Annotated in this window: 54 protein-coding genes, 2 tRNA genes and 1 riboswitch; of the genes, 15 read left to right on the plus strand and 41 right to left on the minus strand. The window is 41.5% G+C overall.

What is annotated here, in order from left to right:
- Positions 1-197: 197 nt before the first annotated feature.
- The 18 genes from AU377_RS03260 to AU377_RS03345 form a co-directional block, all read right to left on the minus strand.
- A complete protein-coding gene (locus AU377_RS03260) occupies positions 198-1,376 on the minus strand; it encodes a glycosyltransferase (protein WP_067404132.1) in 1,179 nt (392 codons plus the stop codon).
- 16 nt (positions 1,377-1,392) lie between these two features.
- Positions 1,393-2,598 carry a hypothetical protein gene (locus tag AU377_RS03265; RefSeq protein ID WP_067404135.1) on the minus strand — a complete coding sequence of 402 codons (1,206 nt, stop codon included), beginning with the start codon at positions 2,596-2,598 and terminating at the stop codon, positions 1,393-1,395.
- Positions 2,599-2,618: 20 nt separating this feature from the next.
- Positions 2,619-3,824, minus strand: a complete 1,206-nt coding sequence (locus tag AU377_RS03270; protein WP_067404137.1) for a glycosyltransferase — start codon at positions 3,822-3,824, stop codon at positions 2,619-2,621.
- 27 nt (positions 3,825-3,851) lie between these two features.
- A complete protein-coding gene (locus tag AU377_RS03275; protein ID WP_253724371.1) occupies positions 3,852-4,922 on the minus strand; it encodes a glycosyltransferase in 1,071 nt (356 codons plus the stop codon).
- Between the two features lie 15 nt (positions 4,923-4,937).
- Positions 4,938-6,059 carry a non-hydrolyzing UDP-N-acetylglucosamine 2-epimerase gene (gene wecB / locus AU377_RS03280; protein ID WP_067404143.1) on the minus strand — a complete coding sequence of 374 codons (1,122 nt, stop codon included), beginning with the start codon at positions 6,057-6,059 and terminating at the stop codon, positions 4,938-4,940.
- A 3-nt stretch (positions 6,060-6,062) separates the two neighbouring features.
- On the minus strand, positions 6,063-7,172 hold the full coding sequence (locus AU377_RS03285; RefSeq protein WP_067404146.1) for a capsular polysaccharide biosynthesis protein CapF: 1,110 nt from the start codon (positions 7,170-7,172) through the stop codon (positions 6,063-6,065).
- 16 nt (positions 7,173-7,188) lie between these two features.
- Positions 7,189-8,226, minus strand: coding sequence for a nucleoside-diphosphate sugar epimerase/dehydratase (locus AU377_RS03290; protein WP_067404149.1), 1,038 nt, complete (start codon positions 8,224-8,226; stop codon positions 7,189-7,191).
- A 3-nt stretch (positions 8,227-8,229) separates the two neighbouring features.
- Positions 8,230-9,417, minus strand: coding sequence for a glycosyltransferase family 4 protein (locus tag AU377_RS03295; protein WP_067404152.1), 1,188 nt, complete (start codon positions 9,415-9,417; stop codon positions 8,230-8,232).
- 20 nt (positions 9,418-9,437) lie between these two features.
- On the minus strand, positions 9,438-10,331 hold the full coding sequence (locus AU377_RS15215) for an NAD(P)-dependent oxidoreductase (protein WP_082731909.1): 894 nt from the start codon (positions 10,329-10,331) through the stop codon (positions 9,438-9,440).
- Between the two features lie 21 nt (positions 10,332-10,352).
- Positions 10,353-10,988 carry a sugar transferase gene (locus AU377_RS03305; RefSeq protein ID WP_067404154.1) on the minus strand — a complete coding sequence of 212 codons (636 nt, stop codon included), beginning with the start codon at positions 10,986-10,988 and terminating at the stop codon, positions 10,353-10,355.
- A gap of 324 nt (positions 10,989-11,312) precedes the next feature.
- Complete coding sequence (locus tag AU377_RS03310; RefSeq protein WP_067404156.1) at positions 11,313-11,672, minus strand: prepilin-type N-terminal cleavage/methylation domain-containing protein; 360 nt, start codon at positions 11,670-11,672, stop codon at positions 11,313-11,315.
- A 301-nt stretch (positions 11,673-11,973) separates the two neighbouring features.
- Entirely contained in the window at positions 11,974-12,855 is an 882-nt protein-coding gene (gene galU / locus AU377_RS03315) for a UTP--glucose-1-phosphate uridylyltransferase GalU (RefSeq protein ID WP_067404158.1), read from the minus strand.
- Positions 12,856-12,880: 25 nt separating this feature from the next.
- A complete protein-coding gene (locus tag AU377_RS03320) occupies positions 12,881-14,605 on the minus strand; it encodes a phospho-sugar mutase (protein WP_067404298.1) in 1,725 nt (574 codons plus the stop codon).
- Between the two features lie 95 nt (positions 14,606-14,700).
- Positions 14,701-16,053 carry a glucose-6-phosphate isomerase gene (locus AU377_RS03325; RefSeq protein WP_067404167.1) on the minus strand — a complete coding sequence of 451 codons (1,353 nt, stop codon included), beginning with the start codon at positions 16,051-16,053 and terminating at the stop codon, positions 14,701-14,703.
- 21 nt (positions 16,054-16,074) lie between these two features.
- Complete coding sequence (locus AU377_RS03330) at positions 16,075-17,913, minus strand: nucleoside-diphosphate sugar epimerase/dehydratase (protein WP_067404176.1); 1,839 nt, start codon at positions 17,911-17,913, stop codon at positions 16,075-16,077.
- Positions 17,914-18,108: 195 nt separating this feature from the next.
- Positions 18,109-18,870: a tyrosine-protein phosphatase gene (locus tag AU377_RS03335; RefSeq protein WP_067404178.1), complete on the minus strand. Its 762-nt coding sequence runs from the start codon at positions 18,868-18,870 to the stop codon at positions 18,109-18,111.
- A gap of 186 nt (positions 18,871-19,056) precedes the next feature.
- The gene (locus AU377_RS03340; protein WP_067404180.1) at positions 19,057-19,767 is read right to left on the minus strand and encodes a CpsD/CapB family tyrosine-protein kinase; all 711 of its coding nucleotides are present in this window, start codon (positions 19,765-19,767) and stop codon (positions 19,057-19,059) included.
- Entirely contained in the window at positions 19,754-20,497 is a 744-nt protein-coding gene (locus AU377_RS03345; protein WP_067404182.1) for a YveK family protein, read from the minus strand. Before AU377_RS03345 ends, AU377_RS03340 begins: the two co-directional genes overlap by 14 nt.
- 117 nt (positions 20,498-20,614) lie before the next feature.
- On the opposite strand from AU377_RS03345, the gene AU377_RS03350 reads away from it, so the two are divergent.
- Positions 20,615-21,085: a VanZ family protein gene (locus AU377_RS03350; RefSeq protein ID WP_067404186.1), complete on the plus strand. Its 471-nt coding sequence runs from the start codon at positions 20,615-20,617 to the stop codon at positions 21,083-21,085.
- Between the two features lie 80 nt (positions 21,086-21,165).
- Here the strand turns inward: AU377_RS03350 and AU377_RS03355 are convergent, their stop codons facing one another.
- Together AU377_RS03355 and AU377_RS03360 are read right to left on the minus strand one after the other, a co-directional pair.
- Positions 21,166-21,897 (minus strand): hypothetical protein, encoded by a 732-nt coding sequence (locus AU377_RS03355; protein WP_067404190.1) that lies wholly within the window; start codon positions 21,895-21,897, stop codon positions 21,166-21,168.
- Positions 21,898-22,042: 145 nt separating this feature from the next.
- Entirely contained in the window at positions 22,043-23,947 is a 1,905-nt protein-coding gene (locus tag AU377_RS03360; protein WP_067404193.1) for an S-layer homology domain-containing protein, read from the minus strand.
- Between the two features lie 263 nt (positions 23,948-24,210).
- On the opposite strand from AU377_RS03360, the gene AU377_RS03365 reads away from it, so the two are divergent.
- From AU377_RS03365 to AU377_RS03375, 4 genes are all read left to right on the plus strand, one after another.
- Positions 24,211-24,534: a PadR family transcriptional regulator gene (locus AU377_RS03365; protein WP_067404196.1), complete on the plus strand. Its 324-nt coding sequence runs from the start codon at positions 24,211-24,213 to the stop codon at positions 24,532-24,534.
- Positions 24,527-25,546 carry a DUF4097 family beta strand repeat-containing protein gene (locus AU377_RS03370; protein WP_067404199.1) on the plus strand — a complete coding sequence of 340 codons (1,020 nt, stop codon included), beginning with the start codon at positions 24,527-24,529 and terminating at the stop codon, positions 25,544-25,546. The genes AU377_RS03365 and AU377_RS03370 overlap by 8 nt, the downstream gene beginning before the upstream one ends.
- On the plus strand, positions 25,524-25,754 hold the full coding sequence (locus tag AU377_RS15440) for a hypothetical protein (RefSeq protein ID WP_156450368.1): 231 nt from the start codon (positions 25,524-25,526) through the stop codon (positions 25,752-25,754). The genes AU377_RS03370 and AU377_RS15440 overlap by 23 nt, the downstream gene beginning before the upstream one ends.
- A gap of 108 nt (positions 25,755-25,862) precedes the next feature.
- Positions 25,863-26,456 carry a hypothetical protein gene (locus tag AU377_RS03375; protein ID WP_067404202.1) on the plus strand — a complete coding sequence of 198 codons (594 nt, stop codon included), beginning with the start codon at positions 25,863-25,865 and terminating at the stop codon, positions 26,454-26,456.
- A 51-nt stretch (positions 26,457-26,507) separates the two neighbouring features.
- Here AU377_RS03375 and AU377_RS03380 read toward each other — a convergent pair whose 3' ends face one another.
- Positions 26,508-26,741 (minus strand): hypothetical protein, encoded by a 234-nt coding sequence (locus tag AU377_RS03380; protein WP_067404210.1) that lies wholly within the window; start codon positions 26,739-26,741, stop codon positions 26,508-26,510.
- Between the two features lie 198 nt (positions 26,742-26,939).
- Between AU377_RS03380 and AU377_RS03385 the strand changes: the two genes are divergently transcribed.
- From AU377_RS03385 to AU377_RS03400, 4 genes are all read left to right on the plus strand, one after another.
- Positions 26,940-27,392, plus strand: a complete 453-nt coding sequence (locus AU377_RS03385; protein WP_067404211.1) for a YaiI/YqxD family protein — start codon at positions 26,940-26,942, stop codon at positions 27,390-27,392.
- A gap of 226 nt (positions 27,393-27,618) precedes the next feature.
- Complete coding sequence (locus tag AU377_RS03390) at positions 27,619-28,698, plus strand: type III polyketide synthase (RefSeq protein ID WP_067404214.1); 1,080 nt, start codon at positions 27,619-27,621, stop codon at positions 28,696-28,698.
- A 10-nt stretch (positions 28,699-28,708) separates the two neighbouring features.
- Positions 28,709-29,251 (plus strand): isoprenylcysteine carboxyl methyltransferase family protein, encoded by a 543-nt coding sequence (locus AU377_RS03395; protein ID WP_067404224.1) that lies wholly within the window; start codon positions 28,709-28,711, stop codon positions 29,249-29,251.
- 230 nt (positions 29,252-29,481) lie between these two features.
- Complete coding sequence (locus tag AU377_RS03400) at positions 29,482-29,901, plus strand: plasmid-related protein (protein ID WP_156450369.1); 420 nt, start codon at positions 29,482-29,484, stop codon at positions 29,899-29,901.
- 377 nt (positions 29,902-30,278) lie between these two features.
- Here the strand turns inward: AU377_RS03400 and nhaC are convergent, their stop codons facing one another.
- The 7 genes from nhaC to AU377_RS03435 form a co-directional block, all read right to left on the minus strand.
- Complete coding sequence (nhaC, locus tag AU377_RS03405; protein WP_082731910.1) at positions 30,279-31,658, minus strand: Na+/H+ antiporter NhaC; 1,380 nt, start codon at positions 31,656-31,658, stop codon at positions 30,279-30,281.
- A 316-nt stretch (positions 31,659-31,974) separates the two neighbouring features.
- On the minus strand, positions 31,975-32,700 hold the full coding sequence (locus AU377_RS03410; protein WP_067404227.1) for a thermonuclease family protein: 726 nt from the start codon (positions 32,698-32,700) through the stop codon (positions 31,975-31,977).
- 15 nt (positions 32,701-32,715) lie between these two features.
- Positions 32,716-33,063 (minus strand): CrcB family protein, encoded by a 348-nt coding sequence (locus AU377_RS03415; RefSeq protein WP_067404230.1) that lies wholly within the window; start codon positions 33,061-33,063, stop codon positions 32,716-32,718.
- Positions 33,060-33,437: a CrcB family protein gene (locus AU377_RS03420; RefSeq protein WP_067404233.1), complete on the minus strand. Its 378-nt coding sequence runs from the start codon at positions 33,435-33,437 to the stop codon at positions 33,060-33,062. Before AU377_RS03420 ends, AU377_RS03415 begins: the two co-directional genes overlap by 4 nt.
- Positions 33,438-33,450: 13 nt before the next feature.
- Entirely contained in the window at positions 33,451-35,613 is a 2,163-nt protein-coding gene (locus AU377_RS03425; RefSeq protein WP_067404236.1) for an ATP-dependent helicase, read from the minus strand.
- Positions 35,614-36,005: 392 nt separating this feature from the next.
- Positions 36,006-36,533, minus strand: coding sequence for a signal peptidase I (lepB, locus tag AU377_RS03430; RefSeq protein WP_067404239.1), 528 nt, complete (start codon positions 36,531-36,533; stop codon positions 36,006-36,008).
- A gap of 105 nt (positions 36,534-36,638) precedes the next feature.
- Positions 36,639-37,427: an alpha/beta hydrolase gene (locus AU377_RS03435; RefSeq protein WP_067404241.1), complete on the minus strand. Its 789-nt coding sequence runs from the start codon at positions 37,425-37,427 to the stop codon at positions 36,639-36,641.
- Between the two features lie 64 nt (positions 37,428-37,491).
- Here AU377_RS03435 and AU377_RS03440 point away from each other — a divergent pair, with 64 nt between their 5' ends.
- Positions 37,492-38,004: a gamma carbonic anhydrase family protein gene (locus tag AU377_RS03440; RefSeq protein WP_067404244.1), complete on the plus strand. Its 513-nt coding sequence runs from the start codon at positions 37,492-37,494 to the stop codon at positions 38,002-38,004.
- A 163-nt stretch (positions 38,005-38,167) separates the two neighbouring features.
- Here the strand turns inward: AU377_RS03440 and AU377_RS03445 are convergent, their stop codons facing one another.
- On the minus strand, positions 38,168-38,644 hold the full coding sequence (locus AU377_RS03445) for a hypothetical protein (RefSeq protein WP_067404247.1): 477 nt from the start codon (positions 38,642-38,644) through the stop codon (positions 38,168-38,170).
- A 349-nt stretch (positions 38,645-38,993) separates the two neighbouring features.
- Positions 38,994-40,205, minus strand: a complete 1,212-nt coding sequence (gene metK / locus AU377_RS03450; protein ID WP_067404250.1) for a methionine adenosyltransferase — start codon at positions 40,203-40,205, stop codon at positions 38,994-38,996.
- A gap of 190 nt (positions 40,206-40,395) precedes the next feature.
- A riboswitch (SAM riboswitch) is annotated at positions 40,396-40,514 on the minus strand.
- A gap of 234 nt (positions 40,515-40,748) precedes the next feature.
- Between metK and pckA the strand changes: the two genes are divergently transcribed.
- On the plus strand, positions 40,749-42,335 hold the full coding sequence (gene pckA / locus AU377_RS03455; protein WP_067404253.1) for a phosphoenolpyruvate carboxykinase (ATP): 1,587 nt from the start codon (positions 40,749-40,751) through the stop codon (positions 42,333-42,335).
- 92 nt (positions 42,336-42,427) lie between these two features.
- Here pckA and AU377_RS03460 read toward each other — a convergent pair whose 3' ends face one another.
- The 4 genes from AU377_RS03460 to AU377_RS03475 form a co-directional block, all read right to left on the minus strand.
- A complete protein-coding gene (locus tag AU377_RS03460) occupies positions 42,428-43,216 on the minus strand; it encodes a S9 family peptidase (protein WP_067404256.1) in 789 nt (262 codons plus the stop codon).
- Complete coding sequence (locus AU377_RS03465; protein ID WP_067404259.1) at positions 43,206-43,667, minus strand: NUDIX domain-containing protein; 462 nt, start codon at positions 43,665-43,667, stop codon at positions 43,206-43,208. Before AU377_RS03465 ends, AU377_RS03460 begins: the two co-directional genes overlap by 11 nt.
- Before the next feature lie 45 nt (positions 43,668-43,712).
- Positions 43,713-44,021, minus strand: coding sequence for a transposase (locus tag AU377_RS03470; RefSeq protein WP_067404262.1), 309 nt, complete (start codon positions 44,019-44,021; stop codon positions 43,713-43,715).
- Between the two features lie 79 nt (positions 44,022-44,100).
- Positions 44,101-44,550, minus strand: coding sequence for a Dps family protein (locus tag AU377_RS03475; protein ID WP_172794014.1), 450 nt, complete (start codon positions 44,548-44,550; stop codon positions 44,101-44,103).
- A 167-nt stretch (positions 44,551-44,717) separates the two neighbouring features.
- Between AU377_RS03475 and yidD the strand changes: the two genes are divergently transcribed.
- Both yidD and AU377_RS03480 read left to right on the plus strand, forming a co-directional pair.
- Positions 44,718-44,945: a membrane protein insertion efficiency factor YidD gene (gene yidD, locus AU377_RS15220; protein ID WP_082731912.1), complete on the plus strand. Its 228-nt coding sequence runs from the start codon at positions 44,718-44,720 to the stop codon at positions 44,943-44,945.
- Between the two features lie 135 nt (positions 44,946-45,080).
- Positions 45,081-46,058: a metal ABC transporter solute-binding protein, Zn/Mn family gene (locus AU377_RS03480; protein ID WP_067404268.1), complete on the plus strand. Its 978-nt coding sequence runs from the start codon at positions 45,081-45,083 to the stop codon at positions 46,056-46,058.
- A 36-nt stretch (positions 46,059-46,094) separates the two neighbouring features.
- Here AU377_RS03480 and AU377_RS03485 read toward each other — a convergent pair whose 3' ends face one another.
- From AU377_RS03485 to AU377_RS03505, 5 genes are all read right to left on the minus strand, one after another.
- The gene (locus tag AU377_RS03485) at positions 46,095-47,534 is read right to left on the minus strand and encodes an o-succinylbenzoate--CoA ligase (RefSeq protein WP_067404271.1); all 1,440 of its coding nucleotides are present in this window, start codon (positions 47,532-47,534) and stop codon (positions 46,095-46,097) included.
- A 181-nt stretch (positions 47,535-47,715) separates the two neighbouring features.
- The gene (menB, locus tag AU377_RS03490; RefSeq protein WP_067404274.1) at positions 47,716-48,534 is read right to left on the minus strand and encodes a 1,4-dihydroxy-2-naphthoyl-CoA synthase; all 819 of its coding nucleotides are present in this window, start codon (positions 48,532-48,534) and stop codon (positions 47,716-47,718) included.
- Complete coding sequence (menH, locus tag AU377_RS03495) at positions 48,531-49,379, minus strand: 2-succinyl-6-hydroxy-2,4-cyclohexadiene-1-carboxylate synthase (protein ID WP_368664418.1); 849 nt, start codon at positions 49,377-49,379, stop codon at positions 48,531-48,533. The genes menB and menH overlap by 4 nt, the downstream gene beginning before the upstream one ends.
- Positions 49,366-51,078 (minus strand): 2-succinyl-5-enolpyruvyl-6-hydroxy-3-cyclohexene-1-carboxylic-acid synthase, encoded by a 1,713-nt coding sequence (gene menD, locus AU377_RS03500; protein WP_067404280.1) that lies wholly within the window; start codon positions 51,076-51,078, stop codon positions 49,366-49,368. Before menD ends, menH begins: the two co-directional genes overlap by 14 nt.
- Positions 51,071-52,456, minus strand: coding sequence for an isochorismate synthase MenF (locus tag AU377_RS03505; RefSeq protein WP_067404285.1), 1,386 nt, complete (start codon positions 52,454-52,456; stop codon positions 51,071-51,073). Before AU377_RS03505 ends, menD begins: the two co-directional genes overlap by 8 nt.
- A 156-nt stretch (positions 52,457-52,612) precedes the next feature.
- On the opposite strand from AU377_RS03505, the gene AU377_RS03510 reads away from it, so the two are divergent.
- Both AU377_RS03510 and AU377_RS03515 read left to right on the plus strand, forming a co-directional pair.
- Positions 52,613-53,524, plus strand: coding sequence for a 1,4-dihydroxy-2-naphthoate polyprenyltransferase (locus AU377_RS03510; protein ID WP_067404288.1), 912 nt, complete (start codon positions 52,613-52,615; stop codon positions 53,522-53,524).
- A gap of 162 nt (positions 53,525-53,686) precedes the next feature.
- The gene (locus AU377_RS03515) at positions 53,687-54,439 is read left to right on the plus strand and encodes a TraR/DksA C4-type zinc finger protein (RefSeq protein ID WP_067404291.1); all 753 of its coding nucleotides are present in this window, start codon (positions 53,687-53,689) and stop codon (positions 54,437-54,439) included.
- A 62-nt stretch (positions 54,440-54,501) separates the two neighbouring features.
- Here AU377_RS03515 and AU377_RS03520 read toward each other — a convergent pair.
- A tRNA-Glu gene (locus AU377_RS03520) sits at positions 54,502-54,573 on the minus strand.
- Between the two features lie 9 nt (positions 54,574-54,582).
- A tRNA-Ser gene (locus tag AU377_RS03525) sits at positions 54,583-54,673 on the minus strand.
- Positions 54,674-54,708: the final 35 nt, after the last annotated feature.

Consider the following 54,708-nt stretch of genomic DNA (forward strand, 5'->3'; position numbering starts at 1 on the left):
TCTAGCGAAAGCTGTCAAGTGCGGTCTTTCACTTGACTGGTTTCGCTGGATACAGGACACTCCATGAATGGATGTTGTTCTGAAACAGACTTAACTTTTTTGTGTCCAATATATTGACGTAGATCCACATGTGTACCATTCGTATTCCCATATTTTATTAATTTTAAAGTGTTGTATAAAATTAACCTCAAATAATTTTACTTACCTATATACAACATTCTTTTTATTTTTCTAGCTATAGCCTCTAAATAATCTTTGAGAAAAATAATTGCAGCCCTTTCCTTTGTTAAACTTGGGAGCTCATATTTTATCAAGCTTCTTCTATCTAAACTACTGCTAGTATTACTTTCTTTTTGTGAAAGGTTATATAAGTATATCCCTTCCCCTTTAAGGTCATATAACACATTCAGTTCATATGGCACTAATGCAAGTGACCAACTCTTATGAACCTTAAAATTTAACTTCTTAGTTGTAAGTAAATATCCTCTATTACTGTATTGTTGCTTTAATCCATAATAATCAATTATTAGATTGTCCTCACCTTTATTTATAATACAGTTTAATAAATTATGACTTTCGAAAAAGGCATCATATTTAGCAGATGAATCTTGGATTCTTTTAAAATTATAATCCCTATCAAAATCGCCCATTAATATGGCTTGATGTGAATTAGAATTAATTTCATTATGTGTCCCAACATTCCCCATATTTGTACTTAATGCAACTCTAGGATACACAAAAAATTTATTGTTCAATGCCAAATACATATGAAAGTATTTTTTCCAAGATGATTCCTTCCAGTTAAGAACAACATCAGGTACAATGCCCTTAAAATCAATATTAATAAACTCTTTTTCTTCGTACCATAGTTTAAAGTTTTTCCATTGATTTCTTGTCCATATTTGCCCCCAAGATGATGGTACTTGAGCAAAATAGGTATCACTTTCATCGTGTATAGGAATAAATGGACGTAGTTCAGCGAACTCAGTAACTCTGTAATTATACAAGGATATCCCTGCAATGTTTTCTTCATAGTTATAGAAGGAAACCGCTTGTTGGGCATATCGATAAAAAGACCTTGATACGTATAAGTCATCTTCGAGAATGATAACTGCATCATAGTCAAGAGCAATGTCACCACATTTTAAAACATGCTTCCTTAAACCTAAATTCTCAGGATGACAAATTACCTTTTTTTCCCCATGATTCCATTTGAATTTTTCGGCAATTCTATAAACTTCATTATTATCACTTTTATCAATACTTATTATTAAGTCAACATTGTTGTTATCATAGTGGGCTTGAGATAAATTATTTAATAGCCTATTTAAAGAATTATGCCTATCGAACGCTACTACAACTATTGGTATATTCAAGATGTCTCTCCTTTGCTCAATTATTTCTTACACTTTTACAAACTTTATGATTTGTATAGGCAATTAAAGAAAGTAAAATAATTAATATTTTTTGTTCATCTATTAAAGAGTTTATTGAGTACGCTAAAAAACCTGGTATTACAAATAAAAAACTAGAATTAAAAATTGCTCTTCTAAAAAAGAACCATAATGAAATAAAATAAGCTACTATACCATATGAATAAAGAAATCTTAAGTGATCACTATGGGGTCGAAAAAATTTTCCATCCCTTATTTGAATATAGCCTTCTCCTATAAGGTTTGGGAGTTTATCCGAAAACATAAAGCTATATTTACTCAATCGACCACCATCTGTATTATCTAACATTCTATCTAAGCTATACTCTCTTACATAAGAATAGCTATCTCTAAAATAATAAGCTATAAAGGCTATTAAGGTAAAACCAAAGCAAAATAAAAAACTTGCCTTTAACATTTTTTCATATGAAGTTTTAATTTTAACGGTGTTTTTAAGTTTGTATAGAATGTATAGCATGAAAAATACCAGTGCTGATATAAGAGCTCCTGTACTCATGCTCAAAATTATTGCTATAGGAATAGAACTATAAATGAATATTTTTTGGATAGGTTTAAGGTTTTCATTTAATAACAGATAAAATGCCACCATCTGAAATCCATAAGCAGCATTATTAGGATCTATCCAAATATATGAATATCTAAATAAATATTCATTCTGTCTAATATACCATTCATTAACAAATGGATTCCGTACTCCTAATATTTCAAGTAATCTAAAATACGTGGCAACATCAATAAACGATGCGATACCTAAAACAATATAAAATACTACAAAACTAAACAAAATTCTTTTTATATTTACACTGTAAATACAATTTTTTAAAACGATATAATATGCAAAGGACGTTAAAAGTTGAAATCCTCTTTTTATATTTTCTATCCATACATTCATCCCCTCCAAGTATAGGGGCGATTGCAAAAATGATAAAACTACACTTATTAAAACTAACAAACTGAGCGTTAAAAAAACAATAAACTCTTTATCTTTTTTAATTTTAACTTTCTTTAATAGAATTACTCCTAAAACAACTGGTAATGATAGAGGCATTACAAAAAAATTAAAGTATGGCAATAGTAGTATATCAACAAATATAAAAGCTACTAGAAGATTGTTAAAATTATGGCCTTTCTCCAATATAGTCATTTTTTTATATCCCCACTTATTTAATATAGCAAGTCAATGAATTCCTTAATCTTCTTACTATGAATGTCCCAATTTTTATTATTTATAATAAAATTACGAGCCTCTTTTGCTTTCGCAATTAGATAATCTACATCCTGTATTAATAGATTATCTATTGTCTTTGCAATTTCTTCAGGGCCTTCATTATCAAATATAAATACATATTGTAAGTAATCATCGGTAAGACCATTTAATTTCGTCGTGGCCACTGGGGTTCCACTAATTAGGTACTCAATCATTTTAGATGGAAATGTATACAAACTTATTGGGTCATTTGCAGGTCTTGGATTTAATAAAATCCCTGCTTCCTGTTGGATCCTTATCATTTGTGAATTAGGTACATTCCCCATAAACTTTATTCGACTGTTATCTTGCGCAACCTCCTTCACATACTGCTCAAGAGGCCCCGATCCATAAATTTCAATAACAAACTTATTACTCTTAACAAGTTTTGAAGCTTCGACTAAGTTTTTTATGCCATTGTATTCTAACAACGCACCACTAAAAACTAATCTAATTACATCATCTTCGTGTATATTCGTCCACTGTCCTCCAGGTGGGCTTTTGGGTGCATCATCTAAATCAAACCCACCATCTACAAGAATAAATTTAGATTTTGGGGCATACTTTTCTATTACCTTTTCATTGAGTACTATTAACCCATCAAATTCTTTGATATTTTTTTCAGTTGTACTATCTTCAAGTTTTTTGGCTATCTTTCCAATAAAACCTCTGTTAATTACATCTATTGGTGGATCTGCTAATATGCAAACTATTTTAACATTAAATAATTTCTTGGCTAAAATAGCTGGCAAGGAAATATAAGGGAAAGAATTGAAACATATAATAACCTTTTTTTCATTTTTATTTTGCCTTACCCAACTATATATCATAAAAAAAGCGTTAACTATTAATATTATTTGTTTAACAATAAAAATATTGATAAAAGGCACTCTGTTTGCAACAATATTTTTCTGCAATTGAATTTTCCCTTTACCTATATAAATTCTTTTTTCTTTAGGAAAGGAAGCTATTGGGGGTTCGGTTAAAATTGACAAATCATTTTTAAATATTTTATATAGACCTTTTATTAAGCCTAATTGCATTTTATTGCCAGCAACAGAAGGGCCACGGTATTTAGTACAATCCTCTGTTTTAATTACACTTCCCAAGAATAAAACTTTCAAAATAAACCTCCCTTTAAATAAAATCCTTTAATTTATAATGTGATCTAGCAAAGAATTTTTTTTGTATATATTTAAATCTTTTAATTCACCAATTTCAATATAATTAATTTTCCCACTCATAGTATTAAACATTAGTTCAGCCAGTCTTGTACTATCAAAGCTCTCAAAAAAATATGCATTTTTATAATCATCCAATATTTCGTGCGAGAAAGGACTATCAGATGCTAGTACAATTCCACCATGTAGTTTTGCTTCTAGCATAGGAAGTCCAAATGTTTCTATATACGAGGGAAAAATTAAAACTGATTGTGTATAATACGAAAAAACCTTTTCTCTACTGATACTCCCTATAAACTCTATTGGTAGGGATGCACTTTTCACTTCGTTATATAAAGTTTCTATGTGTTTATTTTCATCACCTTTCACAGTAAAAATCACTTTATAATCTTTAATATCATTTTGTTTAAGATTTTTACAAGCTTCTATTATTACTCTATGGTTTTTATATTGTAGTGCACTTGCTGGGTAGAAAAAAGTTGAGAAAGCTTTATTATTCGGTGAAAAACTACCCTTTACATCAAGTCTAATTTCTGGTGAAACTATGTTTATTTTTCTCCCATCTACTCCTACCTTTTCAATACAAGCCTTTTTTAACCATTTCGTTTGGACAATAACCTTATTTGCCTTTTTTATTGAATTAAAAATCTTATGACCTATTAAATTTTGGTACATCCAAAATAATTTGTTTTCACTAAAGGTAAATTTATGCTCTATAAATGGTAATGGTTGGTGAATGTAAATAGTTTGTTCTATATCAGCTCTAGGTATAGTTAAATTTTGTAATGAAAATACTTTGTTAATGTTATATTTACTTATTAAGCTCGGTGCAATAAAATTGTCAAAAAAAAGTCTATGTCCCCAGCTTTTTTTTATCCAAGGAAATCTAAGTATTTTTATATTCTCAGTTTCTTGAAATTCAGGCTTACTAAGTACAAATATCCAATTTATCTTTTCATCTCTGTGTGTTTTAACTTCATCATAAAAATCTTTTAAAATGGAGTACGCCCCTCCATACTCTGCAGGCACATCAAAAACCATTATATTCACCAACACTTACCTCCAAACAACCCTATTCACATAATCTGTATAAGATAATATAATTCTCAATACCTTATCTGAAACATTTGGCATACTATAATCATCAACAATTTTCAATGTATCCTCACCTTGTGTTTCTAAAATTACCAATCCCTGTAATATTCTTTCCTTCTTCAAACCAACCATCATAACTGCAGCTTCTTCCATTGCCTCAGGTCTCTCATGAGCTTGTCTTATATTAAGAGCTTTAAAGCCAAGGATAGAAGATTCCTCACTGATAGTTCCACTATCACTAAGAACTGCTTTCGCCTTAATTTGAAGCTTTACATAATCATTAAAACCTAAAGGTTTCATCGTTTTTACTAAAGGATTAAATTCAATTCCTTTTGATTCAATCATTTTTCTAGTTCTAGGGTGTGTACTAACAATCACAGGCATATTATACTTTTCTGCTACTGCATTTAAGCTATCAACTAAATCCATAAAATTAGTTTCTGAATTAATATTTTCTTCTCTATGAGCAGATACAACAAAGTAGTTTTCTTCTTCTAGATTTAAACTTTCCAATACATTAGAAACCTCAATATCATCTTTTCTAGTGTGAAGGACCTCAAACATTGGACTTCCTGTCTTAATAATTCTGTCTGCTGGCAATCCTTCTTTTAATAAATATTCTCGTGCAATATCACTATAAGTTAAATTAATATCAGCTATATGATCAACGATTTTTCTGTTTGTCTCCTCTGGTACTCTTTGATCGAAACAACGATTACCAGCTTCCATGTGGAATATAGGAATATGTTTTCTCTTTGCTGCAATTGCACATAAGCAACTATTTGTGTCACCAAGTACTAAAAAAGCGTCTGGTTTTACCTCTTCCATAATAGGATCTATTTTCACCAAAATATTCCCAATAGTTTCTACTGCTGTTCCGGTAGCTGCATTAAGAAAATAATCTGGTTTTTTCAAGTTAAAATCCTTAAAAAACACCTCATTTAATTCGTAATCATAATTTTGACCTGTATGAACAAGGATATGTTCAACAGCATTTGATTCTTCTAATTTATTAATAACAGCTGACAATCTTATTATCTCTGGTCTAGTTCCAACAACTGTCATAACTTTTAATTTTTTCATTAATTATACCTCCAAGAAATAAGTATCCGGCTTTTCTGGATCAAAACATTCATTTGCCCACATTACTGTTACAAGGTCACTCTTCCCAACATTTACAATTGAATGTGTATATCCGGTAGGAATATCTACAACCTGTAGCTTTTCACCACTTACTCTATATTCAATAATTTCATCAGATTCAATCTTTCTAAAGCGAATTAACCCTTCACCACTTACAACTAAAAACTTCTCATTTTTAGTATGATGCCAGTGATTCCCTTTTGTAATTCCAGGTTTTGATACATTTACTGAAACCTGTCCTCTTTCAGGTGTTCTCATAAACTCTGTAAAAGAACCTCTATGATCAGAATTCATTTTTAGATTATAAGAAAACTGATTTTCTGGTAAAAAGCTTAAATAAGTACTATAAAGCTTTTTAGTTAGTGCATCTTCCATATTTGGAATACTTAAATTTTCTCTACTTTCTTTGAAACTCTTTATAAGGTCAGCCAATTCTCCAAGTCTGATATTATGTGTTACAGGTACAACACAGTAATCATTATGCATCGTTGGCTCTCCCTCAAGAGCTCGGAAAAACTCTTCTAATACATCATCTATATAACAAAGATTAAGCTCTGCATCCGGATTGTTTATCTGAATATCTAAGCCATTAGCTATGTTATGGCAGAATGTAGCTACCACAGTATTATAGTTAGGTTTGCTCCACTTACCAAATAAGTTCGGTAATCTATATACATAAACCTTCGCATCAGTTTCATAGTAGTAATTAAATAGTAAATCCTCTCCGGCCTTCTTACTTCTTCCATAAGGATTGTCCTTTTCTGCCTGTATTGATGAGGTAAGAAGAATAGGGGCCTTATTGTTATTTTCTTTTAATAGCTCTAGTAATTGAGAAGTTAAACCAAAATTACCTTCCATAAATTCCTTTTCATCTTTTGGCCTATTAACTCCAGCTAGATGAAAAACAAAGTCACATTCTCTTGTATATTTTTCGAGTAACAAAGGATCACATTCCCTAGTAAACTCAAAAATATTACTATATCCTTTATTTTTAAGCTCAGCTATGAGGTTTTTTCCTACAAACCCTTTTGCTCCTGTAACAAGAATATTCATCACTCAAAACCACCCTTTAATTCATTACGTGAACTTTTTTATTCCACTCTTTTAATTCGTTTTGCACATAGTCTAATTCAAGCAACTTTTCTTTAATTTGTTCAACGGTAAGAATTTGTGTATTATCGGAATTATACTCTTCTACTGTAGTAAGCTTTTGATCTCCCTCTGCAAAATACTTATCATAGTTAAGATCTCTTTGATCAGCAGGAACTCTATAGAAACCAGGTAAATCTTCTGCCTTCACATATTCCTCTTTCGTAAGAAGGGTTTCATAACGTTTTTCTCCATGACGGGTTCCAATGATTTTTATTTCATTATCCGCGTCAAATAATTCTTTTACAGCTTGAGCAAGATCTCCAATAGTACTAGCTGGGGATTTTTGTACCATAATATCTCCTGCCTCAGCATTTTCAAACGCAAATACTACTAACTCTACTGCTTCTTCTAAACTCATAAGAAATCTTGTCATATTTGGATCCGTTACTGTTAAGGGCTGACCGCTTTTGATTTGTTCGATAAACAATGGTATAACAGAACCACGTGAGGCCATCACATTACCGTATCTAGTTCCACAAATTAATGTCCTTTCTGGATTAACAGTTTTCGACTTAGCAACAAATACTTTTTCCATCATTGCTTTTGAGATACCCATTGCATTAATTGGATATGCAGCTTTATCGGTTGAAAGACAGATTGCCTTCTTTACTCCATATTCAATAGCAGCCGTTAGTACATTATCCGTACCCAATATATTTGTTTTTACCGCCTCTAAAGGAAAAAACTCACAAGATGGTACTTGTTTTAGTGCCGCTGCATGAAAAATGTAATCCACCCCATGCATAGCGTTTTTAACGCTCGCTAAATCTCTTACATCGCCGAGGTAAAATTTGAGCTTATCATTTTTGTAAAGTTTACGCATATCATCTTGTTTCTTTTCATCACGGGAAAAAATCCTAACTTCTTTTATATCTGTATTTAAAAATCTCTTCATAACCGCATTTCCGAATGAACCTGTGCCACCAGTAATTAATAAAGTTTTATTTTTAAACATCCTTTATCCCTCCAAATTATTTAAAGTATCTTCTAACATCGATATAAATCTTTCTTTGCTATAGTTTTTAATGTAGTAATCATATGAGTTTTGAGCCATTTTTTCTTTCTCATTGCTATTACAGAACTGTATTATTACATTCGCTAATTCACTATAATTTTCAGCAGTGCAACATAACCCGCACTCAGCATTTTTAATTACTCGACTTGTCTCACCATTGATTGATCCAATAATAGGTTTACCTGCTGCCATATATGATTGCACTTTACCTGGTAGCGTGTATGAAATAGCCTTATTATTCTTTAAGGTAATTAACATCGCATCAGCTAACCCATAATAATGTGGCATTTCACTTACTGGTCTTCTTCCATAATATATGACGTTTTCTAACCCCAATTTTTTACTTAGCATCTTACATTCTTCTAATTTAGATCCATCTCCGACTATGTGAAATATAATATTAGAATGCTCACGCAATATATTAGCTGCCTTAACTATCGTTTCCACGCTCTGCATATCACCAATATTTCCAGCAAAAACGAAATTATATTTATCATCTTTAACAACTTCTTTGTTTTCTGTAAACAAATCTTCAGCATATTGCGGTAGATGATGGATCTTTTTATTGTACATCCCAAGAGTACCTCTGAAATATTCTTCAAACATACTAGAAGTAACCGCTATGCAATCTGCTGAGTTATAAATCCATTGAGATATCTTCTTAAAAAACTTATAAATTATTGAACTTTCATTGATTCCACCAGCTGCTAAACTATCAGGCCAAAGGTCAAGACAGTAAAGTAATAGCTTTTTCTTATGCTTTCTCTTATAAACGATAGCTGGTATACCCATCATTACTGGCGAAAGTTGATTAACAAATATTACATCAAACTTTTCCTTCATAAAAAATGCCTTCAACGATCCTGATAAGGCAAAGCTAAGATAGTTTAAGAAAAGTTTTAACTTATTATTTCCACGACCTATTTCAAAACTTCGTACAACTTTTACGCCATTTAACACTTCATTCCTTTTCTTACCATTCCGGTAACCATTGAGTACTTGTCCCTCTGGATAATTTGGGAGGCCTGTAAGTACTGTTACATCATGTCCCTTTTCTACTAATGATTCACATATATCTGAAATGCGAAAAGGTTCCGGATAGTAATATTGGCAGACAACTAGAATTTTCATTAACCAAAAGCCTCCAAATTCTATTGAACCTTTTTTAAATACTCTTTAATTTCAATTTTTAATCCCTCTGATAGCGACATAGGTCGATAACCAAAATCTTTCGCAGCACTTTCATGTGGAAAACTTCTATCTTCCCCCATCCGCTGAACTCTCTCAATATAGTCAACCTTTCCAAGCGTGATGACTTTTAGGAATCTAGCCATAAAAACACCTAACGCTAAAGGGATACTAATAAAGGTCGTATTCTTACCTAGAATTTGACTTATCAACCTAAACAATTCTTTCATTGAAATAGGACTTTCACCAGATAAAATATAATCGCCGCTCACTATATTAGATTTCTTTAATACCTGATAATATGCTTTTCCTAAATCTCTCCCATTAACAGGCTGTAGCAAATTCTTACCTTGGTCAATGATAGGAAATAGCCTTAATCTATCTACCATTTTTATAAAAACAATCATATTACTGTCATTTATATATCCATAAATCATAGTAGGTCTTAAATATATTAGCCCTATCGTTGAATTGTTTTCCTTAATTATCTTATCTATGCTTTTCTCAATACCCTTATATTCTTCTGATGCACTCTTATATTTTGAATAAATGCCGGTTGTATGAACAAGTATAGCTCTCTTAACATCATTCTTAACTGCTGCCTTCATTAATGTAACCGAATAAAAGATAGACGCTATATGCACAACTGTGTTAACTCCACTCATAGCTTCATTCATAAACTCTTGATTTTCTAAATCTCCAACTATCATTTCTATATTTAGGCCCGAATTATCTATCAACGATGTATCAGAATTTGCTCTAACAATACATCGAATTGGACCATCATATTTATTTCTTATAAGCTCTTGCAAGAAATACTTGCCACTATGTCCTGTAATTCCTGTAACTAATAACATTACTTCTCCACCTCTACTTGTTTACTTTCCCGAAGAGCTTGTCATCTTAGTACTTGCAACTTCCTTTTTTGCTCCAGTTCCACCTTCTACTACACCATCACTCTTAACAACACTTACGATGGTACCAAAGAAGCACTTAATATCCATCAAAAGGCTAATCCTCTCAACATACTCCCCATCCAACTTAGCCTTAATTTCGATAGGAAGTTCATCCCTACCATTAATCTGTGCCCAACCTGTCAATCCAGGTGGTACATCATTAGCGCCATATTTGCCCCGTTCAGCAATTAGATCATATTGATTCCATAGTGCTGGCCTTGGCCCAATAATACTCATCTGTCCCACAAAAATATTCCAAATCTGCGGAAGCTCATCAAGTGAGGTTTTTCTCAGGAATTTACCCATCTTTGTGATATACTGTTCTGGATTACTTAATAAGTGAGTTGGAGTGTCCTTCGGTGTATCGATTCTCATGGTACGAAATTTCAATATATTGAAATGTGTCTTGTTAATTCCTACACGCTTTTGCTTAAACAAAACCGGCCCTCTTGAATCAATCTTAATAGCAATAATTAGAATTAAAAAAATGGGAGATAAAACAATAAGTCCAATTAAAGAAAGAATGATATCAATCAATCTTTTAACCTTCATATACATCTAGCTACACTCCTTAAAATTTGTTCTTTAGTAGATTAGGACTTAATTGGAAGTCACTTATTCCAACCAACTACTAAACCACTAAATCTTATCTACTTTTCATAGCCACCTCGTAATATCTATTCAATCTACCAACTAAATACGAAATAGATATTCACTTCATAACCATCCTAAACCGAGTTTCTTCCTATTATATATACCATTCAATCAATCTATAAATCTCACTAAAAACGGCTCAAACCCTTATCCTGCAAGGTTTTCAGCATCTTATCTGATTACGATAGTCAGTTCCCCTTCACCATTCAATCCCACCCCAAACAAACCTTACAAATAAGGAACCTCATTCCCATCATCATCTTCAACATCCCCATGCTCAGAACATTCCACTTCTCCATCTACATACCCATACATACCACCAACCGGACAATCCATCTCCCCATTCTCAAAGATAAATTGCTGGAACAACAAATCTGAATGGCCTGATCCTCCCAAAGTCAAATTCATTTCATAATGTTTTTTCACTTCAAGGCGATTTGCTTCACAAACCTTTGTTTCAGCCCTTTTTGTTACACCCAAATACGCTGGTATCGCAATACCCATCAAAATACCAAGAATCACAATGACTGCAAGTATTTCCACTAATGTCAAACCTTTGTCATTCTTGCATAACCTCTTTAACATCATTGGTAATACAACCCTTCCCTGATAAAAGTTAATGTGTCAAAAGCTTAACTTGCTATAAGAGCACCAAAAATATTTCCTGCATGTCAAAGTATCCTGATTCAGTCATATAGTGATTATAGTTGTTCATTGTAACTACCTAGACTTCTACATTCTCAAAAAACAAAAAAAGGGCATCCAACCCCACCTCACACCATACTCCCGATAACCAAACGCATCTAAGGCAACGCGAAAACGCGCCACCCACAGCATAGCCGAGTGCCTCCGTTGATAAAGGTTAGGAGGCATCACCTATGAAATGAAATTACACTTCTACTTTACTTTCCTTCAATTTTTCTGCCATGTATCCAATCAATTGATCTCGAATCTCATCATTCTGCAGCGCAAACTCAATCGTCGTCGTAATAAACCCTAACTTCTCTCCAACGTCATAGCGCGTGCCTTCAAAATCATACGCAAATACACGCTGAATCTGATTGAGTTTTTGAATGGCATCCGTTAACTGGATTTCTCCACCTGCTCCGGTCTCTTGTTCTTCCAAGTACCTAAAGATTTCAGGCGTTAGAATGTATCTTCCCATAATGGCAAGATTTGATGGGGCGGTTCCGAATGCTGGTTTTTCGACGAAGTTTTCTACCGCATATCTTCTTCCTACGCGTATGGAAGGTTCTACAATGCCGTAGCGTTGTGTTTCTTCATCTGGCACAGATTGCACACCAATGACAGATGCATGTGTTTCTTCATATTGATCCATAAGTTGTTTTAACCCAGGTACGTCACTTTGAACGATATCATCACCTAGTAAAACCGCAAACGGCTCATTACCGATAAACTTCCGTGCACACCAAACGGCATGTCCAAGTCCTTTTGGTTCTTTTTGACGAATATAATGAATGTCTACATTTGCCGATTGTCTCACCTGATCTAATAGATCGAACTTCTCTTTTTGAAGAAGGTTTTCTTCTAGTTCAAAGTTGTTATCGAAATGGTCTTCGATTGCGCGTTTTCCTTTTCCGGTGACGATAATAATATCTTCAATGCCGGATGCGATGGCCTCTTCAACGATGTATTGAATCGTTGGCTTATCGACAATCGGCAGCATTTCTTTCGGCATTGCTTTTGTTGCTGGCAAAAAACGTGTGCCTAAGCCGGCTGCTGGAATAATGGCTTTGCGTATTTTATTCACTGTACTGTCTCCTCACCTTATATTTTCACCCTTGGTTGACTCTTTCCATAATGGCATGCTCTAAAGTAGTGAGCTTTTCTGTACTGCTTTCCATTGACTCACCCTTCACGCCGAAATAGAATTTACACTTCGGTTCTGTACCGGAAGGACGTATACAAATCCATGATCCATCGGCCAGTTTATACTTGAGTACATTTGACTTTGGCAAATGTATCGTTGTCTTGATGCCTGTAGACACGTCTACCGCTTCACTTGTTGCATAGTCTTCAATGACCGTGATCGGCACATCTTGCACTGTTGCAGGTGGATTGTTTCGGAACGCTAGTAGAATTCTTTCGATTTGTTCTGCCCCGTCTTTTCCTTTTAACGTTACCGAATGCGTTGACTCTTGGTAATAACCGAATTGATTGAATAGGTCATTTAATACTTCGAATACTGTCTTTCCTTGCGCTTTATAATAGGCAGTTGCTTCTGCGATCAAGACAGCGGATTGAACCGCATCTTTGTCCCGAACGAAATCCCCAATGAGATAGCCGTAACTTTCTTCATATCCAAACAAGAAGGTGAACTCGTTCGTACGTTCAAATTCTTGGATTTTCTCAGCGATAAATTTAAAGCCCGTCAGCGTATCAATTGTTTCCAATCCGTAGTCGGATGCGATGGCACGTCCCAACTCGGACGTAACGATTGTTTTCATCACGACACCGTCACGGGGTAAGAGACCATTCTTTTGTTTCTGTTCTAGCAAATAATGAAGCATCAATGCGCCAATTTGATTGCCGGTAAGTAACGTATACTTTCCCTCATTATTCTTCACTGCGACACCAAGACGATCGGCGTCTGGATCCGTTGCGAGTAATAGATCCGCATTAACTTTCTTGCCATACTGAATAGCCAGTTGGAATGCCTCAGGTTCTTCGGGATTCGGAGACTGGACAGTCGAAAAGTTTGGATCTGGCTGTTCTTGTTCTTTCACGATCGTTACATTGTTGAAGCCGAATGCAGTCAGTCCATCTTGAACTGGTTGACTGCCCGTGCCGTGTAATGGGCTATAGACAATCGACAGTTCTTTTGCTAACGTGTCTTTGTTGAGCTGAATTGTACGTAATGCTTCTATGTAGGCTTGATCTACTTTTTCACCGATATATGTGAGAGTCCCTTGGTCGACCAACTCTTTTTCGTTTCCAACTTCAATCGTTAATTCAGAAGCGATTTCGTTCATATAGTGAAGGATGACATCTGCTGCGTTGGGCGGTAACTGTGCCCCGTCTTCGCCGTATACTTTCAGACCGTTATATTCCGAGGGATTATGACTAGCAGTGATGACAACACCCGCGAATGCTTGTAAATGGCGAACAGCAAATGATAAGACCGGAGTTGGGCGTAAATCTTTAAATAAATAGACCCGCACTCCCCGACTTCCGACTGTTTTTGCGACCTCTAGGGCGAAATCTGGTGACAGATGTCTAGAGTCATAGGCAATTGCCACACCACGATCCATTGCAGCCTGTCCTTGTTCAACGATATATTGCGCTAGTCCTAACGCGGCTTTTCGAACCGTGTAAACATTCATACGGTTCGTTCCAGGACCGATGATGCCGCGCATGCCGCCTGTGCCGAATTCTAGATTTTTATAGAAGCTGTCTTCCATTTGTTTTTCATTCGGAAGTTGTTGAACGAGCTCTTTTCTTACAGGGTCTTCTGCTGGCAGTTGTTTGAGCCACTGGTCTCTATTTTGTTTCCATTGCATACCTTTGCATCCTTTCTCCCCACGGATGCCTGTCACCGTCACAATTCGCGGAAGGACGCGAATGGTGTCGGTGACAGGCACCCTATGTCCACACCTTAACCTACTGGCACCTTTGTTGAATCCTCTATTTCCTTCTCGTAACCTGGTTTATCCAGTAAAGTAAACATATTGGTTTTATATAGCTCTACTCCAGGCTGATCAAACGGATTCACACCGAATAAATAAGCACTCATCGCACAAGCTTTTTCAAAGAAGTATACGATGTAACCAAATGTATAAGCATCCATTGCTGGAATTTCAAAAACGAGCCCCGGCACTTCACCGTCATAATGAGCTTGCAATGCGCCTTGGAATGCTTTGCTGTTGACATCATCTACTGTTTTACCGGCTAAATAATTCAACTCATCGATATTCTCTTCATCATATTCAATGACTAAATCATGATTAGGTTTTTTCACCTTTATAATTGTTTCGAACAGGTTTCGTTGACCTTCTTGAATATATTGACCAAATGAATGAAGGTCTGTTGAAAAGTTTGCGGAAGCTGGGAAGATCCCTCGTCGATCCTTCCCTTCACTTTCTCCGAACAGTTGCTTCCACCATTCAGCTAAGTAATGTAAGCCAGGTTCGTATGTGACAAACATTTCAATGGCCATGCCTTTTTGAAAAAGAATGTTCCGAATGACGGCATATTGATACGCCGCATTTTCTTCAAGCACCGGATTTTGTAACTCTTTCTGTGCTTTCTGAGCTCCTGCCATCATTTCTGTAATATCGATTCCACTTGCGGCAATTGGTAATAGCCCAACCGCAGTCAAGACGGAATAACGACCGCCGATATTGTTAGGTATGACGAATGTTTCATATCCTTCTTGATCAGCAAGTTCTTTTAACGCGCCTTTTTGAGGATCGGTCGTCACGTAAATTCGTTTACGCGCCTCTGTTTTACCATATTTGTCTTCCAGCAACTTACGGAAAATCCGGAAGGCGATAGCAGGTTCCGTTGTCGTTCCAGACTTGGAAATGACATTAATGGAAAAATCCTTTCCTTCCAATAGATCCATTACGTGGGAAATATAGGTAGAACTTAAGTTATGACCTACAAAAATGACTTGCGGATACTCTCTTTTTTCTTTCGGCAACAGATTGTAAAAGCTATGATTCAGCATTTCAATCGCTGCGCGGGCGCCTAAGTAAGAGCCACCGATTCCAATGACGAGCAGCACATCACTTGTTTCCTTGATCTGTTTTGCTGTTTGCTGGATCCGCTCAAATTCTTCTCGATCATACGTTTCAGGGAGGTCGAGCCACCCTAAATAATCGTTATGTACGCTTTTCCCGCTGTGCATTTCCCGGTGAATTGCTTGTACGGTCTGTTCTAAAAAAGAAACTTTATAATTCCCGAAATGTACGTGCGCTTTTGAATAATCGAATGTAATATGTGTCAAGACCTCACCTCCTCAAAACGATCACACATTCACAACTTCCTTTATAACGTCTTGCTGGGTAGACTTCTTCCAGTTCGCTACACCAACCAACGTCTCCTTCACTTCTTTTCCAGACATTCCAGGAAGTTTATCTAAAATGTCCTGTAGCTCAAATAGACTGATCGGCTCCGCCTTCCCAATAAAAATCTTTGGAAAAACTTGCTCACTCTGAATCTCATTTTCATTCAACAACTCTTCAAACAACTTCTCCCCAGGACGAATGCCTGAAAATTTAATCCCAATGTCATCTTCAGCGTAACCGGATAACTTGATCAAGTTCTTCGCCAAGTCCACAATTTTAACGGGTTCGCCCATATCTAGGACGAATACTTCCCCACCAGCAGCTAACGTTCCTGCTTGAATGACTAACCGCGATGCTTCCGGAATGGTCATGAAGTAACGAGTCATCTCAGGATCTGTTACCGTAATCGGTCCGCCTTTTGCGATTTGCTGTTTAAATAGCGGGACAACGCTTCCTCGTGATCCTAAAACGTTGCCAAATCTGACCGCTGCGAATTTTGTTTGACTACTCTTCGCAAGATTTTGAACGATCATTTCAGCAAAACGCTTCGATGCGCCCATCACATTCGGCGGGTTCACCGCTTTGTCTGTGGAGACGAGTACGAAATACGATACGCCAAATACGTCCGCCGCTTCCGCCACATTTTTCGTACCAAAAATATTATTTTTCACTGCTTCTGCTGGATTGGCTTCCATTAACGGAACATGCTTATGCGCTGCCGCATGGTACATGACGTCGGGTCTATATGTATCAACGATATCAAAGATGCGATTGCGATCCTTCACATCTGCGATGATTGGAATGATTTCAACGTCCGATGAAACCTTTTGACGCAGTTCCATGTCTATATTGTAAATCGAGCTTTCTCCATGTCCGACAAGTAATAATCGTCTTGGCCTGAAGTCACTCACTTGCCGGCAAATTTCAGAACCGATGGAGCCGCCTGCGCCTGTGACGAGGATCGTTTTATTCGTCAGCTTGTCTGCGATCGCTTTTAAATCGAGTTCGACTTCGTCACGACCGAGTAAGTCTTCAATTTTCACGTCTTGCATATCTTTAACGGATACTTTCCCGGTCATTAAATCTTCAATTCGAGGGATTTTCTGGGTCCGGATGCCCGTTTCAACACAGTTACGCATTAATTCGCTCATGCGCTGTTTCGACATCGATGGAATCGCGATGACGATTTTTTCGATCGCGTTGTCTTTTACGAAATCTGGGATCGCTTCAAGTCCCCCGACGACTTTTACGCCGTAAATCTCAAGCCCTTGTTTCATCGGGTCATCGTCTACGAATAACACAGGTTGCATGCCCGATTCTGGGTTTTGCTGCAATTGGTGGACGACCATTGTGCCTGCTTGTCCTGCGCCGACGACGAGTGTACGGATCGCTTCATTGTCGAGTCTGCTATTGACCGAGTCGCGAACGAGACGCCAGGATAGTCTCGATCCCCCGATGAGTAAAATATGTAGCATCCATGTTAAAAAGAGTGCACGGAAGTAGATGTCTTGGATGAGTGCAAATTGAACACCTGCAACAATGACGATTGTCCAGGTGACGGCTTTTGTAATGGATTTTAATTCACCGATGGATGCGTATGACCAAACTTTTCGGTAAAGTCCGAAGCGCCATGCGAAAAAATGATGCGCAAGAAAGATCGTTACGACGCTGACAAACAGCATTTTGCTTGTGAAAATATTAAAATAGGGATGTAAAATAAAATAGCCACAGTAAATCGAAGATAATACAATGCATGTATCGATGAAGACAAGTAACGTCATTCTTTTCCGCAAAGTCACAAGGTCCCCCCCTTTCATCCCGAATTCAAGTAAGCCTCTGAAAAAACTAGTCTAAAATACTTACATGTAAATTGCATATTAGCTGTATAGTAACATATCTATTTTTATTTTCAATCTTATTTCACAAACTACTATCGAAAAAGAATTACTTTTTACATGCAGCTTGCTTTTTCTACATAATCCGACAAAACCTTTTTACCATTTCCACCATTTCCGAGCTTTCGGCGTCAATGGTTCCAAAAGGGTCAATGATTCATTCAGCAGGAGACATTCGTTATTGTCTAGTAAAAGATCTGCAATATTGCCAAACTTTTTCTTTTCCATCACATCGAGTCCTTCGTTAAATAGAAACGGCCGTGTGGTGAGATTATGAACATCCGAACCATAGGTATGGATTAAATTGGCTTCAATCAATCTGAATGCTAACCGCTGGACGTTTTTTCCAAAATAACCAGCAACGCTGCCGGCTGTTACTTGGGCAAGTGCTCCTCGTCTGACTAACCGTTCCAGTCGTTCAGGTTTTTCTGCTATAGCGGCATTTCGTTCGGGATGGGCAATGATTGGGGTATAGCCTGCCGCAAGTAGATTTTCAATCATTCGATTGGTATAAGCCGGAACAGACCCGGATGGCAGTTCAAGCAGCACATAGTTAGCGTCAGCAAGCGGCAGTGCTTCGCCGTTTTTTAAATTGTCGATGAGATGTTCATGAAGCCGAACTTCATGTCCAGGCCATAATTGAATGGGCAAATTTGCCTCTTTGACGATGTTTTGCAGTAGCCGAATTTGCTGCTGGACGTCTGCTGCTTGTACGTGATGGTGCGGGCTGAATGCATGGGATGTTGAAATGATGTCGGTGATGCCTTCTTGTGCGGCTTTTTCTAGTAGTTGGATGGATTGTTCGATGGTGTCTGGGCCGTCGTCTGCGTTGAATAGGATGTGGGAATGGATGTCGATCATGAGGTGTCCCCCTTACTTTAGGATACTTTTAAACAGGATGGGTGCCAGGCAAAGCCAAAATTAGGCCGACAGGATGTCGGTCATGCAGGCGTTGCGACAGGACGTCGCGCACTTAGCCTGCCTTCCTTGGACGCGAATGATGTCCATGCCTGGCACCCTATTATATTGGCACCCTATACTTTCCTGTTACTCTGCATTTCCGTAGTATTGGTAGTAATAATGGTCTTTCGCTAGTTTGTAATTGTTTAAAACGGTACCGATGACGTTTGCTTTGGAATTTTGCAACGCTTCGGCTGCTTTTTGAACACTTTCTTTTTCGGATGTGCCTGAATTGATGACTAAAATGGCGCCGTCACATTTATTGGATAAGATTTGTGCATCTGTCACCGACAAAATTGGCGGTGTGTCGAAAATGATTAAGTCATAAGCTTGTTTAAGCTGCTCTATTAAAAGAACCATCTTTTGGGAGCCGATAAGTTCTGCCGGGTTCGGTGGGATCGGACCGCATGGCAGTATGTCTAGGCCTGAGATTGGTGTTTCAGTGATCACTTCTTGCCAAGTGCTTTGATTCGTCAAGACGTTTGTCAGTCCATGGGCATTGGCTGTTTTAAAGGTGTAATGTGTTGTTGGTTTGCGCATATCGGCGTCGACGAGCAACACTTTTTTTCCTTCTTGTGCAAAAACGATCGCCACGTTTGACGCAACGGTCGATTTCCCTTCGTTCGGTGAAGCAGATGTGAACATAAGTGCTTCTAATTTTTGATCTGGCATAGAGAAGTTAATATTCGTACGAATCGTTTTGAATTGTTCCGAAACGACTGATCGCGGATTCGTAAACGTCACGATTTTCCGTGCCGCCGCTTGAATAATCTTCGGTTTCTTTTTAAACACGAACACTGCCTCCTCTTCTGCTTCGGCTGCGCGCTGATTTTCTTTCCGTCGCTGGATCTTTTTCAACAATTGGACTAACGATACCTAAGATTGGCAAATTGATCAATTCCTCGATGTCTTGCTCTGTTTTCACTGTCGTATCTAAGTATTCGAGTAAAAAGGCGATGCCAACGCCGAGCATTAATCCAATCACTGCGGCAATCGCCATATTCAAATACGGATCTGGCTTGATCGGTTTTGGATCGGCCGCTAAAACCGCTGGGGAAAGAATGTTGACGTTGTCGACATTCATAAGCGTTTGGATTTTTTCTTGGAATACTTCTGCTGTTGTATTGGCGATATCAGCTGCTACATAAGGGTTTGGATCTTGCACACTCAAATTCACGACTTGGGAGTTTTGCGCACTATTGACCGTAATTTGGGATTTCAATCCATTCGGTGAACGATCCAGGTCCAATCGTTCAATGACTTCGGTTAAAATGGCTGGACTTGTAATGATCACGTTATATGTATTGATCAACTGCAAATTCGTTTGAATTTCTTGAGCATTAAATTGGTTCGGGTCATTTTGTGTTTTATTGACCAAAATTTGCGTTGACGCTTGGTGAATCGGTGTCATCAAAAAAAAGCTAACGCCTGCCGCAACTCCTACGGCAAGAATGACTGCGCTGATGATTAACACTAAACGTTTTTTCAACGTTTTCAATAAGTCTTGTAAACTAATCGTCTCTTCCATTTTGTGGTTCTCCTTTACTACGACTAAATTCGTGTACAAGTATAGCATACAAAATTTTGTTTGGGGTCGTTCTTTCAAAACTGTTCCGTATTCGTAGAATTATGATACAATCGCTTTATGAAAAAACTACTTATCTTTGCTATTCTAATTGGCGCTTTGTTTGTATCTTCTGGCCAAACGTATGAGCAGCAATCTCTTATTCCGACGTTGCAGAAACTATTTCCAGATAAACCGATGGAAGATCAGTTATCGACGTTGGAAGTTCCGTATTGGGGAAAGAAGATTTCCGTTGAGGAACGGGGCTATTATTATTTTGTAGAGTTCCTGGTGCGGAAAAGTGCGCATTTTTTCATTTTCGGATTGCTTGCGACGGTCATTTATTTATTGTTACCGAAGCGCAGTTTCCGAATGCTCGGTGCGTTATTTTTCACATTGCTTTTTGCGATTGGTGATGAATACCATCAATCCCTTACAGGTGGACGCACAGCATCTTTTCAAGATGTGCTCCTCGACATGTCGGGCGCAGTTACTTTTTTAATCGTTATTCGGCTATTGACGGCTATAAAAAGACTATTAAAAATCCGCTAGGACGCTAGTTTCGTCCAGCGGATTTTTGAGTTCCTTCTATTATATAGTGGTTTTTCGACACTATTCGACAGGTGGTAGTTTTATAGACCCGTCACTTTGTCTAGTATGCCATCACGTCGTGCTTTTTTCGTTGCTTCGTATTCGCTTTTGAAACTTTGAGCGTAGGACTTGTCATAACCATGTTTGACCAGATCGTTTTCGACAGCGTTTAAGACGGTGTGGAATGCTGCGTCTGTATTCGCTTCTAATGCGTTAGCCGCTCCGGCATATTTATTGTAAAAGTAGCCATAATCAACGCTTTCGCCATTCGCCTTTTTGGCATTGTATTCGCCCTGGGCACGACCGATGAGCGCGCCGAGTTTTTGGTCAGCTTGTGCTTCTAAGTTCGAGAATGTTGGTGCATATTTTTGCTTGATGGCCGCGACAGTTGGTTTGCTTGCCGGTTGTGCTGGACTTGTAGTTGGTTGACGCGTTGACGAATTATTTGTCGTTGTCGTTGTTGTTGTTGTTGTTTGACTTTTACCTGTTTGTGTTGGATTTTGCGATTGATTTCCAGCAGTGGATGATTCGTCGGATGTTGTTTGCTCTCCGTTAGTTGTTCCGTTTGATGCATCCCCTTCAGCGACTTCCTGATCTTCTAACGAAAACTCATCGCCCGGTAATTCGATCGTGTACGGTTCTTCGACAATCGTATCGACCTCTTCATCCGCCACATCGTATTGTTTGAATTTTAGTATGTACAGTAGGTAACCACCGATTGCCAGCGCAAGAACTGCAAAGATCGTTAATGAAATTTTTAAAAACTTTTTCATTGAATCGTAACTCCTTTTCTTCCAATTTCACACTAGTTTACCAAAAAACGAAGTGCCTGGCACCATTGAACACTAAATATCGTATCAAAATGGATGATGATACGATATTTTAACAGTGTGTGGTGGTGCCAGGCACTTTTAGAGATTAGTTGATGTATTTGACGGATGCTAGGAAGTTATAAAGGATTTTCGACATTTGGGCACGGTCCGCATCGGCTGATGGACGGAACGTGTTGTCTGTATAGCCGTCTAAGAATCCTGCCTGATAGACACGTTCCACATGATCGCGGGATGCTGGACCAATGGACTTATAGTCTTTGAATGCTGTTGATTTCTTCTCTGCATCGAATGTCACTTTTTCTTTTCCGACATAATCGATCGCGCGGCTGATCATGATCGCAGCCTGATCGCGTGTGATTTTTTGATTTGGACGGAATGTGCCGTCTTCGTAGCCTGCCACAATGCCTGCTTCGACGACTGCAGCGATTTCTCCGTTTTTATTGACCGCTTGGCTTGTCGATACGTCTTTGAATTTTTTAGCATCTTTATCCGCAGGGACAATGCCGAGACCGCGGGAAAGAATCGCCGCAAACTCACCGCGTGTAATCGTTGCCGTCGGTTGGAAGTTCGTTTCTGTCTTTCCGTTTACGACCATACGGGAAGCTAACTTTTCAATGTACTCTTCCGCAAAGCTTACGCCGTTGTCAACGTCTATGAACGTTTTGGAGTTTTCAATGAGCGTATAGACGGAGTTGCCGGAACGGTACAAGTCAGCTGTTTTGTTATCTGCGCCAACATATGTCGGAACCGCGGTTACGTTGCCGTTCGCGTCAACTGTAACGCCTACAGTCGTCTGTGGGTTTACAGGATTTGTTGCTGTCACTGTTCGTTTAACCGGCATCGGAAACACGCTGATTTGAACAGACTTGCCGTTTGGTGCAACAAGCGCGACTTCGAAGTTAACTGCGTCAGAAAGCGTCTTATAGTTGGCGTTGCCATCTAATGGGTTGTCCACTTTTTCTGCAGTGATGTTTAATTTTAATTCAGCCGCTTCAACGCCCAGTTCTTTTGCGACTGCGCCTACGTCGATTGACGTGACAGGCAATTCATAGGATGTGTCGCCAAAGTTTACGGCAATGACTGCATTTGCATTTTTGTTTTCAACTGCCGTGAGTACTGGTAGCGGAATGCTGATGTTTGTTGCGTTTTCAGGTGTCGTGATCGTTAGTTTGTCTAGTGATGGTGCTTTTGTGATTGCGTCAATGACTGCTTCTGGATTGCTTTCGATTGCGTCTGTGTCGGTTTCGACAGATGTTTCTTTGTCACCTGGCTCTTCTCCGCCCGGTTCACCGTCGCCTGGTTCTTCTCCTGGTTCTTCATCGACAGGCGGAGGGGTGATTGGGCCGCCGCCACTGCTAGGAGGATTTAGGTAGGTATTGAATGCTGTTTGAATACCATTAATGATTGAAGTGTCAGGTACTTTAATAACAGGTTTTAGGCTATCTGGAACATTACTACCAAGATAAACTTGGAAAAGGTCATTATATAAACCAGAGCCTAGAAGATCGCTGTATTGACTTGTTGTTAAATCATTAACAGCCTTCGTTAAAGCATTTACAACGCTAGTAAAATATGTAACTAGCTCTTCGGATGTAACGTCTTCTTTTTTAGATGCAACAGCTTCTTTAAACTCACTGTACTTAGATTGAAGATTTGGTTCTGTTACATCACTAAGAAGTTTGAATGTTAATAAATTTTTATATTCCAAACCGATATAGTTTGGGGAGTTTGGATTCGCATAGCTTTCTTCAAGGGACTTCGACGGATCTTTACCTAATTCTTGCATGACAATGCGAATTAAATGTTTTTTCGTCGTGTCAAGTTTATTAAACTCCGTGATGAAGTCCTTAATCGCCTTTTTTTCCCCTTCTGTAAGATTTGTAGGAGCCGCCGCACTTGCTTCAACATCAACCGCCAACACCGGCGTCAACGCCACTGCCCCCACCATTGCCATTTTTAATACTTTTGCTCGATCCTTCTTTCTCGTCATTTCCTCACCTCATGGTATGATTTTTATCAATCAAAATTCTCTATTCTTCTACTACCCTACTATAAATAACATATTTTTCAATATTTCACTCCAACATTTCTACTAATTTTTATTTTTTCACTGTCAGACGTTGCTACTAAACTACTAAAATGTCCCACAATTCTTGCTTTCACAGTACCTTGCATTGATTAATACCAAATGATAAACTGAACATATCATATAGTACTATTCATTAAACAATAGTGAAAGGAGTGTTTCCCCTGATGAATGTGCAGTTCAAAAAAGGTGTGCTGAATCTTTGTGTGTTGGCATTGCTTGAGCAAGAAGATCGTTATGGGTATGAACTCGTGCAGAAGATTTCCGGTCAGATTGCGATTTCGGAAGGATCGGTGTATCCCCTGCTGCGGCGTTTGACGAAGGAAGGGTATTTTACGACGTATTTGAAGGAGTCGACGGAGGGGCCGCCGCGGAAATATTATCAGTTGACGGAAGAGGGCCGGGCGTATTTGCAAGAGCAGCTAAGTGAGTGGCGGAAGTTTACGGATGGGGTTAATGCTTTACTAAAGGAGAGTGTGCGAAATGACTGAACAGCAATTTCTTATGGAACTGGAGAATGCGTTGAAGCGGCTGCCATCTGATGAGCGGAATGATATACTCCAGGACATTCGCGAATATTTTATGGATGGTCGGGAAGATGGAAAAACGGACGCGGAAATTGCGGCTTCGCTTGGTTCGCCGATTGGCATTGCAGAAGAGCTGCTTGCTGCTTATGATTTTTCGGAAGCTGAAGTGAATACTCCTTCTGCGAATGAATTGATGACAATTGAAAAGCTTTATAAAAATATTAATATTGACGTACAGCACGGTGCATTAACGATTATGCCTTCATTGGGTGATGTGACGACGATAGAGTTGGTCGGACGACAAGATAAAATGCAGCTGACGGCGGATGTCATTGCGGATACGCTACATGTAAACTTGCATGGATCATGGCTTTGGTCTTTCATGTTCGGCCTTCGTTCCGTAACCGTCAATGTATTGATGCCAAAGAAACTGTATGAAACGGTGACGGTCAAATCGGATAATGGAAAAATCGCAGCTGAAAAATTGCTTGGGCAAAGAATCAACATTCGATCCAAGAATGGGCGCATCTCGTTAACCGAAATGGCCGCATCTTCGCTCAGTGCTGAGACGAACAATGGACGAATTGATATTGCAAAAGTGCAAACTGACAGGCTGCAAGCGAAGACGGATAATGGACGGATTGAGCTTCGGGCAATTGAAGCCGAGCATATCGCGGTGGAGTCTGATAACGGGCGCATCCAAATGGTTCAAGTGTCCGGCGACATAACCGGCACGACGGATAACGGACGGATTTCGCTTCAGACGGATCATCTGGATCGAAATATCGATTTGCAGACGGACAATGGCAGCATTGAACTCCAATCGGATATGAAGCCGACGAATGTGGACATTCGGGCAAAGACGAATCATGGCCGAGTGGATGTCTTTGGCGGGCGCAATTCACGCACGGTCATTGGTGCTGGGGAAAATGTGATTCGACTGAAGTCTGCGAATGGGCGGATTACGGTGGGTTGAGGGGAACTCGGCTGGCGTTGCGGGAAACTCAGGCGCTGTTGAGGGGAACTCGACTGGCGTTGCGGGTAACTCGGGCGCTGTTGGGGGGAACTCGGCTGGCGTTGCGGGGAACTCGACTGGCGTTGCGGGGAACTCAAGCGCTATTGAGGGGAACTCGACCACCTTTGCGGGAAACTCGCTCCAAACTGGCTGCATAAGTTACACATAGCACAAGCAGTGTCTCCCCTAACATGGAACACTGCTTTTGTTTATTCCTAAAATTATCACACTAGTCTGTCAAAACGTGGTAGTATAGATAAAAGGGGGATGGACGACCATGGACTTATCGCAAATGAGGAAAAATCTATCGATCAAAAGTAAAAACGGCATTTCCTTTTTGATGGCGGGATCAGTGATCTGGGGGTTAATCACCGTCATCTATTTGCTGCCATTGGACATCCGGGAACAGAATCTTTTGATGTTATTTTCAACGGGGTTAATGTTTCCGCTTTCAATTGTGTTCTCCAAACTGTTGCACATCGATTGGAAATCGAAAGACAATCCATTAGGGGAATTGGGTTTGTATTTGAATTTGGCGCAATTGGTCTATTTTCCAATGTTGTTTTGGATGTTCGTTTCTAGTCCGTATGAAATGAACCTATTTTTTGCGATGATTACAGCCGCGCATTTCTTTCCTTTTGGCTGGCTTTACCGGACAAAGCTGTATACGACTTTTTCGCCGATCATCGTCTTGCTCGTTTTTTTCATTGGCACGAATTTGAATGGTGAAAATTTGTGGATGATCCCTTGCACAATGCTCGTTTCGCTCACTTTCTTAAACGTTTTCCTTTTTGTGGATTATCGAAAAAAGGCGGAGCATATGTCTAAACAGATGAAGGGGTTACAGTTTACGGTGAAAGGTGAAATTTGAACATTGAAAAACGCTTGGGTGAATTTTTTCCAAGCGTTTTTGTTTTGCCTATTAACTGTTGATGGAATTCATGATATCTGATTCTACATTTTTAACGTTTTGTTCGCCGACGCGTTTTTTAATTTCCTCTTCGGAAAGCGGCGGTGGAATTTCATCGAATGACATGGCGATTTCTTCTTTTGGAATTTCTACGTTTTCATACTGGGCGCTTCTGGCATTAATTTCACGGCCATATCTTTCCGCTTCTTCGACTGTCATACGGTTGTTTTCGGGTTTTTTAAACAAACGAATGCACCTCGCTTTAGTTTACACATACTTTACCCATTATTTGACGAAACAAACGGGTGAATTTGCTATAGTAGAATAAGGGAAAGAATTTAGGAATTTTTATGACAAGCATACATATAGTAGATATACTATTTAGGTTTTTAATGAAGAAAGTGGGTAGATGCTTGATCTAGACGAGTGAAAGGATGGTTGCGAATGGCGACAATTCTCATTGATGCGGATGGATGTCCGGTTGTGAATGAAACAATTCGCATTGCCCGGCAATTTGGTTTACGCTGCATACTGATTTGTGATACGGCACATGAGTTTCATCGCGATGGGGCGGAAACAATTATTGTGTCCAAAGGTGCGGATGCAGTGGATTTTGTGCTTGTGAATCGCGTGCAAAAGGATGACATTGTCGTGACGCAAGATTATGGGCTAGCGGCGATGGTCCTTGCGAAGAAAGGTCATCCGATCGATCAAAATGGACGACTCTATACGGAGGAAAATATCGATCAATTATTATTTGCACGGCATGCGGCACAAAAAGTGAGAATGGCAGGCGGACGGTTAAAAGGTCCGAAAAAACGCTCGAAGGAGAGCAATATACGGTTTGAAGAAAACTTAACACAATTATGTACACGCCTTGCGCGTCGTGATGAATGATAGAACCAGTCCCGGTGGTCGGTTGATCTGACCTGCCGGGACTATTTTTTTGCTGTGTGTTTTGCGATTGGTTGGTGACTAGGGCGCTTTGGTTGGACACTTAGCGCTCCCCATCATTTTTCCCTCTAGTCATCTTTTGTACAAGTCTCACGTACTGTGTGTAAAGCATTTCTTTCGTAAAACGATAATTACGCGGATGCCCCATCATAATTTTGGAGGTAAGCCTATGCCTAAAATTGTATCGGTCCGTTCGTTCAAGCCGCCGTATGAAGTAAAGCAAGAAGAGGCCACCGAGTTGACGCGCTCCTTATTCAGCGAAAAATATAAAGACATCGAACGGCTGTTGACCGTTTTTCAAAATGGCGACATCGAAACGCGCCATGTTTGTATGCCGATTGAGTGGTATGCCAAAGATCATGATTTTGAAGAGCGTAATGATTTGTATATTGAACATGCGGTCGATTATGGGATTCAAGCGGTTTTGTCTTGTTTGGAAGGAAGTGGAACACTGGAAACATCAGTGGACCCTTCACTCATTGACGCCATTTTCTTCATCTCCAGCAGCGGACTTGCGACACCAAGCATTGATGCGCGCATTATGAACCGGATTCTGTTTCGGGATGATGTGAAGCGGATTCCGATTTGGGGACTTGGTTGTGCGGGCGGGGCTGCGGGGTTGAGTCGGGCGTATGAATATTGCCTCGCATTTCCGAAGGCGAATGTGCTTGTGCTGTCTGTGGAATTATGCAGTTTGACGTTTCAAAAAGATGATTATTCCAAAAGTAATTTAGTCGGCGTGTCATTGTTTTCAGACGGGGTTGCTTGTGCGCTTGTCGTTGGCGATCAATCTCCGATTCAAGCGAATCAAGCGGTTCCTTCGATCATCGCGACAACTTCCAAACTTATGCCGGAGTCAGAAAACGTCATGGGGTGGGATGTGAAAAACAATGGATTATACGTCGTTTTCTCAAAAAGCATCCCCGCCATTATTACAAATTGGCTTGGTCCATTTGTGCATACTTTTTTGAATGAACATGGTTTATCCAAAGACGATATCACCCATTTCGTCGCACATCCAGGCGGCAAAAAAATATTGACGGCCTACGAAGAAGCGCTTGGATTTAATGAAAATATGACAGAAATTTCTCGGGAAATATTACGAGAAAATGGCAACATGTCTTCCCCGACCGTTTTATATGTACTGGAAAAGTTTATGCAAAGTGAAGCGACTGCAGGTGATTTTGGATTAATGGCAGCACTTGGCCCCGGTTTTTGCGGCGAGTTGCTGTTGCTAAAGTGGGAGTGAGGAAGCGCCTATGATCTTTGCATCCGTCATGATATTCGTCATTTTACAGCGGCTTGTGGAATTGTTCATCGCCAAACGAAACGAGAAATGGATGTTAAACCAAGGCGCTTTCGAAGTAGGTGCCGCCCATTATCCGGCCATGGTCGTCATGCATATTTCATTTTTTGCCACGCTCATCATTGAAGTGACGTTGTTCGATCGAGCCTTATCCCCGCTTTTAGATTACTTATTTGGCGCTTTTTTATTATTACAGACCGCAAGAATTTGGTGTCTCACTTCTTTAGGTCGATTTTGGAACACGAAAATCATCATTTTACCTGGTGCTGAAGTTGTTCGAAAAGGGCCGTATCGCTTTATGCGGCACCCGAATTATACGATCGTTACACTTGAATTACTTATCCTTCCCCTACTATTCAGCGCGTATCTCACCACGATTATTTTCGCGGTGCTTAACGCCTGGATGCTGTCGATTCGGATACCGGCGGAGGAAAAGGCGCTACGGGAAGCGACGGATTATGGACAGACCATGTTACGTGCCACTTCGAAGGAGTAAGTGCAACTTTGCCATTGTAAGTGCAACTCTCTTCATTCACCCATAAAAAATAACCCATCTTGATTGAGTAACTCGATGGGTTATCCCTATCTTTTTTCTTTTTAAAAGCTATATACTGTCATTGTTCAATGAGTCAAAATAGCAAACCCCTGTTATAATTAAAACCTCATATTCTTTTAGATACATTTGTTATATACTAGGACTAGTATCCTAAAAAGGTTGTAAGATATATGACAATAAGTATAAATATAAGTGCTACCAAAACCCAGTTAGTTGGAATTATTCCAAAGTGTATTATCGATTATTATTCTATTCAATGTTCTAATTTTGAAGTTTATATGCCGCCCGGCGTTTTAAAACATTTAAAAAAACGAGGTCACTGGGGCGACTTTGAAAGGTATTATCATGAAATACCTCGTATGATTGCCGAACCTGATTATGCTGGTCAAAATCCAAAAGAGCCAAATTCAGTGGAATTGTACAAAATTCTAAGCGATCATGTGATCCTGCCAATAAAATTAAATATAGAAACTGGTTTATTTTTGAGCTCTTTTTATACCTTAGATAACGGGGTTGAGAAAATTCAAAAGCGATTAAGAACCGGACGTATTTACCCTTTTTCATTCTTTACAAACCAAGCAAAATCATAACAATTGTTTACAAATAACGCATGCTAGTGTATTATAATAAGTGAGAAGAATTGTTATTTAGTTGGTTATTTAGACAAAATCATGAATATATTAAATACATAAAGGTTATTTGAGGTGGGAAAGGTTCCCCACGCGCTATCTTATTGATAGTTACCAGAGATCAGGATTGCCGCCCTGCTTATAACCTTTATGACTGAGATACCCTCTTCATTCATGAAGAGGGTTCTTTTTATCCTAAATAAGGATACTTTATTTGAATAGATCCCAATCTTGATTCTATCCTTTATCCGTAAAAAATAACCCATCTGCTCAAATTCAGATGGGCTATCCCTATCAAATGTCGATCCCATTACGTGTACAGCGATTTAAAATCCCTATCACTTCTCATACGTCAACGTCTTCCCAGCCATTCCAAACAACACAGTTAACACTGGTGACAACAGGCAAAAGAATGCAAATGGCAAGTATGCGAGCGTCGGGACATCGAGCACGTTCGTAATGAAAATACCACACACACTCCATGGGACGAGCGGGTTGACGACGGTTCCGGCGTCTTCCATCACACGGCTCAAGTTTTTGCCAGCTAAGCCGAGTTTTTCATATTGCGCTTGAAACGCTTGGCCGGTTAATAAAATCGATAAGTATTGCTCACCGATCAAAACGTTGATGCCGATCGCGGTGAGCGCTGATGCAAAGATGACAGATGCTGCTTTTTTCAGCATGCTCTCGATTTTGCCAAGGAGGCACTGGACGATGCCGAGCGTGAACAATAGTCCGCCCATGCTTAGCGCAAGCAACACGAGCCCGACGGTGAACATCATGCTGTTCATGCCGCCCCGCGTTAACAATGCGTCAATTTCATCCATTCCGATATTTGACACATAGCCGTTGAATAGAATGCTCAACACTTCCGTCGCGCTAAACGTGTGATGGAAGTATGAAATGACAACGGCACTCGCGGAACTGACTGCCAACGTCATCATTGCCGGCACTTTCTTGATCGATAAAATGACTAACACGATGATCGGCAATACGGTGTACCAATGGATCATCCCCGTTTGCAAAAGTCCATCTTGGAACGCTTGAATTTTCGCTGTATCTTCAAACTGGACTTTCGGTGATAAAATCCCAAATAGGACGGCGGAAATAAGAAATGCTGGAACTGTTGTCCACGCCATATTTTTAATATGTGCGAATAAATCGACGCGAACAATGGATGATGCAAGGTTTGTTGTGTCCGAAAGCGGCGACATTTTATCCCCAAAAAAGGCACCGGAAACAATTGCGCCTGCTGTCATCGCAAGCGATACGTCGAGTACGCTCGCCATGCCAATAAACGCAACCCCTACTGTCGCGACGGTTGTCAATGAACTGCCGATCGACACACCAACAATCGATGCGACGACAAAGACGATCGCCAAGAAAAATTGCGGTGTCACTAAGTGAAAGCCTGCATAAATGAGTGTTGGAATCGTCCCGCCCATCATCCAGCTGCTAATTAAAATGCCGATGAAAAAGAATAAAAACACGGCGCTCATGCCAGCGCCCGCCCCATCGACTAACCCTTTCTCTAGCCTCTTGTATGACACTTTTTTCAACAAGCCGTAACCGATCAGCAGTAAGATGGACAGTAAAATCGGCACATGCGGCACCGCGTCAAAGAAAATAATGCTCGCGCTGATCATTGCAACGATCATCACGATTAAGGCGACAGCCTCTGAAAATTTAGGTTGAATCACTGCTTTTATTTGAAACACAATATTTTCCTCCTAATAATATTAAAGTTGTTGTACAGATCACTCGAGCTAAACAAAAACAAAAAACCCCTTCCATCCCTTAAAAAGGGACGAAGGAGTTCTCCGCGCTACCACCCTAGTTGACGGCTCTATTTCACCGTCCACTTCATATCCAAATAGAGAAAAACGAATGGCGTAATTCATCGTCATTGCTGCCTAGGCTTTCACCAACCACCTAGTCTCTTCTTGCTGCCCACAATACGACTACTCTACCATCTCTCTAGCTTATTTACTTTTAAGATATAGTGATAATATCATGTTTGGCGGAGATGTCAAGCTATCTTTCACACGCAAATCCATCTTTGTCGCCGTCCATCTTCTCAGAATAAGCCGGATGTCCTTTTTCCACGCCATTCGGATATTTTTTTCGGAGTTCTGTGCAGTTTTGAAAAACCTCCGTTGGTTCCGCTGCAGACTTCTGTTCCTTCTTCTTAGCTGGATAGGCATTGCTATCAAACCCATACTCTGTCGCATAATCTTCCAACGTCCAAATGCCGACGCCTGCTTTTTTTGCACGGGCTTGCGCTTTTTCGAACTCATCGAGATAGCGCGTGTTCGGCGGGTACACATAGGCAACCCGCGCGAGCCCTTCTTCAATCAGCTTTTCTTGAACGCTTTCCCCATCTACGTAAATGTACGCAAGCAATCGGCCATATTTATCGATGCGTTCGCCGATGTCAAATTCAATTTCAAGTTTGCCGCTATTTAAGATTTCACTGTTCCGTTTTTTCGCTTCTTCGCCGAAAGGCTGTTTGCCGAGCCGTGGATGACTCGTTTCCGGCGTGTCGATTAATAAATAACGAACATTTTGTTCTTTGCCTTCATATTTAATTTTAATCGTATCGCCGTCAATTGTTTTCACAAGTTCAACGGGAATTAACCCTTCCCGGCTCGGTTCGTCCACATCTGCTCCGAAAATCGTATAAAATAACGCTGCCACTAAGGCGACAAGAATGCCGCCAATGCTGAGCGATGTTTTCTTTTTCACTTTCAACTTTCTCATTCCTTTTCTACTGCCCTAGATGACCGTTCCTATTGCATATCCAATAGCTGTCAACAGAAGTCCTCCGCCATATGTCGCGATCAAATAAACGGTCATTTTTTTTATTTTTTTCTCTTCCCATAGTAGAATCAATTCTTTTTTCATCGTCGAAAAAGTCGTCAATGCACCCGTGAAGCCGGATGCGAGGAAGTACTGCCAAGTCAGTGATAGTTCTAGTCCAAATACGATGCCAATGCCAAACGCACCGGCCCAATTCACAAGCAGCGTGCCAAATGGCATTTTACATTTACTTGAAATAGCCGCCCGCAAAATCGCCCCTACAAAACCACCCATTGCAATAACGAGCACCTCTAGCATCGTCATATCCTTACCTGCTTTCCGCCGAGCCGAAAACCAATGGCGCCGGCGGCAAGTCCACCGAAAATACTTAGCAGGACATAACTTGTTGCCAAAACTAGTTGTTCATTTTGAATGAGCGTAACTGTTTCCCAGCTCAATGTAGAAAAAGTCGTAAACGCACCAAGGAAACCTGTTGTCACAGCTTCATAATAGGGATTGTCCGGCTTCAATGTACGAATTGCCCCCGCAACGATCAAGCATAAGACAAATGCCCCGACGATATTTATCGCCAGCGTTGCGGCTGGAAATCCCGAATGACTTGGAAATGCCTGTCCAATCATCGTTCTACAGACAGCGCCAAGTGCACCTGCACTACCGATCACGAAGTACTTTTTCATCATTCTCGCATCCTTATGTGGCGGTTTTTTCAAGTAATCTCAGCGATAAAATTGTATCTACATCGAGCCGCTTTTCAGTCTTGCCGAATTGAATCGTCAGTTCGTTGCCCTCTTGTTTCGTAATTTCTCCGTTGCCAAACACGCGATGTTTTACTGCCATTCCAACGACTAGATCCTTTTTATGTTGAATGCCATTTGGATTAAGCGGCACTTCCGCTTGCCCGACACGCACTTTTTTCGGCATATCCTCTTTTTGTTTCGGGTTTTTATTCAACAGCAACCCTCGCACTTCATTGACGAACCGAGAGTTTTCTTTCGTCTTGCCGTCATCTTGGCGGTAAGACAGCAGCTCTAGCTTCTCTTTCGCGCGCGTCATGCCCACATAAAATAATCGCCGCGCTTCTTCGAGCAAGTCATTGTCCTGTTCGTCTTCTTCGGATGGAATCATCCCTTTGATCAGATCAATCATAAACACCCTGCGGAATTCCAAGCCTTTTGAACTGTGGAATGTCGATAGCGTGACCGCGTTTTCCGGCGGATTAAACTTTGCCGTCTGCACCGCTTGTTCGAGTTCTTTCAATCGATTCGCAAATTCAACCATCGTTCGCAGCTGGGATGCAATGCCTTCCAACGTATCGAGGATGCCGAGCAAATGATCAAAACGGTAACCAAATTTTTCAGCCCGGCTTTTTAATGCCGCCTCGTACCCAAGATCATTCCGAATGAGCTTAATGACGTATTCGGGGCGCATGTCTGGAATGACTGCATAGCCTTCTTTATACGTCCGCAGTTTTTCTTTCTGGCTGTCTTTCAACTGCACAGTCCCCATAAATGCATCAAACACATTGCCCGTCGTCTGGGTGTTTTCAAATTGCGTCACCATGCTCCGGGAAATGTACGCATTCATTTTCATAATGATTTTCACAAAAATATCTTTACGCTCTACATTAAAGCTCAGCCGCATGAAATTCAAAATGTCTTCCACAATCCAATGGGAGAAAAATTTGTCGTCCGCGTCTTTCATATAAAACGGAATGCCGCGGCGATGCAGTTCATTAACATACATCGTGGACGACGAATTGTTGCGGAACAAAATGGCCACATCGCTCAAATCATCTTCCGCCAGCAATTCATACGTGACATAGTCAAGCTGACGTTTCGGGTCATCAAGTTGCTTAATGACAATCGGATGCTTTTTTTCATTTTCCGTCTGCATCTTTTTCGGATAACGCTTTTGGTTGCGTGTGATGAATTTCGCAGCTGTGTCCACGATGTTTTTCGTTGAACGGTAGTTCCGTTCCATCATAAGTACTTTCGCGTCAGGATAAACCTTTTTGAAGTCGAGTAAATAATCCGGATTCGCGCCGCGCCATGTGTAAATGGACTGATCATCGTCCGCAACGACGCAAAGGTTGCCGTGGTACGCGACCAAATGCTCCACAATTTTATGCTGCACAAGCGACGTATCTTGGCTTTCGTCGGTTAATAAATAATCATAGCGTTCACGAAATTGATCCGCCAACGCATCATCTTCCCGCAGCGCTTTTTCCGCAATCGTCAGCATATCATCAAAATCGAGCAGCAAGTGACCCGGCGTACGCGTTTTATACTCTTCATATTGCCGCGCAATCGTCCCCGCTTTCTTCACGGGACCTTTTAGATTTTCCCACGTATCCATCGGCGTCATGTGGTTTTTAATCGAGCTGATGAACGTAGAAAGTGCCGCCAATTCATCGTCCGTACCCTCTTCTTTAATGACTTTTTTATAAAGATCTTTTAATAGAAATGCTTTTTGAATCGGCTGTCTTCCCGATCCGCCGCCTTCAATTAATGCATACGTTGTACCATTTTTCTCCAAATACGTACGTGCAATCGAAAATGCCAAGCTATGGATCGTCGAAAAATCAACAGATGCGCTCTGCGGGAAAAAGCGTTGAAATCGCTCCGCCATATCCCGCGCCGATGCCCGGCTAAATGTAATTGCTTTAATGCGCTTCGGGTTCACTTGCTTTTCTTCGATCAAATACCCAATCCGCATGATCATCGTCGTCGTTTTTCCTGATCCTGGGCACGCCAAAAGAAGCAGCGGCCCTTCCGTTTCCAACACCGCCTGCTTTTGCACGTCATTCAATACAATATTAAGCTCATTTTTCTTTCGTTCAAAAAAATCATTCATCTTACAAGAACTCCAATTCAATCAATTACGCCTCGGCGTAATTGCGTCCAGATTTTGAATTGAGGCCTACAGGATGTAGGTCATGCAGTCATTGCGACAGGACGTCGCGTACTTAGACTGCCTTCCTTAACTCCTTTCAAAATCTGTGACATCCGCCGAAGGCTTTATCTTTATTCAGCGGGCATTTGAATATCCACTGAATAGTAGACAAGACTGCATTCATCATGCCACCTCTAAAAGTCGGGGTCTTCCGCTGAATAAAGATAACGCTTTATTTAATTTAACATAAGACACCAAGCTCAGTGAAGTGGCGTTGTACTTAATTTTAGGATAGGCGCACGTGAAAAAACCGCTTTTCAGTTAGAATTCCTAACTAAAAAGCGGTTTTCACCTTACTTCGGCACACCGATCTCTTTCAATGGATAAAATCTAAATTTCACTGTTCCGACGACGGATTTTTCGTCGATACAGCCGAGTACGCGGCTGTCGGTGCTATTTCTTCGGTTGTCACCGAGTACATACAAACACCCTTCCGGCACTTCGACGGTGAAATCTTGTGTGTACTTTTGGCCTTTGAAGGTCCGATCTTTATTCGGCTGAATATAGTCTTCTCGGTACTCTTTTCCATTGATTGTCAAATGGTCGTTTTTCATGATGATTTTGTCGCCTGGCAAACCGATGACGCGCTTGATGAAATCATTATCCGAATTCGGTGCGTGGAAGACGATTAAATCGAAACGTTCGATTTTGTGGATTTTAGAAATGATGATTTTGTTGGCATCTTCAAAAGTGGGCTCCATGGACTGGCCCGAGACGATGACAGGTGTGAATAAAAATTGGCGGATGACAATGGCGAGTATACAGGCAATCGCTATCGATCGGATCCATGACATGAGTTCTTTTCGACTGTTTTTCGACATGCGCTAACCTCCATCCGGTCAGAATAATGCATATGCCTACTATTCTATTTCTATTGCATGAGTCCTCTAAAAATTGCAGGATTATTTTATTTTATTCACAAAAAATTAAACAATATATCCTAACGAGCGTAGCACATTGTCCATAAACGCCTCCGTATACTTGTACACTTCTTCCCGTTCAGGCTCTTGGAATATATCATGATAAAGCCGCTTCCAATTTTTATATTGAAATTCGGACAGCTGTTGATTCATAAGCCATTTTTTTGCGATGGCAGTATCAGTCACTCGATCATGTCCGGCACTATGCAGTAAAATCGGGCGATCGGAAATGGACACTTGTGCTTGCGCTACTGATTTCAAAAACAGCTGCAGCTCTTTATACCATCTTGCTGTCACAACTGAGCTGTAATCAGGGTCTTGACCCGCCTCGAGGCGCCATTCGTAGTTTCGGGTTAACAATTCGCTATCCATTTCATGGTTAATTTTCATACCGGAAGAAAGCTTTGATAATACATTCGAAAACTTACTCGGCATATGTACGAGTGATAACCAAGGGGAACTTAGGATGATTCCCGCACATTCCAGCTGTTCTTTTCTTAATAAATGCATAACGAGCGTTGCGCCGAGTCCATGTCCAATGACGAAGAGCGGCAAATTGTCGCCAATGCCAATCATTAGTAATTTCTTCACATATGCGATGTAATCTTCAAACGCTTCATCATGCACTTTACGGCCAACCTCTTCCCCATGCCCCGGCAAATCGCCCGTTACGACATGAAATCCACTGCCGCGCAGTTTTTGTATGAGCCATGCGTACTTGCTATGATGCTCGTATGCATTATGGACAATCGCGACAACCGCTTTCGGCTGCCCTTCTGCTTCCCATTTCCACATGCTCATCAGCCCCCATTAGTATGATAAGATAATTATACAATATTGAGGAAATGGGGAAAGTGAAATGATTTATCCTTACAACGGCAAAACGCCGAAAATTGATCCTTCTGTCTTTCTAGCGGATTACGTCACGATCACAGGTGACGTTGAAATTGGCGCGGAATCGACCATTTGGTTTAACACCGTCATCCGCGGTGACGTATCGCCAACCATTATCGGGAAGAAAGTAAACATCCAAGACCTTTGCTGCCTCCATCAAAGTCCTCGTTTCCCGCTCATTTTAGAAGATGAAGTAACCATCGGACACCAAGTGACCTTACACAGCTGCACCATTAAAAAAGGCGCGCTCGTCGGCATGGGGGCCATCGTACTGGACGGCGCGGAAGTCGGAGAAGGCGCATTTATCGGCGCAGGCAGCCTCGTACCCCCAGGGATGAAAATCCCACCGAACATGCTTGCACTCGGTTCACCTGCAAAAGTAGTCCGTGAACTGACAGAAGAAGACCGCATCGACATGCGCCGAATCGTCCGCGAGTATGCAGAAAAAGGGCAGTACTATAAGTCGCTGCAAAATTGAACAGGTGCCTTGAACAGGTTTGAACGGGTGCCACAGACACCCGTTCAATTCACGATATTGGCAATAGCACAATTACTCGTCTAACGCCTGGTATCACTGTGCTTCACGGAATTCCCTAAACCGATATATTCCCAATTGGTGCCAGGCACCCACACAATTTGATCTAGATGACTGTTTTTCTACCTGTCATGTTATGTCGATAATTTCTCAAATGCAATTCAATTTCAATGATCATTTGATTGAATAACACAATTAATTCTTTTTCCCTATCTGGCAAAAGTTCTTCATAAAAAATCGATTCGGCAATGATGTAATCCATAAGCCGAATTTTATCGGCAACTTCCTGATCAATTAAATAAAATCTTGAAAAGAACACCGGTCTAAACTTTTCACTAAATGCCTGTAAATTGAAGTTAATAGTACTTCCATCGATATGTTCTTGCATTAAATTTTCGCCGTCTAACTTGATAATATCGCTGTAAATGGACAGACGCTCGATATTTCGTTCATCTTTCTCCTTTTCGATCTCCCGCTTAATTTGTTTTTTGAGCTTATGCGATTGCGTAATGAATGTTGCTGCACTACCAATAATGACGCCGATCAGCGGCAATACGCCAATCAACAATTGTGACCAATCCACTTCAATTCCCCTTCCCTTTATCTTCATCGTAAGGAAGACTTCTCTTCATTGGATTTTAGATTGGAAAAGAACTCTCCAACTAGACTTTCTATTCCTCTGTCAGCATCTTATTATATGCAGCTAGCAACTAATGGTTTTCTTCGTGACACGCCAGGCAAAATGAGCGCGTGCACCCACACAATTTCAGCTTATTTTTTGATAAATAGCATGATCACCATGCCAATAAGCAAAATGAGTCCAATGACACCGAACAATAAAATGAATAAAATCATACTCATGATGGACATCCCCCTTTAAAAGAAAAAGCCGAAAGAAAGCGTATCGCACTTCCTCTCGGCTTTTCTTATTATTATTTTACAGGCGTTAATTTTGAAGCGCGTGCTTTCAATTCATCTGCTTTGTCTGTTTGCTCCCAAGGCAATTCAACATCTGTACGGCCGAAGTGACCGTATGCTGCGGTTTGTTTGTAAATTGGACGGCGCAGGTCAAGCATTTTAATGATGCCTGCTGGGCGCAGGTCGAATAGTTCGCGAACGAGTGTCACCAGTTCGCTTTCTGCAACTTTTCCTGTTCCAAATGTATCGACGGAAATCGAAACTGGCTGTGCAACACCGATTGCGTAAGCCAGCTGTACTTCACAGCGATCCGCAAGGCCTGCCGCCACAAGATTTTTCGCTACATAACGTGCGGCATAAGAAGCGGAACGGTCCACTTTTGTTGCGTCTTTTCCAGAAAATGCACCGCCGCCATGACGCGCATAGCCACCGTATGTGTCGACGATAATTTTACGACCTGTTAAACCAGCGTCTCCTTGTGGTCCACCGATGACAAAACGGCCTGTCGGGTTAATGAAGAATTTCGTTTCCTCATCCATTAAATCAGCCGGTACGACCGCGTTAATAACCGATTCTTTAATGTCATGCTGAATTTGCTCAAGTGTGATTTCTGGATGGTGCTGTGTTGAAATGACGATTGTATCGATGCGAACTGGGTTGTTGTCTTCATCATATTCGATCGTGACTTGTGTTTTTCCATCCGGGCGAAGATAAGGAATAATTTCTTCTTTTCGTACTTGTGCCAGACGGCGGGATAATTTATGCGATAAGCTGATTGGAAGCGGCATAAGTTCAGGTGTTTCGTTGCACGCGTAACCGAACATCAGTCCTTGGTCTCCTGCACCGATTGCTTCTAATTCTTCATCAGTCATAGAACCTTCACGGGCTTCCAATGCTTGGTCAACACCCGCTGCAATATCTGGTGATTGCTCGTCAATCGCAGTAAGCACTGCCGATGTTTCGTAGTCAAAGCCATATTTCGCTCGTGTATAGCCGATTTCCTTCACCGTATCACGAACAACTTTCGGAATGTCTACATATGTTGTAGTCGTGATTTCTCCTGAGATCAAGACGAGGCCTGTTGTAATTGTCGTTTCACACGCAACACGCGCATTTGGATCTTCCGTTAAAATAGCATCCAAAATGGCATCCGAAATTTGGTCACACATTTTATCTGGATGGCCTTCTGTTACTGATTCTGAAGTAAATAGTCGACGGTTTGTCATTGAGATTTCCTCCTTATGTCCTGCGAGATTGATACGGTACTCATTTGTCCCATGTATAAAGTTCTTCCCATATGGAAGAACTTCAAGCCATTTCGAGCTTTAGTACACGAGGAATAAGGGCATAATTAGAAAAAGCCTTTGCTCACGTAAAAATACATGAGGAAAGGCATAATTTTACAAGCACCTTTCACTCTTATCGTCCAAGGAACTATGCCTTGCATCAGGTTCGGCACCTTCGCGTTAGACTTTCGTCTTTGCAGGTTGCCGGGCTTCATAGGGCCTGATCCCTCCACCAGCTCGGGATAAGAGTATCCGTTTCAATTAAATATCCTACGTAAAAAATCATTATCTGTCAAGTTTTTTCATTTAGAGCAAACATTTTCCGACCAACAATGTCAATTCTTAATCTTTTTCCAAGTACGACTTGAATTTTGAAATAGTATAGACTATTATTCTAAATGTGTTATACTAATCACATATTCGTTAGATTTGATAATTAAAAGGTATTTTCTTCCATATACTACAATGAAAAGGATGATAGTGATGATCTCTGCAAAGATTGGTGATGAGCTAAATATGCTTCTTTCTGGTAAAAACGTACAGGTACAATTATCTGTACCGCAATTAGTTGAAAAGGCCGTTAGCCGCGGGGAAGCGAAGTTAACAGCAGACGGTGCGATTGTATCAGAAACAGGTAAATACACAGGTCGTTCCCCTAAAGATCGATTCATCGTTGAAGATGCGTCTACAAAAGACAAAATCGACTGGGGCAAAGTAAACGTTCCGATTTCTTCTGATGTATTTGAACGACTTTACGCGAAAGTTCTTACACATTTACATGGGAAAGATGAACTGTTCGTATTTAAAGGCTTCGCGGGTGCAGATCCTGCTTCCAGACTTTCACTTCAAGTGATTAATGAATTTGCGTGGCATAACTTGTTCGTCCACCAATTGTTCATTCGCCCAACTGAAGAAGAATTGCTTGCACATGAATCTCAATTTACAATCGTTTCTGCGCCGACTTTTAAAGCAGATCCAAAAGTAGATGGAACGAATTCAGAAGCATTTATCATTGTCTCTCTTGAAAAACGCGTCGTTCTGATCGGTGGAACGGAATACGCAGGTGAAATGAAGAAATCGATCTTCTCGATTATGAACTTCTTGCTTCCTGAAAAAGGCATTTTGCCAATGCACTGTTCAGCAAACGTTGGTGATGAGGGTGACGTGGCATTGTTCTTCGGACTTTCCGGAACAGGTAAAACGACATTATCGGCGGATGCAAATCGCAAGCTGATCGGTGACGACGAGCACGGCTGGTCCGACAATGGCGTCTTCAACATCGAAGGCGGATGCTATGCGAAATGTATCAATCTGTCTGCTGAAAAAGAGCCTGAAATCCACGGTGCGATTCGCTTTGGATCTGTCCTTGAAAACGTTGTCGTCGATCCGGAAACACGTGTGCCAGATTATGACAATAATTCATTAACAGAAAATACGCGCGCTGCGTATCCGATCCATCATATCGACAACATTGTCACACCGTCGATAGCGGGTCACCCGAAAACAATCGTATTCCTGACGGCTGATGCATTTGGCGTATTGCCACCAATTTCAAAATTAACAAAAGAGCAAGCGATGTACCACTTCTTAAGTGGCTTCACATCGAAACTTGCAGGCACGGAGCGCGGCATTACATCGCCAACAGCAACGTTCTCTACTTGCTTCGGTTCACCTTTCTTACCGCTTCATGCAACGGTTTACGCAGAAATGTTAGGAAAGAAAATCGACGAGCACGGTGCACAAGTATTCCTTGTGAACACTGGCTGGACTGGCGGCGAATACGGCGTCGGAAAGCGTATGGATCTTAAATACACACGCGCAATGGTACGCGCTGCACTTGCAGGCAAATTGAACGATGTCGAAACAGAAGTGAACGAAGTATTCGGTCTTCAAATGCCAACAGCGATCGAAGGCGTTCCTTCCGAAGTATTGAATCCACGTAATGCATGGACTGACGTCGATGCATACGACAAAAAAGCAAACGAACTAGCAGATCTTTTCCGTGAAAACTTCAAGAAATTCGGTACGGTTTCTGAAGAGATTTCTCTTAAAGGCGGACCGACTGCATAATTTGCAATAGTAAACCCGACGAACAACGGCGTTCGTCGGGTTTTTTTGATTGGTGGAAGCCTCTTCGTACGTGTAAGTGCAACTTCGGAATGCTAAGTGCACTTCCGCATCCACTCACACAACTCTCGTACAAGTCGTGCATTTTCCACCGGGGGAATAAAGTGCGTATACGCCGGAAAATACCAAGTTTCATACGGTCGATCATGCTCGCGCAATGCATTTTCCAGTAGCACCGCTTGCTGATAGGACACATTGACATCGCGCATACCATGGATAATGAGCACAGGTGCATCAATTTCATTCACACGAAAAAGTGCCGTGCGATCGCGGTATTCTTCCGGCATACTATTCGGTGTGCCACCGATAACCCGCTTCATCATCCGCCGCATATCTTTTCGTTCATTGTATGTAAACACGACATCCGACACACCCGCCCATGTGACAACAGATGTAATGTCGTCGCGTAAAATGGCCGTCCACAGTGCCATAATGCCGCCCCGCGAAAAAGCAAATAAGTGAATACGCTCTTTATCCACCATTGGATGTTGTTTTAGCACTTCTACACCATTTACCGCATCTTGACGGTCATCGCCGGCGAATTCATCGCGCCCTTCCCCGCCGCGATTCCCTCGGTAATAAGGGGCAAACACAATAAATCCGTGGGAGGCGAACTGTGCAACACGTGCTGGACGCACCATGCCCACATGTTGAATGCCGCCCCGTAAGTAGAGAAGCCCTTCATACTGCCCTTCTGCAATCGGCGCAGCCAATAACCCCTTCACCTTTAAGCCATCCGAATAATATGTAATTTCCTCCAACTGCACATGTGGATTTGGGGATGGATACGGCCTACGCTGAACAATCGAACCATTATGATGCATGTTCTACCACCCACTTTCTTAACAATTCCATGCCGGTGCCTTTCATATGAAAGCTTAACTCCTGACAGGCATCCAGCTCTTCATCCGTTAACCAAACGGCGCCGCTCGTTTCAAAAAGCGTTGGGTTTTCTTCGATCCGCACGACCGTCCCTGTGAATACAGCTTTACAAAAAGTGATATTACTGTCGACGATATACTCGGCAAATTTACCTACATTCGTCAGCTCAACACCCGTCTCCTCCATCGTTTCGCGAATCGCCGCTGCTTCAACTAGTTCGCCGGGTTCTGCTTTGCCGCCTGGAAATTCAATGCCACGCACCTCATGCCGCGTTAACAACCATCGATTTTCATGCTTCAACACAACGAGAACATGCCGTGCTTCCATCCCAAAGCGATTGTCGCCGAATGTCAGCTCAACACGTCCCCCATTCACATCCGTAAATGTATACATCGCCTCACATCCTTTCGTTTATCTTAACGAAAGAAATCACTTCATTCAATGAAAGTACGGAAGCTTTTCAATCACTCTTTTCGACTCCTCATCCGTAAACTCATGAATCAATGCATATACTTTAGCAGAACGCTTATCAATCTCATGATTATCGCGGTCATAATGATACGGGATATATGGCAAATGCGAACGAAAAAAATTTCTAAATTCCAGCTGATTCATCTGCTCAAATAAACGACTAAAAATGGGAATATACGCACGTGGAATTTCCACCGCATATTCCCACGGAGAGTCATCTGGGTATTGATAAACTTGCTGATCTTTCACTGAGACGTACATTTTATAAGTTTCCATTCTAAAACACCTTCCTTTTAAATAGAATGGGCTTTTAAAAGGAAAACCATGCACCCGAGGGATGCATGGTTTCGGAAAATTATTTATTATCTTCACCGAGGAATGCATTTAGCATCCACTGGTGTTTTTCAATGCTTTGGTAGGTAGCATTTAGAAGGTCTTCAGTCATATCGTCGCCAGCCGCTGCCGCAACTTCCATACCGCTTTTGAGTGACGTCATAATTTTTCCATAGTCGCTCGCAATGGTGCGCACCATATCATCCGCATTTTCATTCCCAGTTGCTTCTTCAACAACCGACTCCGTTAAATGTTCTTTTAACGTAGCTGTCGGTTCGCCGCCAAGCGTCAAAATACGCTCTGCGATTTCATCCATATGTGCCGTCGCTTCATTGTATAATTCTTCAAATTTCGCATGCAATGTAAAAAATTGATGACCTTTCACATACCAATGATAGTTATGCAGCTTCGCATACATCACAGACCATGTAGAAACTTGTTTGTTGAGCTCTTTGATTAAATTTTCTCGCAAGTAGAACATCTCCTTTTATAATGCATCTCGCTGTTATTTTACCACAGACGTGGATAGAATAAACTTAACAGCAACTTTTACGGGTTGAACCTTTGGCAGTTGTGGCAAATATAAAATTCAGTCACATTTATGCCGAAGTATAATTGACTGATAGAGGTGATTCAGAAATGAAGACAGTATTGATTTTTCTGATCAAGTTTTATCAAAAGGCAATCTCACCTATGAAACCCCCAACATGTCGCTTTTATCCAACTTGTTCACGTTACGGTGTCGATGCTCTGGAAAAACACGGGGCATTGAAAGGATCATGGCTCACGTTAAAGCGAGTCTCTAAATGCCATCCTTTCCACGAAGGCGGATTCGATCCGGTACCGGACCGGAAACCACATCGCTAAATGACGATATTGTACGGCTCGGCTTCGGCCGGGCTTTTTTGTCGGCATTTTTCTATTGCTAAATGGTAATTTATGCGATATTATAAAAAAACAGTAAATCGTAATCATTTCGATTAATTACGGGGGATCAAAACTATGCGAAAAATAAAAATGAAAATGGGCCTGCTTGCATGCGCTTGCCTGCTCGTTTTAGCAGCTTGCGGCACAAAAGGAAGCTCTGAGCAGGAACCGAATGACCTATTAAAAGTCTATACAACCGTCTATCCTCTTCAATATTTCACCGAGCAAATCGGCGGTGAATACGTTGATGTGCAATCGATCTATCCGACTGGGGCCGATGAACACATATTTGAACCTACCCAGAAAGATATGATCTCGCTTGCGAAATCCGATTTGTTTTTCTATATCGGACTGGGGCTAGAAGGTTTTGTGGAAAATGCGGAGAAAACATTAAAAAATGAACAGGTGAAGATGGTTGCGACAGCTGCGAACATTTCTACCGATCGACTGGAAGAAGGACGTGATCACGATGATGAAGGTCATGAGGAAGGCGATCATGAAAGTGATGCACATGAACACGACCACGGCCAATTCGATCCGCATGTGTGGATCTCCCCTATATTAAGTATAGACCTAGCTTCCTCTATCAAAGATGCACTTATTGAAAAAGATCCAGCGCATGAAGCGGATTTCCAGGCGAATTATGATGCATTGGCGAATAAATTAAAAGCGCTGGATACGCAATTTAAAGAAATGGCTGCGATGGTTCCAAATAAAACGTTCTTCGTGTCGCATGCAGCATTCGGTTATATTGCGGACACGTACGGATTTGAACAAGTCGCAATTGCAGGCTTGAACTCACAAAGTGAGCCGTCCCAAAAACAGCTCGCAAAAATTGTGGCAGAAGCTAAATCCAAAAATGTGAAGTATGTATTATTTGAACAAAATGTATCATCAAAATTGACGGATGTTGTCCGAAAAGAAATTGGCGCGGATTCCCTCATCCTGCATAATCTTGGTGTACTGACGCCAGATGATGTAAAAAATAACGAAACGTATTTTACGTTAATGCAGCACAATATAGAAGTATTACGGACCGCATTGGGCGGTTAAATGGCAAACACCCCTTTCGTCAAGGGGTGTTTTACTTTATTCCAATAAGCTTCTCAGTTCACGCCTAAGCAGTTTATTGGAAGCATTACGCGGTAGTGTTTCTACAAATGTGAATGCCGTGGGTACTTTATAACGCGCCAATCGCTCTTCGCAAAAACATCGTAATTCGGCTGGCGTGACTTCGCCATTCGCCACAACGAACGCAACAGGAACCATCCCCCACTGCGGATCGTCTTTTCCGCAAACCCCCGCCTCGATGACGTTTGGATGTGCCGCTAACACATTTTCAATCTCGGCGGGATACACATTTTCACCGCCTGAAATAATAAGATCCGAACGCCTATCCAGGATAAATAAATACCCTTCTTCATCCAAATAACCGATATCCCCTGATGGAAACCAACCGTTTTCGGACGGCTCGATGTCTTCAAATTTACCGATATAACCGGGCGTCACATGCGGACCACGAATGAGCACTTCCCCGATGTCATTGGGTGATTTTGCGTCTTTAATTTGTATTTGATTAAAAAATAATGGCTTGCCCGCCGATCCGATTTTTCGAATGGCATCGCTCGCTGCAAGCGTAGCTGTTTGAGAGCTTGTTTCCGTCATCCCATACGTTTGTAAAACAGGCATGCCCAGCCTATTGGCGCGTTCGATGTAATCTTTTGGCACCGAACCGCCCCCTGCAAGCATCGTTTGGAAATTCGGGTGCGCTTTCGCTTGTTCTGCCTCTAGTTCACGCATCACTTGATCCAGCATGACAGAAACGATCGACATTCTGGTGATCGTGCCCTGTTGGATTTCATTCGCGACCGCTTTCGCATCAAACTTCTCATACAATCGAACGGTCATCCCGTATACTGCCGAGCGGACAAGAATCGAGAATCCGCTAATATGGAACAACGGCATGGAACAAAGCCAAACGTCATCATCATGGAGTCCAAGATTCAAAACAGATGACAGCGCACTTGAGACATGATTGCCGACCGTCTGACGCACACCTTTTGGAAAGCCCGTCGTCCCTGACGTATACATAATCGTAATCGTTCGGTTATCGTCCCACTGATCCGCCACTCGGAACGGTTGTCTTGGACTTTGTTGTATGTGAGAAAATGTCAGTTGCGGAACCGCAGTGGAACCAAGCAGCCCCAATAGATCATCTGCAACAATGACAGCTTTCGCTTCGGCATCCGCCAGTTGCCAGTCCATTTCTTTTTTCGATAAACGACTATTGAGCATGACAATTTCAAGCCCGACGAGCAAACACGCATGGATCATGCACACCATTTCTGCGTTAGATGGACCCAAAAGTGCAATGCGATCCCCTTCATGCAAATCATTTGCCTTTAGCTTTTCTGCATAATCTAACGCTTCTTCTTTTAATTGTGCAAATGTCCACGCGCGATCTTGGAATGACAGTGCAATTTTGTTTGGCGTTAAATAGGCTCGCTGGATCAGCCAGTTTGGTATCATTTGATTCACCTACTTTTAAGTTAAATTTGTATACACGCTGTTGGTTATGAATGATTAAGCGGTTGTTATAACCGCTATGGAGGCGCCGCGGAATTGTTTATAACCGCCATGCAATTTTATCACTGATCCAAAGCGGCTATATAGAAAAAGCTGCCCACAATAGGCAGCTTTTCAACATTCCTTATGGAAAACGTGGGAATTGACCGAAGTCTGGTTTGCGTTTTTCTTTGAAAGCATCGCGGCCTTCTTTTGCTTCGTCTGTCGTGTAGTACAGAAGTGTTGCATCGCCTGCTAGTTGCTGTAGGCCTGCAAGTCCATCTGTATCTGCGTTCATTGCCGCTTTTAGGAAACGTAATGCTGTTGGGCTCATTTCGAGCATTTCCTCACACCATTGGACCGTTTCATCTTCTAGCTGCTCATATGGTACGACCGTGTTCACAAGCCCCATATCCAATGCTTCTTGTGCATTGTACTGACGGCATAAGTACCAAATTTCACGCGCTTTTTTATGGCCAACGATACGTGCTAAATAGCCAGAACCGTAACCCGCATCGAATGAACCGACTTTTGGTCCAGTTTGTCCAAAAATCGCATTGTCTGCAGCGATTGTTAGGTCACTAACAACATGCAACACGTGTCCGCCGCCGACTGCGTAGCCCGCCACCATTGAGACAACCGGTTTTGGAATGACGCGAATGAGGCGCTGTAAATCTAATACGTTAAGACGTGGGATTTGGTCATCCCCTACATAACCGCCGTGACCACGAACAGATTGGTCACCGCCAGAACAGAATGCATCCTTACCTTCACCTGTTAAAATAATGACGCCGATGCTTTCATCATCGCGTGCACGTGAAAATGCATCGATCAATTCTGCAGTTGTTTTTGGTCGAAATGCATTGCGCACTTCCGGACGGTTTATTGTAACTTTTGCGATTGCACCGTATTGTTCATACTTAATATCTTCGTATGTACGAATTGTTTCCCATTGACGAGTCATTCGATTTCTCCCCCATCTAAGCTTTTCATATGTTCCTCTATTATTGTAACAAACTTTTCAGGCTTTTCCACATGAACCGCATGCCCGGCTTGAGGAACTGTCACATGTCGAGCGCTCAGGAACATATGTTCCATTTCCCGGGCAATAGTGACAAATTTCCCGTCTATTTCACCGGTAATAAGCGTAACAGATGCTAAAATAGTCTTAAGACTTTCCCAATAGGACGGCTGACTTCCCGTTCCAATGCCATTTAAGCTACCCGCAAGTCCCTCTGCCCGTTGGCCTAACCGCTCTTTGCGAATCAATTTCCGATTTTCTTCAGGTAACGCTTTTTGTGAATGAAATAACGGAATACCTTCCCAAAAATCGACAAATTTCGAGAGTCCCTCATTCGTAATTCGCGCCGACAATAAACGATCCGACTCTCTCCGGACAGCCCTCTCCGCTTCCGTCTTCAGTCCGGGCGATGCACTTTCTAAGACAAGTGATTCTACACGCTTCGGATACTGAACTGTATACCCAAGCGCAACACGTCCACCCATCGAATAGCCGACAAGCGTAAAACGATCTAGCGCTAACAGTTTAAATAACGCTTCCAAATCCGCGGTTTGCTCTTCCATTGCATACCGTGCCGCCTCTTCAGGCACAGACGTTTGACCGTGACCCGTTAAGTCAATCGCAATCATGCGGTATTTTCCATGCAGTCGCCTCATTACATCCCGCCATGTAGCTGTACTGCCCGTGAAACCATGTAGAAAGACGATGGCAGGCAAATGTTCATCCCCATCTATCTCGACATGTATGTTGATCCCTCGGATGGCAATCATTTGTTCAGTCATGTGCATCTAGTCTTTCTGCAATGTTGCTCCACATCTTGCGGTGGGCTGCGACACTTGCCGGACGATCCGTAAACACTTCAATTATACGAAGCGGCGTTTCTTTCTCGCGTTGAAGTACCCCTTCAAATTCCTCTGACGTCCTCACCATGTCATATTGCGCTCCATACATCTGGGCAATTTGTGCAAATGTTAAGCCTGTTGGCGTACCAAACAACTCTTCAAAATGATGCGGCATATCTGCCTGCGGTAAGTAAGAGAAAATACCGCCGCCATCATTATTCATCACAACGATCGTCAAATCCGTTTCATGGAATCGTGTCGCAAGCAATCCGTTGACATCATGCAAGAACGATAAATCCCCGATGACAAGCCACGCCGGACGTTTGCGCGCTGCTTGAATACCTAATGCTGTTGAAATGACACCATCGATGCCATTCGTTCCTCGATTTGAAAAGATCGCAATATCTTTGTCTGTTTTTCTAAAAAATGTATCGACATCACGAATTGGCATACTGCTGCCGCTAACAAGATCAACGCCGTTTGGCAGGCCCTCAAACAATTGATTGGCAAAACATCCTTCATCGCCTATATACCCTTTATGCGCACTAGAAATCATTTTCGCGATCTTATTCGCTTCCGTCCACTTCTTTGTGTACGCAGTCATCGGTTGCTCAACGCAGCATTCGAAGACGGCTTCCGGCGTACTTTGCACATGATGCGTCACAATTCCGATTGAATCCCGAAATTCCGGTGATTCATCGACCGCTACATAGACTTGCGGACGAATGTTTTTCAAGTAAAGCGACAGCGGCTTGGAAACAGGCTGCGCACCAAAACGAATGACAACATCCGGATTTACCCGATCGCAAAACGAAGCACTTTTTAATAAAGCGTCGTATTGATCGATGCATAATTCGGCACAGTCGGCTGGCACTTCCGCCCGAAAATTCGATAACGGGTCACAAAGTACCGGCCAGTTCAATGCTTTCGCAAACTGCCAAAATGCTTTTTTATCCAGATGAACCGGTAATTCACCCGCAATGATCATCCCTTTATCTGTAGATGATAAAATTTCTATCAGCTGAGCCGCGGTCCCTTCGTCTAACTGATCTTTCGCTGCCATCCGCTGTACGAACGTCATGACAGGGGCTTCCCCTTCCAAATCAATTAACAATGGCTCGCGAAAAGGGACATTAATGTGAACAGGTCCCAACGGTGCCGTCATCGCAACCGCGATTGCCCGATTTAACTGCCGTTCAACAAAGTCATCGACCGCTGAGTTTTCTTCTGGCAGCGGAAAATCAACACTATACTTCACATGCTCACCGTACATGCGAATTTGGTCAATCGCCTGCGGTGCCCCAACCTCACGCAACTCATGCGGACGATCCGCCGTTATAACAATTAATGGAATACGCGCATAATACGCTTCTGTAATGGCTGGGTGATAATTGGATGCGGCTGTTCCCGATGTACACAACAAGACAACTGGTTTCCCCGAGGCCTTGGCCATACCTAACGCAAAATAGCCTGCGGAACGCTCATCCACTTGCATATACGTCTTGAGCTGTTGCGTCGATGCAAATGCATAAGCAAGCGGCGTTGACCGGGAGCCCGGGCTAATGACAGCCGCCTCAACGCCCGTTTTCAGTAAGGCACCCGTCATTCGCCGTACATAATTTGTTAAAGTTTGCCGATTACCCATCTAATTTTCCTCCAAGCGCTCGCATGACAGGTCTAAACTTCACCCAAGTTTCTTCATATTCCAGTTCTGGATCAGAATCCGCAACGATCCCCCCGCCAGCATATAAATAAGCCCGATCTTCACTCAGCAACGCGGATCGAATGGCAACGGCAAATTCACCATTTCCTGCAGCATCCGTCCAGCCGATCGGCGCTGCGTAATAACCCCGATCCATCTTCTCCTCGTCACGGATCACTTCCATTGAAATATCCGTTGGCACACCGCCTAATGCCGGCGTTGGATGTAAAGCTTGTACAAGACTAAAAATATCGATTCCTTCCTCAATCTCACCCTCTACAGGCGTATAGAGATGTTGGATATCACGAATTTTCATGAGCTTTGGCACTTTCGGGATCGACATATTCGTACAAAAATCTTGAAACACTTGCGAAATCATCGATACCACATATTGATGCTCTTCCCGATTCTTTCGATCATTTAACAAAGCTTCTCCAAACGCCTTATCCTCGGCCGCAGTTTTGCCCCGCTTAATGGACCCTGCGACACACGCTGAATAAGCCCGGCCATTCTCAATTTCAATGAGGCGTTCAGGTGTCGCACCGAAAAAGAGTTGCTTTCCTTTTTGTAAGCCAAAATGATAACTTTCGTTCTGTTCGTTTGAAATATGATGTAATGCTGTCACAGCCGATACATCTTCCTCAAACTCCAGCATCATAGACCTCGCGATGACAACCTTTTCGGCTTCACCTTCTTGAATTTTCGCCGTAACATTTTCGATCGATTGGAGATAACGCTCTTTTTCAATTTCCGTAATCTCTGCAACTTTCGGCTTCGATTGCGGATGAAATTCCTCAACTTGTGCAATATGAATGAGACGATCCCTTTCATCGCGCAACTTATCAAATTCTTCCGCAGCATTTACATCTGCAGTGATCAAGTTAGTCGAAATAGCTGTTTTACCATTTTTGATCACTAATTGAAAAGAAGGCACAACAAAATACGCGGAAGGATACGCCGCCCACTCCGACTCTTTCATGCTTTCCGGGTCAAATGAAAAGCCGCCAAATAAAATGGGATCCAGATCTTTTTCTTCTTTAATTAATGCATGACAAAGCTGTTTCCAAGCATTTGATATATGAGCAAACCGATTTCTCCCACTATCACTCGTCAAGACAGCTGCATGTCCAAGTCCTACAAGTGTTAAGGTTTGATCGGCATTCTGCCAATAAAAACGTTCCTGTTGATATTCGGAATCCCCCGCTTCAAAAAAGGCCAGTGGTGATAGACGCCCCACTTCAATGGTTTCTGTAAAAAAGTGAATGTCTTCATTTTTTTGTCCAATGTAGGAATTGCCAGTCGCGGTTAACTTCAGATTCATCCTTTTCCCTCCGTACCTCAATTCAAATACCACCTCTATTCTATCATATCCAAGCCGTTTTGAAGTGTTTTCGGCATTTGATAAGTAGCAGTACATAGTTTTGTCATTTTAGAGTACAATGGAGACGGCACTACATCAACGAAGGAGAGAATTTTTTTGCAACAAACGATTAAAGCGGATACGGGTTGGCGCATTTGGTGGCAGTTGACACGTCCGCATACACTAACAGCGGCATTTGCACCCGTATTTCTTGGGACAATGATTGCATTACCCTATGGAAAACTTCATTTCCCTTTATTTATTGCCATGTTAACCGCAAGTATTCTCATTCAAATGGCTACGAATATGTTTAATGAATACTACGACTTCAAAAGAGGTTTGGATACAGAACACTCCATTGGAATTGGCGGCACCATTGTTAGAAACGGCGTGAAGCCTAAAGTCGTACTCAATCTTGCCTTTTTACTGTATGGCATTTCCATTCTTATCGGCATCTATATTTGTATGTCAACGTCATGGATGCTTGCGGTTGTCGGCTTAGCATCCATGGCAATTGGCTATTATTATACGGGCGGCCCTTACCCAATCGCCTACACACCATTCGGCGAATTGTTTTCCGGCGTCGTCATGGGGATGCTACTCATCCTCATTGCTTTTTATATCCAGACCGGTACCGTTACAACAGAGGCTGTTTTATTATCAATTCCAAGCATGCTTCTTGTTGCGGCCATTATGCTTGCGAACAACATTCGCGACATTGAAGAAGATACTGTCGGCGGGCGTAAAACACTTGCCATTCTTGTGGGTCGCTACAATGCAGTAACGATTCTGTTACTCTTTTTTGCAGTATCCTATGTGTGGATTATTCTACTTGTCCTTTTCGGCCATTTAACACCGTGGGCATTGCTCGTTTTTCTTAGCGTCCCAAAACCAATCAAAGCCGTGATAACCTTTAGACAATACATCCAGCCACTTCAAGTCGCGCCGGCAATGAAAGGCACGGCTGTGACAAACACATTATTCGGTTTATTGCTAGGAATTGGCCTCTTGCTTGGTCATCTTCTGTAACCTGCGGCCTGAAACGTTCGATCGTTTCAGGCTTTTTTATTATGTTTTTTATCAAGGCTTTTCGGGTAAAAATAGTACTAAGTAAAATTACAATTAACTACTTCATGAAGTGGATTAAAAATGAACATACTACAAGTATTATCGAAAAGGACGTGACGGTTCATGTTAACGGATATGCAAAAATCTGCACTAAAATATGAGTTATTAGAAATGAAAGAGCAACTAACAAAAACTGAAGAGGGAACGAGCACTAGCCATAGAGACCGTGAAGGCACAGAAGAATTATCAATGTACGACAACCATCCTGGAGATATGGGCACAGAACTGTATGAGCGAGAGAAAGACATGGCTTTAAACGATCATGCAGAAGGTGAATTAAAAAAGGTTGAGAACGCGCTGCAGGCGTTAGAGAACGGCACGTATGGCAAGTGTGAAGAATGCCAAGCAGACATCCCTTTTGAGCGATTACAAGCCGTTCCTCATACAACATTATGCGTAGAACATGCCGTTGAAAATGTACCGAATGATCCGCCCGTTGAAAATGACCAGTTAATCATGGCGAACACGAATACATTTAGTGACAGAAGATCCGGTGCAAGACGAGATGGTCAAGACAGCTTCCAAGAAATCGCCAGATCAGGCACATCGGAAACACCGTCAGACTTTATCGGAGACTACAACAGTTACACGGATTTGTATGATAATGATTTATCGGACGGCGCAGCAGAGGATATTGAGGAATTTACAAGTACGGATATGAGCGGGCAAACGAGAGGTTTTGTACGATCAGACGCCTCCGATGCCTATGAAAAAAAGTTAGATGAAGAAGGGCTTGAGTCAATCATCGGAGATATTCCTTACCATTACCGGGACAGCTACATCCATGATGAACCAAGAGATCAATTGGAGCAATAAAAAATAGCAATTCAATAAAAAAACCTTACAAGTCGAAATGACTTGTAAGGTTTTTAGTATTATGACCCCTACGGGATTCGAACCCGTGTTACCGCCGTGAAAGGGCGGTGTCTTAACCGCTTGACCAAGGGGCCGTTATGTAATGGCGGAGAAGGAGGGATTCGAACCCTCGCGCCGCTTACGCGACCTATGCCCTTAGCAGGGGCACCTCTTGAGCCTCTTGAGTACTTCCCCGTAATGGCTCCGCAGGTAGGATTCGAACCTACGAC

The organism is Sporosarcina sp. HYO08 (assembly GCF_001563475.1).
Lineage (GTDB): Bacteria > Bacillota > Bacilli > Bacillales_A > Planococcaceae > Sporosarcina.

Excerpts from the sequence above, each read along its gene's own strand:
- AU377_RS03275 (WP_253724371.1), bottom strand. The coding sequence starts at position 4,922 with ATGGTTTTTGATGTGCCTGCAGAGTATGGAGGGGCGTACTCCATTTTA.
- AU377_RS03420 (WP_067404233.1), bottom strand. The coding sequence starts at position 33,437 with ATGAAAAAGTACTTCGTGATCGGTAGTGCAGGTGCACTTGGCGCTGTC.
- AU377_RS03355 (WP_067404190.1), bottom strand. The coding sequence starts at position 21,897 with ATGAAAAAGTTTTTAAAAATTTCATTAACGATCTTTGCAGTTCTTGCG.
- AU377_RS03470 (WP_067404262.1), bottom strand. The coding sequence starts at position 44,021 with ATGGAAACTTATAAAATGTACGTCTCAGTGAAAGATCAGCAAGTTTAT.
- lepB (WP_067404239.1), bottom strand. The coding sequence starts at position 36,533 with ATGTCGAAAAACAGTCGAAAAGAACTCATGTCATGGATCCGATCGATA.
- AU377_RS03370 (WP_067404199.1), top strand. The coding sequence starts at position 24,527 with ATGACTGAACAGCAATTTCTTATGGAACTGGAGAATGCGTTGAAGCGG.
- AU377_RS03505 (WP_067404285.1), bottom strand. The coding sequence starts at position 52,456 with ATGAATCTGAAGTTAACCGCGACTGGCAATTCCTACATTGGACAAAAA.
- AU377_RS03410 (WP_067404227.1), bottom strand. The coding sequence starts at position 32,700 with ATGAGAAAGTTGAAAGTGAAAAAGAAAACATCGCTCAGCATTGGCGGC.
- pckA (WP_067404253.1), top strand. The coding sequence starts at position 40,749 with ATGATCTCTGCAAAGATTGGTGATGAGCTAAATATGCTTCTTTCTGGT.
- AU377_RS15440 (WP_156450368.1), top strand. The coding sequence starts at position 25,524 with ATGGGCGGATTACGGTGGGTTGAGGGGAACTCGGCTGGCGTTGCGGGA.
- AU377_RS03485 (WP_067404271.1), bottom strand. The coding sequence starts at position 47,534 with ATGATACCAAACTGGCTGATCCAGCGAGCCTATTTAACGCCAAACAAA.
- AU377_RS03415 (WP_067404230.1), bottom strand. The coding sequence starts at position 33,063 with ATGACGATGCTAGAGGTGCTCGTTATTGCAATGGGTGGTTTTGTAGGG.
- AU377_RS03465 (WP_067404259.1), bottom strand. The coding sequence starts at position 43,667 with ATGTATACATTTACGGATGTGAATGGGGGACGTGTTGAGCTGACATTC.
- menB (WP_067404274.1), bottom strand. The coding sequence starts at position 48,534 with ATGACTCGTCAATGGGAAACAATTCGTACATACGAAGATATTAAGTAT.
- wecB (WP_067404143.1), bottom strand. The coding sequence starts at position 6,059 with ATGAAAAAATTAAAAGTTATGACAGTTGTTGGAACTAGACCAGAGATA.
- AU377_RS03375 (WP_067404202.1), top strand. The coding sequence starts at position 25,863 with ATGGACTTATCGCAAATGAGGAAAAATCTATCGATCAAAAGTAAAAAC.
- AU377_RS03480 (WP_067404268.1), top strand. The coding sequence starts at position 45,081 with ATGCGAAAAATAAAAATGAAAATGGGCCTGCTTGCATGCGCTTGCCTG.
- AU377_RS03395 (WP_067404224.1), top strand. The coding sequence starts at position 28,709 with ATGATCTTTGCATCCGTCATGATATTCGTCATTTTACAGCGGCTTGTG.
- AU377_RS03285 (WP_067404146.1), bottom strand. The coding sequence starts at position 7,172 with ATGAATATTCTTGTTACAGGAGCAAAAGGGTTTGTAGGAAAAAACCTC.
- yidD (WP_082731912.1), top strand. The coding sequence starts at position 44,718 with ATGAAGACAGTATTGATTTTTCTGATCAAGTTTTATCAAAAGGCAATC.
- AU377_RS03365 (WP_067404196.1), top strand. The coding sequence starts at position 24,211 with ATGAATGTGCAGTTCAAAAAAGGTGTGCTGAATCTTTGTGTGTTGGCA.
- AU377_RS03350 (WP_067404186.1), top strand. The coding sequence starts at position 20,615 with ATGAAAAAACTACTTATCTTTGCTATTCTAATTGGCGCTTTGTTTGTA.
- AU377_RS03320 (WP_067404298.1), bottom strand. The coding sequence starts at position 14,605 with ATGCAATGGAAACAAAATAGAGACCAGTGGCTCAAACAACTGCCAGCA.
- AU377_RS03515 (WP_067404291.1), top strand. The coding sequence starts at position 53,687 with ATGTTAACGGATATGCAAAAATCTGCACTAAAATATGAGTTATTAGAA.
- AU377_RS03400 (WP_156450369.1), top strand. The coding sequence starts at position 29,482 with ATGACAATAAGTATAAATATAAGTGCTACCAAAACCCAGTTAGTTGGA.
- AU377_RS15215 (WP_082731909.1), bottom strand. The coding sequence starts at position 10,331 with ATGTTATTAGTTACAGGAATTACAGGACATAGTGGCAAGTATTTCTTG.
- AU377_RS03435 (WP_067404241.1), bottom strand. The coding sequence starts at position 37,427 with ATGTGGAAATGGGAAGCAGAAGGGCAGCCGAAAGCGGTTGTCGCGATT.
- AU377_RS03305 (WP_067404154.1), bottom strand. The coding sequence starts at position 10,988 with ATGTATATGAAGGTTAAAAGATTGATTGATATCATTCTTTCTTTAATT.
- AU377_RS03310 (WP_067404156.1), bottom strand. The coding sequence starts at position 11,672 with ATGATGTTAAAGAGGTTATGCAAGAATGACAAAGGTTTGACATTAGTG.
- AU377_RS03385 (WP_067404211.1), top strand. The coding sequence starts at position 26,940 with ATGGCGACAATTCTCATTGATGCGGATGGATGTCCGGTTGTGAATGAA.
- menH (WP_368664418.1), bottom strand. The coding sequence starts at position 49,379 with ATGCACATGACTGAACAAATGATTGCCATCCGAGGGATCAACATACAT.
- AU377_RS03290 (WP_067404149.1), bottom strand. The coding sequence starts at position 8,226 with ATGTTTAAAAATAAAACTTTATTAATTACTGGTGGCACAGGTTCATTC.
- AU377_RS03460 (WP_067404256.1), bottom strand. The coding sequence starts at position 43,216 with ATGCATCATAATGGTTCGATTGTTCAGCGTAGGCCGTATCCATCCCCA.
- AU377_RS03335 (WP_067404178.1), bottom strand. The coding sequence starts at position 18,870 with ATGATCGACATCCATTCCCACATCCTATTCAACGCAGACGACGGCCCA.
- menD (WP_067404280.1), bottom strand. The coding sequence starts at position 51,078 with ATGGGTAATCGGCAAACTTTAACAAATTATGTACGGCGAATGACGGGT.
- AU377_RS03360 (WP_067404193.1), bottom strand. The coding sequence starts at position 23,947 with ATGACGAGAAAGAAGGATCGAGCAAAAGTATTAAAAATGGCAATGGTG.
- AU377_RS03440 (WP_067404244.1), top strand. The coding sequence starts at position 37,492 with ATGATTTATCCTTACAACGGCAAAACGCCGAAAATTGATCCTTCTGTC.
- AU377_RS03425 (WP_067404236.1), bottom strand. The coding sequence starts at position 35,613 with ATGAATGATTTTTTTGAACGAAAGAAAAATGAGCTTAATATTGTATTG.
- metK (WP_067404250.1), bottom strand. The coding sequence starts at position 40,205 with ATGACAAACCGTCGACTATTTACTTCAGAATCAGTAACAGAAGGCCAT.
- AU377_RS03295 (WP_067404152.1), bottom strand. The coding sequence starts at position 9,417 with ATGAAAATTCTAGTTGTCTGCCAATATTACTATCCGGAACCTTTTCGC.
- AU377_RS03390 (WP_067404214.1), top strand. The coding sequence starts at position 27,619 with ATGCCTAAAATTGTATCGGTCCGTTCGTTCAAGCCGCCGTATGAAGTA.
- AU377_RS03265 (WP_067404135.1), bottom strand. The coding sequence starts at position 2,598 with ATGACTATATTGGAGAAAGGCCATAATTTTAACAATCTTCTAGTAGCT.
- AU377_RS03345 (WP_067404182.1), bottom strand. The coding sequence starts at position 20,497 with ATGGAAGAGACGATTAGTTTACAAGACTTATTGAAAACGTTGAAAAAA.